This window comes from Pseudomonas sp. Au-Pse12 (genome assembly GCF_021341665.1).
GTDB lineage: Bacteria > Pseudomonadota > Gammaproteobacteria > Pseudomonadales > Pseudomonadaceae > Aquipseudomonas.
In genome coordinates, this window is sequence record NZ_JAJTTH010000009.1 from 221,852 (window position 1) to 276,333 (window position 54,482).

The following is a 54,482-nucleotide window of genomic DNA, read 5'->3' on the forward strand; positions in this document are numbered from 1 at the left end:
GGAACATTGCATGAGCCACGCCGAACCCATTCTGCAAGTCAGTGACATCTCCCTGTCGTTCAAGGGGGTCAACGCCATCAATCGGCTGTCGTTCGAGGTGCGCCGTGGCGAGATCTGCGCCCTGATCGGCCCCAACGGCGCCGGCAAGAGCTCGCTGCTCAACGTGCTCAACGGGGTCTATCGCTTCGACTCCGGCGCGGTGGTCTTCGACCGGCAGCCCTTCACCCGGATCGACCCGCTGCGGGCCGCCCGGCGGGGCATCGGCCGGACCTTCCAGAACAATGCCCTGTTCAAGAAGATGAGCGTGCTCGACAACCTGCTCACCGGGCTTTCGCGGCATGCCCGTAGCGGCTTTATCGAGCAGGCCCTGGGCTTGCCCCGGGCGCGCCGCGAAGCCCGGGCCTTCCGCCAGATGGCCGAGGGCATCTTGCAGTTCCTTGAGTTGCAGGCGTTGCGCGACGTGCCGGTGGGCAACTTGGCCTACGGCCTGCAAAAGCGCGTGGAGCTGGGCCGGGCGCTGATCGCCGGCCCGAGCTTGTTGCTGCTGGACGAACCCATGGCCGGAATGAACGCCGAAGAAAAGCAGGAAATGGCCCGGTTCATCGCCGACATCAACCGTGACCTGGGCACCACCGTGGTGCTGATCGAGCACGACATGGCGGTGGTCATGGACCTGTGCGACCACGTGGTGGTGCTCGACTACGGGCGCAAGGTGGGCGATGGCACACCGGCCGAGGTCCAGGCCAATCCCGAGGTGATCGCCGCTTACCTGGGGGCCGTGCACGCATGACGTTCTTCTTGGAAACCCTGCTTGGTGGCCTGCTCGCCGGCACCCTGTATTCACTGGTGGCCATCGGTTTCGTGCTGATCTACAAGGCCAGCGGCGTGTTCAACTTCGCCCAGGGCTCGATGCTGCTGTTCGCCGCGCTGACCTTCGTCAGCCTGCACGAGCAGGGCGTGCCCTTCGCCCTGGCATTGTTGCTGACGGTGCTGGTGATGATCCTTGGCGCCTGGTTGATCGAGCGCCTGGTGCTGCGGCCGCTGGTCAACCGCTCGCAGATCACCCTGTTCATGGCCACCCTGGGCCTGTCGTTCATCATCGAGGGCCTGGCCCAGGGGCTGATGGGTTCCCAGGTGCGGGCCCTGGACCTGGGCATCGACGACGTACCGCTGTTCCTCGGGCCGCTGATGGTCAGCCAGTTCGACCTGATCGCCGCGGCCACCGCTGTGGTGCTGGTGGTGGTCCTGGCGCTGCTGTTCAACAAGACCCGCATCGGCATTTCGCTGCGGGCGGTGGCCGACGACACCACGGCGGCGCTGTCCATCGGCATCAACCTCAACCGCATCTGGCAGATCGTCTGGGCCGTGGCCGGGGTGGTGGGGCTGGTGGCCGGGCTGCTCTGGGGCGCCCGCCAGGGGGTGCAGTTTTCCTTGTCGCTGGTGGTGCTCAAGGCGTTGCCGGTGCTGATCATCGGCGGCTTTACCTCGATCGGCGGGGCGATTGCCGGCGGCCTGATCGTCGGCGCCGCGGAGAACCTGGCGGAGGTCTACCTCGGCCCGCTGCTTGGCGGCGGCATCAGCCCCTGGTTCGCCTATGTCCTGGCCCTGGCCTTCCTCTACATCCGTCCCGCCGGCCTGTTCGGCGAGCGGGCCATCGAGCGAGTGTGAATTGATGTCCATTCTTCTGACACAGCCCAGCGCGCCGTTGCTGCTGGTCCAGCGCCGCCTGCCCTGGGGCCTGGCCGGCCTGTTGCTGCTGGCCTTCGGCGTAGTGCCGCTGCTTGGCAACGACTATTGGCTCAGCGCAATCCTGATTCCGTTCCTGGTGCTGTCCCTGGCCGGGCTCGGGCTCAACCTGCTGACCGGCTACACCGGCCAGACCTCGGTGGGCGCCGCCGGCTTCATGGCGGTCGGGGCCTTTGCCACCTACGGTTTTCTGCTGCGCCTGCCGGAGCTCGGGCTGCCCCTGGCGCTGCTGGGCGGCGGCCTGATCAGCGCCCTGGTGGGCTGGCTGTTCGGCTTGCCGAGTTCGCGGATCAAGGGCTTCTACCTGATGGTCAGCACCCTGGCGGCGCAGTTTTTCCTGGAGTGGCTGTTCGTCAAGTTTCCCTGGTTCTACAACTACGGCTCCTCGGGGACCATTTCGGCGCCGCAGTTGAACCTGCTGGGCCACGACCTGAATCACCCGCAGGGCCGTTACCTGCTGACCCTGGTGACGGTGCTGCTGTTGACCTGGGTGGCGCAGAACCTGGTGCAGAGCCAGGTCGGCCGCAACTGGATGGCGATCCGCGACATGGACACCGCTGCCGCCGTGATCGGCATTCCGGTGGCCCGCTACAAGCGCCTGGCGTTTGCCGTCAGTTCGTTCTACCTGGGCATCGCCGGGGCGCTGTGGGCCTTCGCCTACCTGGGCACCGCCAGCGCCAGCAGCTTCGATATCAATCGTTCGTTCCAGATCCTCTTCATCATCATTATCGGTGGCATGGGCAGCGTGGCCGGCAACTTTGTCGGCGCGGCCTTCATCAGCCTGCTGCCGATCTTCCTCAGCCATGCCGGGCAGTGGCTGCTGGGCGGGGCGGTGGATGCCGGGCAATTGCAGAACCTGCAGAAAATCATCTTTGGCGTGCTGATCATCCTGTTCCTGATCAAGGAACCCGAGGGCCTGATCCGCCTGCTGAGCAACCTGCGCGAGCGCCTGCGGCACTGGCCGCTGCGCTTCTGAATTCCACTCAAGACCTAGAGAGACAACATGCGTGCATCCTTGAAAGCTTCCCTGGCCGGTGCGGCGTTGCTGCTGTCGGCGGCGCTGACCCCGCAGGCCCAGGCCGCGCCGGACCAGCAGTTCTTCCCCCTGGCCACCTACCGGGTCGGTGCCTACGCCTCCAGCGGGGTGCAGGTGTGGGCCGGGATGATCGACTACCTGAACTACATCAATCAGGTGGAAGGCGGGATCAACGGGGTCAAGCTGGTGTGGCAGGAATGCGAGACCGAATGGACCGCGGAGAAGGGCATCGAGTGCTACGAGCGCTTCAAGAAGGGCCTGGACGGTGCGCCGGTGGCGGTCTATCAGCCCAACGGGGCGCCGGCGGCCTATGCCTTGAGCGAGCGCGCCGAGGTGGACAAGATCCCGCTGATCACCCTCGGCTACGGCCGCACCGAAGCCACCGATGGCACGGTGTTCCCCTACAACTTCCCGGTGATGCTGACCTTCTACAGCGAGGCCTCGACCCTGGTGAACTACATCGCCCAGCGCGAGGGCGGGTTTGACAAGCTCAAGGGCAAGAAGATCGCCACGGTCTATCACGACTCCGCCTATGGCCGGGAAACCCTCGGGCCGCTGAAGCTACTGGCGGAAAAATACGGTTTCGAGAACATCCAGATCCCGGTGGCCGACCCGGGCAACGAGCAATCGGCGCAATGGCGGCAGATCCGCCAGCAGAACCCGGACTGGGTGTTCCTGCGCACCTGGGGCGTGTCGACCCCGGTGGCGGTGAAGACCGCCGCGCGCTTCGGCTTCCCGGTGGACCACATCATCGGCGACATCTGGGCCAGCTCCAGTGAAGACGTGCTGCCCGCCGGCGCCGCCGCCAAGGGTTACCTGGCGTTGACGCCGTACCCGGCGGGCAGCGACTTCGAGATCCACAAGCGCCTCAAGCAGTACATCCTCGATACGGGCAAGAGCGACCTCAAGGACCTGAAGAACTTCGGCAGCGTGTACTACAACTCCGGGCTGGTGAACGCCGCGGTGGCGGTGGAGGCGATCCGCACCGCCCAGGGCCAGTTCGGCAAGCGCCCGCTCAATGGCGAGGAAGGCCGCTGGGGCCTGGAGCACTTGAACATCGACGACGCGCGCCTCAAGGACATGGGCTACCTGGGCTTGATGCAGAACCTCAAGCTGTCTTGCCGCGATCACGAAGGCGGTGGCGCGGCCCGGGTGCAGCAATGGGACGGCGCCAACTGGACCCTGATCAGCGACTGGATCGCCGCCGACCGCGCGCTGCTGCGGCCGCTGATCGACGAGAAGGCCGCGGCCTTCGCCAAGGAAAAACACCTGGTGCCGCGCACCTGCAACGGGGATGAGTGAGCCATGAGCCACAGCGCCACGGCCCCGACGGCCGAGACCTTGTTGCAGGTGCAGGACATCGAGGTGATCTACGACGGCTCGATCCTGGCCCTGGCCGGGGTCTCGCTGAGCGTGCCCCAGGGGGCGATCGTTGCCTTGCTGGGGGCCAACGGCGCCGGCAAGAGCACCACCCTCAAGGCCATTTCCGGGCTGGTACGGGCCGAACGGGCGCAGCTGGGCCGAGGCAGCATTGCCTTCGCCGGGCAGGACCTGGCCGGTGTCGAGCCCAGCCAGCGGGTGCGCCAGGGCATGGTCCATGTGCTGGAGGGGCGTCACGTGTTCCCGCAGTTGACGGTGGAAGACAACCTACGCAGCGGCGGCTTTGTCCGCGGCCTTGGCCGGCGCCAGCTGGAACAGGACCTGGAGCGGATCTACCACTGGTTTCCGCGCCTGCTGACCAAGCGCAAGGTGCGGGCCGGGCTGACGTCCGGCGGCGAGCAGCAGATGCTGGCCATCGGCCGGGCGTTGATGACCCGTCCTACTTTGGTACTGCTCGACGAACCTTCCATGGGCTTGGCGCCTATTATCGTCCAGGAGATTTTTCAGATCGTCGCCCAGCTTAATCGCGAGGCAGGAGTGAGCTTTCTGATCGCCGAGCAAAGCATTAGTCTGGCGCTCAAATACGCTTCGCACGCCTACCTGTTGGACACCGGCCGCGTGGCCCTGTCCGGCAGCGCCGAGCAACTGCTGGCCCGAGGCGATCTGCAGGATTTCTACCTGGGCAAACACTGACCGTGAGCATTCCATGAGCCAACTCCACAACGGACAGGCACACCCTGCCACCCGTGATGCGCAAATCCTGATTGTCGGTGGCGGCCTCAGCGGCGCCTTGCTGGCTGCCCACTTGCTGCGCCTGCCGGGCCAGCGGCGGATCCTGGTGATCGAGCCGCGCAGCGAACTCGGGCGTGGCGAGGCCTACAGCGCCGTGGAACTGGGGCATACCCTGAACGGCAACGCCGCGCGCATGAGCGTCGACCCGGACAACGCCGACGACCTGACCCAATGGCTGACCCGGCACATTGCCGAGGGCGGCTGGCCCGAGTCGGACCGCCAGCACGTGCCGGTCAGCGAACTGTTTCCGCCCCGCGGGCTGTTTGGTGTCTATGTCCAGCAGCGGCTGGCCGAGGCGCAAGCGCAGGGCCGGGCGCAGGGCTCTGCGGTGAGCCATGTGCAGGGCGAGGCGGTGGACCTGGAAACCGACCCCGACGGTGTACTCCTGACCCTGGCCGATGGCCGGCAACTGCGCGGCGCGGTGGCGGTACTGGCCACCGGCATGTTCCCGGCGGCGCGCACGCCACAGACCCGGTCCAGTGGCCTTAACGCCGCCGCCCTGGACCCCTGGGACGTGGCCGCCATGGCCCGCCTCGACCCGCAGGCCACGGTGCTGATCATCGGCTCCGGGCTGACCATGGTCGACGCCGTGGTGTCCCTGGAGCAGGCCGGGCATCGCGGGCCGATCGAGGTGTTTTCCCGCCATGGGCTGCTGCCGCACGTGCGTCGCCAGCCACCGGCCTGGGAGGATTTTCTGGCCGCCGACCCGAGCCTGCGCAGCCCCCGGCAGTTGCTCCGGGCACTGCGGCGCCAGTGCCAGGCGGCGCAGGCCCGGGGTATTGACTGGCAAGCACCGCTGGACACGGTGCGGGCGCATATCGGGCGCTTGTGGAGCCAGGCCAGCGAGGCGCAGAAACGCCAGTTCGTGCGTCATGTGCGGCCCTGGTGGGAAAGCCATCACCATCGCTCGCCGCCCTTGAGCGCGGAGCTGGTGGCGCGCCTGCAAGAGGAGGGCCGGTTGCGGGTGCATGCTGCGTCCTACCAGGGGCTGGAGCTGGACGCCGAAGGCCGCCTGGTGATCCGCCTGCGCTACCGCGGCCGCCAGGACAGCGTGCGGCTGGCGGGGGATGCATTGATCAACTCCAGCGGCATTGAATACGACTGGCGCCGGGTGGCGCGGCCTTTGCCGCGGCAACTGCTGGCTCGCGGCCTGGTCACCCCCGGGCCGCTGGCCCTGGGCATCAGCGCCACGGCGGACGGCGCCGTGCACGATGCCCAGGGCCAGGCATCCGAGCGCCTGTTCGCCCTGGGCCCGCCCTTGCGCGGCCTGTGGTGGGAAAGCACCGCCGTCACCGACGTCGCCCTGCAAGCCAAGGCCCTGGCCGCGCGCCTGGCCGCATTGCCGTTGTAGCCGCTGCCGCAGGCTGCGAACGGCCCGCAGGGCCGCGGCGTACTAAAGGCCGCTGCGGGTTCGGCGGGCGATCGTCAAGCAAGGTCCTGCGGACCTTTGCGCAGCTTCGCCGTGGCTCAGCAGCGGCTACAGGCAATGCCGATCGGGGTTGTGTAGCCGCTGCCGCAGGCTGCGAACGGCTCCGTAGGAGACGCGGGGATCTTGAGGCCGCTGCGGGTTCGGCGGGCGATCATCAAGCAAGGTCCTGCGGACCTTTGCGCAGCTTCGCCGTGGCTCAGCAGCGGCTACAGGCAATGCCGATCGGGGTTGTGTAGCCGCTGCCGCAGGCTGCGAACGGCTCCGCAGGAGACGCGGGGATCTTGAGGCCGCTGCGGGTTTGGCGGGTGATCGTCAAGCAAGGTCCTGCGGACCTTCGCGCAGCTTCGCGGGCTCAGCAGCGGCTACAGGAAGGTGACCCAGCGCTGTTCCTGGGCGGCGGTGCGGATCGCTGCGGCCAGGCGTTCTACTTCCCAGGCTTCAGCGAAATCCGTGCCGTCCCGGCCCTGGCCGTACAGGGCCATGATCAGTTCGTGAACCTCCAGGGTCTTGAGTTCGTTGTAGCCCAGTTGATGCCCGGGGGCCGGGCTGAAGGCGGCGTAGCCGGGCAGGTCGGGCCCGGCCAGCAGGCGCTGGAAGCCTTTCTGCCCGACCCGGTACAGGCGCAGTTCGTTGAGCCGTTCCTGGTCGAACGCCAGGGTGCCGAGGGTGCCGCTGATCTCGAAGCTCAGGTGGTTCTTGTAGCCGTGCTTGATCCAGCTGCTGCTCACGCAACCCCGGGCGCCATTGGCAAAGCGCAGCAGGGCGTGGGCCTGGTCGTCGACCTCTATGCCGCGCCGTTGCGGGCTGCCGCTGTGGGCGGGGCGTTGCAGGTGCACGGTCTGGGTGTCGGCGCACACTGCCTGCACCGGCCCCATGAGAAAGCGCGCCATGGCCAGCAGGTGGCTGCCCAGGTCCGCCAGGGCGCCGCCGGCGTGCTGCGGGTCGCAACGCCAGGACCAGGGCGAGTCCGGGTCGGCCATGAAGTCTTCGCTGAACTCGCCCTGGAAACTCACCAACTGCCCCAGCTCACCCTGGCCGATCAGCTGCCGGGCCAGGACGATCATCGGGTTGTGCTGGTAGTTGTAGCCGACCCGGGTCACCACCCCGGCGGCCTGGGCCGCGTGGTGCATCTGCCGGGCCTGCTCGACGCTGACCGCCAGGGGTTTTTCGCAGTACACCGCCTTGCCCGCCGCCAACGCCGCCATGGCCATGGGGAAGTGCAGGTGATTGGGGGTGGTGATGGCCACCAGATTGACCCGGGGATCGGCGATCAGGTCTTGCCAGTCGGCGTGGGCCTGGGCAAAGCCCCAGGCGCCGGCACAGTGCTCGGCGCGCTGCGCATCGGCATCGGCCAGGGCGGCCAGGTGCAGGCGCACCGGCAGTTCGAAGGCCGCGCCGACGCTGCGAAACGCCAGGGCGTGAGCCCGGCCCATGAAGCCGGTGCCGATCAAGCCAATGCCAAGTTCGTCCATAACCGCTCCTGCAGAATTATTGTTCTAGGGAGTGCTAGTTATGGAATAAATATTCGTTAATTGCAATTGTTGGAATTAAAATTTCGAGGCAGCCCTGCAGAACAACAAAAAGGCAGCCCGAGGGCTGCCTTTTTGGGGGGGGCAAGCGGGCCTCAGGAGAGGAAGCCGCCGTCCACGTTCAGCGAAATGCCCGTGGTGTAGCTGGAGGCGTCGCTGGCCAGGTAGAGCACCGCGCCGGCCATTTCGCTGGGGTCGGCCACGCGCTTGAGGGGGATCTGCGCCAGGGCGGTCTTGAGGATGGCGTCGTTCTTCACCAGCGCCGAGGCGAACTTGGTGTCGGTCAGGCCCGGTAGCAGGGCGTTGCAGCGGATGCCGAACGGCGCGCATTCCTTGGCGAAGACCTTGGTCATGTTGATCACCGCGGCCTTGGTCACCGAGTAGATGCCCTGGAAGATCCCCGGCGAGATGCCGTTGATCGAGGCCACGTTGATGATGCTGCCGCCACCGTTCTCGCGCATCAGCTTGCCGGCTTCCACCGACATGAAGAAGTAGCCGCGGATGTTGACGTCGACGGTCTTCTGGAAAGCCCCGAGGTCCGTGTCCAGGACGTTGCAGAACTGCGGGTTGGTGGCGGCGTTGTTGACCAGGATGTCCAGGCGCCCGAACTGTTCGCGGATGCCGGCGAAGACCTGGCTGATCTGTTCCATTTCGCCGATGTGGCAGGCAATTGCCGTGGCCTTGCCGCCGTCGGCGATGATCGCGTCGGCCACGTGCTGGCAGCCTTCGAGCTTGCGGCTCGACACGATCACATGGGCCCCTTGCTGGGCCAGCAACTTGGCAATGGCCTCACCGATGCCGCGGCTGGCGCCGGAAACGAAAGCGATCTTGCCGTCGAGGTCGAACAACTGAGTCTTGGACATGGTTTTTCCCTGGTTGGGTTGTCGAGCGCCGGGGCGCGGTCAGAGGCTGGATTGATCGATGACCTGCAGGCTCATCTGCTCCAGCAGCTTGTTCATGTGAATGAACTGCGCGAAGCGTTTGTCCTGGGTCTGGCCGTGGTAGAAGCGGTAGTAGATCTGCTGCACGATGCCGGCCAGGCGGAACAGGCCGTAGGTGTAGTAGAAGTCGAAATTGCCGATCTCGATGCCCGAGCGCTCGGCGTAGTAGTCGACGAACTGCTGGCGGGTGAGCATCCCCGGGGCGTTGCTCGGCTGGCGGCGCATCAGTTGCACCGGCGCCGGGTCGGCGGCTTCGATCCAGTAGGCCAGGCTGTTGCCCAGGTCCATCAGCGGGTCGCCCAGGGTGGTCAGCTCCCAGTCCAGCACGCCGATGATCTGCATCGGGTTGTTGGGGTCGAGGATCACGTTGTCGAAGCGGTAGTCGTTGTGCACGATGCTCGAGGTCGGGTGGTCGGCGGGCATCTTCTCGTTGAGCCAGGCCTTCACGGTGTCCCAATGCGGCGCGTCCGGGGTCAGGGCTTTCTCGTAGCGTTCGCTCCAGCCCTTGATCTGGCGCTGCACGTAGCCTTCCGGCTTGCCCAGGTCGCCGAGGCCGCAGGCGTTGTAGTCAACCCGGTGCAGTTCGACGAAGCGGTCGATGAAGCTCTTGCACAGCGCTTCGGTCTGGCCGGCGTCAAGGCCCAGCTCCGGCGGCAGGTCGGAGCGCAGGATGATGCCCTTGACCCGTTCCATGACATAGAACTCGGCGCCGATCACCGACTCGTCGGTGCAATGCACGTACGCCTTGGGGCAGTAGGGGAAACCGTCCTTGAGCTGGTTGAGAATGCGGAACTCACGGCCCATGTCGTGGGCCGACTTGGCCTTGTGGCCGAACGGCGGGCGCCGCAGGACGAATTCCTGGTCAGGGTATTCCAGCAGGTAGGTGAGGTTCGAAGCCCCGCCCGGGAACTGGCTGATGCGCGGCGTGCCGCTGAGGCCTGGGATGTGCGCCTTGAGGTACGGATCGATCAGGTTGGCGTCGAGTTCCTCGCCGGAGCGAGTGCGGGTGGACTGGTCTGTAAGCGCCATGCTTATCCCTTCTGCTTATTCTGGAGGCCAGAGATTATTGGTTAATCTAATGCGCCTACCGGCCTCTCACAATCGCAACGGGCCTTTATAGGTGCGCGTGTTGCTGGACAATCATTGCTTTTGATACAAGCGTTTGAATCTTCATCGGCCGGCCCTCAATCCCGCAGGCGCAAGGGCCGTCGAGGCGGGCGGGTCGCTGGCAAGCCAGCTCCCACACGGGCCCGCAGGGAGCATAGGTGCTGCTCGGGGCGGTGTCAGCTTGGGGGTGGCAGGGCCAGCGGAGTCAGCAGCGGCCGGCCTTCGAAGTGGGCCAGCAGGTTGTGGCCGACCCTCTCCACGGTGTCGCGGCTGGCCTGGGGCGACAGGCCGGCGACATGGGGCGTGAGCACGACGTTGTCGAGCACCTTGAGGGCGTCCGGGACTTGTGGCTCGTCGTCGAACACGTCCAGGGCCGCGCCGGCAATTCGCCGTTGCTGCAGGGCCTGGAGCAGCGCGCTGCTGTCCACCACGCTGGCCCGGGCAATGTTCACCACAAAGCCCTCGGGGCCCAGCGCCTCCAGCACCTGATGGTCCACCAGGTGCCGGGTCTCGGCGCCGCCGGGCGTGGCGATCACCAGCACATCCACGTCACGGGCCAGTTCCACCAGGGTCGGGCAGAAGCGATAAGGCTGGTCCGCGCGCGGCTGGCGGCTGTGGTAACTCACCGGCATGTCGAACCCCAGGGCGCAGCGCCGGGCAATGGCCTGGCCCACGGCACCCAGGCCGAGGATGCCCAGGCGCATGCCGGCCAGGGACGGGCGCATGACTTTTGGCCATTGGCCCTGGCGCACCGCGGCATCGGCCTGGGGAATGCCGCGCACCAGGGACAGCAGCAGGGCCAGCGCATGGTCGGCCACCGAGGGCGCGTTGACCCCGGCACCGTTGGTGACCGCGATGCCGCGATTGCTCGCCGCTTGCAGGTCGACTTGTTCATAACCGGCGCCGATCACGCAGATGATCTGCAACCGCGGCAGGGCGGCGATTTCCGTCGCGTTCAGGCCCAGCGGGCCGCGGGTCAGCACCGCGTCGATCTGTCCGGCGTGGTCCCGGATCGCCTGGGCCCGGGCTTGCGCAGTGGGCGCCAGGATCAGCCTGAAACCCAGGTCTTCGAGGTGCGGCAGGTAGGCGTTGACGTTTTCAACCAGGACCAGGACGGTGGCGCGCATCAAGGGGCTCCTCGGGAATAGATGAACGGCGCAGGGATGGCTATCCAGCGACGGTCCGCCAGCAGGCGCCAGGGGGCGCAGCAGACCGGGGCGAGGGCTCAAGGGTGGGGGTTGACGGGGATTTTGGCAATCCTGGCCGGCACTGTTCCCGGGGCCGAACGCGCGCATCGGCGTCCCCGGGGCAGTGGCGGAAACGGCTTGAATCAGAAGCTCACGTCAGGGGTCTTGATCAGGCGCACGAAGGGCCCGTTCAGGGTGGCGTTATGGTGGGCGATGATCTTTTTCGCCCCCAGCACGGGAGTGTCCATGCAGGTGTGGGCGTCTTCCACCAACAGCACGGCAAAGCCCAGGTCGCCGGCGGCGCGGCAAGTGGCGTCGACGCAGTACTGGGTCTTCATGCCGACGACCAGCAGTTCCTTGACCTGGGCTTCCTGCAGGCGTTCGGCTAGCCCGGTGCCGACAAAACAGCTGGGGCGGGTCTTGTCCAGCACGCAGTCCAGTTCCTCATCCACTTCCAGGGTCGGCAGCAACTGCCAGAACGGGCTGCCGGCGGCGATCGGCGAATCGGCGGGGCCGGTATGGCGCACGGCGAAGATCGGCGCCCCGGCCTGGCGGGCGCGGCGGATCAGCTGATTGATGTTTTCCAGGGTCTGTTCGCGCTTGTAGGGCTTGTCCGGTCCATTGAACAGGCCGACCTGCATGTCGATGACCAGCAGGGCACGCTTGGCGTTGGATAAAGGCATCTTGTCTCTCCTTGTAGTGCCAGCTGGACGGAGAAACAAAAGGCCCCGTCCATTGCTGGCGGGGCCTTGGTTTTACTGTGCTTGCCTTACCCTGCACAGCCACCACACGACCCGCCGGAAGCAGTCGTGGTAGTGGAGGTAGGGTTGAGCGCGTAGATATTCATGGGGTCCGATCATGCCGTCTGTCCGTGAGCCCTGTCAACGCAACCCTGCGGGCGCCGGCTCGTCGGCGAACAGACTCATCGGACGTGCATCGCCGTTGCGCACGCCTGCGCTGGCAAACCAGCCCCACGGAAACGGGTTTGGGCGTGAGAGGGCCGGGCCAGACGCTTCGCCACCCAGTAGAAAATATCCCTGCAGCGCATAAACCGTTCCTCAGCTGAGTCTATGCAGCGCCCGCGGAATCCCGGACAATCGCGCCCCCTCTATTTCGGTCGGGGTTCTGTCTGTCGGGTACTCCGACGCGCCCTGACCGAATGGCAAATGACCGGAATGTGGAGATCCCACCGGATGAATGATCAGGCCAACAGCGTTGATCAACGCTTTGAAACGGCGGCCCCAGCGACCCTGAGCAGCTGGAACCGCCAAGACACCACCTGGATGCTGGGCCTGTTTGGTACCGCCATCGGTGCCGGTACCCTGTTTCTGCCCATCAATGCCGGCCTCGGCGGCTTCTGGCCGCTGCTGATCCTGGCGCTGCTGGCGTTCCCCATGACCTTCTTCGCACACCGCGGCCTGACCCGCTTCGTGCTGTCCGGTCGCGATGGCGCGGACATCACGGAAGTGGTGGAGGAGCATTTCGGGATCAAGGCCGGTGCCCTGATCACCTTGCTGTACTTCTTTGCCATCTTCCCGATCCTGCTGATCTACAGCGTGGCCCTGACCAACACCGTCGGCAGCTTCATGGAGCACCAGCTGCACATCGCGCCGCCGCCGCGGGCGATCCTGTCCCTGGTGCTGATCCTCGGCCTGCTGGCCGTGGTGCGCTGCGGCGAGCAGGTGATCGTCAAGGCCATGAGCCTGATGGTCTACCCGTTCATCGTTGCCCTGGCGTTCCTCGCGGTGTTCCTGATTCCGCACTGGAACGGCGGCATCCTCGCCACCGCCACTGACGTGCCGGCACCTTCGGCCTTCCTGCACACCCTGTGGCTGGCGATCCCGGTCATGGTGTTCTCGTTCAACCACTCGCCGATCATCTCGGCCTTTGCCGTGGACCAGAAGCGTCGCTACGGCCTGCACGCCGAAGAGCGCAGCTCGCAGATCCTGTCCCGCGCCCACCTGCTGATGGTGGCCATGGTGCTGTTCTTCGTCTTCAGCTGCGTGCTGACCCTGTCGCCGGCGCAGCTGGCGGAAGCCAAGGCGCAGAACCTGTCGATCCTGTCCTACCTGGCCAACCACTTCAGCAACCCGACCATCGCCTTTGCCGCGCCGCTGATTGCCTTCGTGGCCATCGCCAAGTCGTTCCTGGGCCACTACATCGGCGCCAGCGAAGGCCTCAAGGGGCTGATCGTCAAGAGCGGCCGGCGTCCCGGGGCCAAGGCCCTGGACCGCGTGACCGCGGCGTTCATGCTGGTGATCTGCTGGGCGGTGGCGACCCTCAACCCGAGCATCCTGGGGATGATCGAGACCCTCGGCGGCCCGGTCATCGCGGCGATCCTGTTCCTGATGCCGATGTACGCCATCCGCAAGGTGCCGGCCATGGCTCGCTATCGCGGCCAGGCGTCCAACGTCTTCGTGACCCTGGTGGGCCTGGTGGCCATTACCGCCCTGGTGTACTCGCTGGCTTCTTGAGTGCGACGCCCCGGCGCTGGCCAGCCAGCGCCTACAGAGAACGCCGCCGCTGCTTGAGTGCACCGGCGGCGTTGTCGTTCATGGCATTGACCGGGATCCTTTGTCGGCTTGAATAAAGGTCTAAGCTAATGATTTTGTTTCTGTCTGGAGTCATTTCATGGCCCGTGCCCACCCGCAGCTGATGCGTGCCAGGCTAGATCAGTTGCACCCGACCCAACTCACCGTGGGCCTGGCCGAAGTCAATGCCAAGCGCCAGGAGTGGCAGCAGTTCAAGCGCAAGGCGCGGGCCCAGGCCCTGGAAAACCACTGGTTTCCCTGCGTGCTCGGCCCGCGGCAGCGCTACTACATCGTCGACCATCATCATTTCGGCCTGGCGCTGTTGCAGGAAGAGGTAAAAGAGGTGCCGCTGCTGGTGCTCAAGGACCTGTCCTTTGTCGACCCGGCAAGTTTCTGGGAGGTGATGGCTTTCAATCAGTGGGCTCATCCCTATGACGCCCAGGGCGTGCGCCGCTCGTTCGAGCGTATTCCCGCACGCATCAGTGACCTGCAGGATGATCCCTACCGCAGCCTGGCCGGGCTGCTGCGCCGCGCTGGCGGTTTCGCCAAGGACGCCACGCCGTTCAGCGAGTTTCTCTGGGCGGATTTTTTCCGCCGGCGCATCGATAGCCAGGCGCTGGGCAAGCTGGGGGCCAAGGTTCAGGCCCGGGCCATGAAGCTGGCGCGCGGCCAGGACGCACGTTACTTGCCAGGGTGGGTGGGCCAGATTGTCGACTGATCAAGGGCCACTCGCTGGCGCCCCCGTCGCTGTGCCTCGCCGCAGCCGTGACCTGTTGGCCGGTCTGTCCATCGCCGGGCTGCTTTTACCTGAAGCGGTGGCCTATTCGAGCATCGCCGCCTTGCCGCCCCAGGCCGGGGTCATCGCCCTGTTCGCCGGGTTGCTGTGCTACGGCCTGTTCGGCACCAGCCGCTTTGCCATCGTGGCGGCCACCTCGTCATCGGCGGCGGTGCTGGCGGCGGCGACGCTGTCGCTGTCCGATGGTGATGCGCAACTGCGCCTTAACCTGGGGTTCGCACTGGTGCTGCTGACCGGGGCCTTCTTTATCCTGGCGGGGCTGTTTCGCCTGGGCGGGGTGACCGCGTTCATCGCCAAGCCGGTGTTGCGCGGCTTTGCCTTCGGCCTGGCGGTGACCATCATTCTCAAGCAGTTCGCCACCGTGGTCGGGGTGCACTTGAGCACCGGCAATCTGGTGCGCTTCCTGCCGCAGTTGCTTGAGCAATGGCCGCAGTGGAACTGGGCCGGGGCGGCGGTGGCGGCGCTGGCGCTGCTGGTGCTGGTGATCTGTTCGCGGATTCCCTACGTGCCCGGTGGGCTGGTGGCGGTGCTGCTCGGTATTGGCGCCGGGCAGTGGCTTGACCTGCCGGCCCACGGGGTGGCGCTGATCGGCGTCATCGAACTCAAGCTGGACGTGCCGAGCCTGCCGGACCTGCCGTTTGCCGACTGGCTGCGCCTGGGCGAGCTGGCGTTTGCCCTGGTGATGATCCTGTATGCCGAGTCCTATGGCTCCATCAGCTCCATGGCCCTCAAGCATGGCGACCGGGTCTCCTCCAACCGTGACTTGCTGGCCCTGGGCGCCGCCAACCTGGTGTCCGGGCTGTTTCACGGCATGCCGGCCGGTGCCGGTTATTCGGCGACCTCGGCCAATGAGGCGGCGGGCGCGCGGTCACGGCTGGCGGGGCTGACCGCGGCGGCGGTGATGCTGCTGATCGTGCTGACGGTCTTGCCGTACATCGCCCTGACCCCGGAGCCGGTGCTGGCGGCGATCGTCATGTATGCCCTGGGCCATGGCCTCAGCCTGCAGCCGCTGGGGCGTTATTTCATCTGGCGCCGGGATCGCTTCCTGGTGATCTGCGCGGTCACCGCGGTGCTGGTGCTGGGGGTGCTGGACGGCCTGTTGCTGTCGGTGGGGGTGAGCATTCTGTTGATGCTGCGCCAGCTGTCGGCGGCGGATATCCAGATTCTCGGCCAATTGGGCAGCGGCCACGACTTTGTCGACCTGAGCCGCCATCCCCAGGCCCGACAGGTGCCGGGGGTGCTGATTCTGCGGCCGGGGGAGGCGCTGTTCTTCGCCAACGCCGAGCGCATTCTGGGTGGCGCCTTGCGCCTGATCCGGCAGGTGCAGGTGCCGATCCACAGCGTCATTCTCAGCCTGGAAGAGTCGCCGGACCTGGACGGCACCAGCATCGAGGCCCTGGACGAGTTCTTCCGTCAGGTCAGCCTGGAGCACAAGCATCTGGCCCTGGCCCGGCTCAAGCACAGGGCCAAGGATGCCCTGGCGGCCTTGCCGTCGAGCCGCGAGTACCGGGTGCTGCTCAGCGGCACCAGCGTCGATGACACGCTGCAGGAAAGCCTGCGGGGCTTGAAGGCCGGGGCGTTTTCCCAGGCATAAAAAAACGCCGCGTATCGTGGAATACGCGGCGTTCTTTCTTACAACGCTACAGCCTTAGGCTTGCACCACCGGGATGTTGGCGTTGGCGGCCGCTTCACGGAACTCGGCGATCTGGTCGAAGCTCAGGTAGCGGTACACGTCCGCCGCCATGCTGTCGATCTTGCCGGCGTATTCCATGTACTCCTCGACGGTCGGCAGGCGACCCAGGATCGAAGCCACCGACGCCAGCTCGGCCGAAGCCAGGTAGACGTTGGCGCCATCGCCCAGACGGTTCGGGAAGTTACGGGTCGACGTCGATACTACGGTCGAGTTCGGCTCTACACGTGCCTGGTTACCCATGCACAGCGAGCAGCCCGGCATTTCCATGCGCGCGCCAGCCTTGCCGTAGATGCCGTAGTAGCCTTCTTCGGTCAGTTGGTGAGCGTCCATCTTGGTCGGCGGCGACAGCCACAGACGGGTTGGCAGCTGGCCCTTGACCTGATCCAGCAGCTTACCGGCCGCGCGGAAGTGACCGATGTTGGTCATGCAGGAACCGATGAACACTTCGTCGATCTTCTGGCCAGCGACGCTGGACAGCAGGCGAGCGTCGTCCGGGTCGTTCGGCGCGCAGAGCACAGGCTCCTTGACGTCGGCCAGGTCGATCTCGATGACTTCGGCGTACTCGGCGTCCTTGTCGGCTTCCAGCAGTTCTGGGTTGGCCAGCCAGGCTTCCATCGCTTGCGCGCGACGCTCCAGGGTACGGGCATCGCCGTAGCCTTCGCCGATCATCCAGCGCAGCAGGGTGATGTTGGACTTCAGGTACTCGGCGATCGACTCTTTGGACAGCTTGATGGTGCAACCGGCAGCCGAACGTTCGGCCGAGGCGTCGGACAGTTCGAAGGCTTGCTCGACGGTCAGGGTTTCCAGACCTTCGATCTCCAGGATGCGGCCGGAGAAGGCGTTCTTCTTGCCTTTCTTCTCGACGGTCAGCAGGCCTTTCTGGATCGCGTAGTAAGGGATGGCGTGGACCAGGTCACGCAGGGTGACGCCAGGTTGCAGCTTGCCCTTGAAGCGAACCAGGATCGATTCCGGCATGTCCAGTGGCATGACGCCAGTGGCGGCGGCGAAAGCCACCAGGCCGGAACCGGCCGGGAACGAGATGCCGATCGGGAAACGGGTGTGCGAGTCACCACCGGTGCCGACGGTGTCCGGCAGCAGCATGCGGTTCAGCCAGCTGTGGATGATGCCGTCGCCCGGACGCAGGGACACGCCGCCACGGGTCATGATGAAGTCGGGCAGGGTGTGGTGAGTGGTGACGTCGATCGGCTTCGGATAAGCCGCGGTGTGGCAGAACGACTGCATCACCAGGTCGGTGGAGAAGCCCAGGCAAGCCAGGTCCTTCAGTTCGTCACGGGTCATCGGGCCAGTGGTGTCCTGGGAGCCGACGGTGGTCATCTTAGGTTCGCAGTAGGTGCCTGGACGCACGCCAGTCACGCCGCAAGCCTTGCCGACCATTTTCTGCGCCAGGGTGAAACCCTTGGTGCTTTCAGCGGGGGCTTCAGGCTTCTTGAACAGGTCGGATGGCGGCAGGCCCAGTTCGGCGCGCGCCTTCTCGGTCAGGCCACGGCCGATGATCAGTGGGATACGGCCGCCAGCACGGACTTCGTCGAGCAGCACTGGGGTCTTCATTTCGAAGGTGGCCAGGACTTCGTCGCTGTTGTGCTTGGTGACTTTGCCAGCGTGCGGGTACAGGTCGATCACGTCGCCCATGTTCATCTTCGACACGTCGAATTCGATCGGCAGGGCGCCGGCGTCTTCCATGGTGTTGTAGAAGATAGGAGCGATCTTGCTGCCGAAGCAGAAACCGCCAGCGCGCTTGTTCGGCACGTAAGGCACGTCGTCGCCGAAGAACCACAGAACCGAGTTGGTCGCCGATTTACGCGACGAACCGGTGCCCACCACGTCGCCGACGTAGGCGATCGGGAAGCCGTCGTTGCGCATCTGCTCGATCTGTTTCATCGGGCCGATGGCGCCTTGCTGATCCGGAACGATGCCGTCACGGGCCATTTTCAGCATGGCCAGGGCGTGCAGCGGGATGTCCGGGCGGGACCAGGCGTCAGGCGCAGGGGAGAGGTCGTCGGTGTTGGTTTCGCCGGTGACCTTGAACACCCGCAGGCTGATCTTGTCGGCCAGAACCGGGCGGTTCTTGAACCACTCGCCATCGGCCCAGGATTGCAGTACGCCTTGGGCGTGAACGTTGCCGTTCTTGGCTTTTTCCGCGACGTCGTGGAAGGCGTCGAACATCAGCAGGGTGTGCTTGAGTTGAGCGGCGGCCACAGGGGCCAGCTCGGCGTTGTCCAGCAGGTCCACCAGGGTCACGATGTTGTAGCCGCCCTGCATGGTGCCCAGCAGTTCAACAGCGCGCTTCTTGTCGATCAGGGGCGAGGTGGCCTCACCTTTGGCCAGTGCGGAGAGGAAACCGGCCTTGACGTAGGCGGCTTCGTCGACTCCAGGTGGAACGCGGTTGGTGATCAGGTCAACGAGGAAAGCTTCTTCGCCAGCCGGGGGATTCTTCAGCAGCTCGACCAGGCCTGCAGTTTGTTCGGCGTTAAGCGGCTGGGGAACGATACCCAGTGCTGCACGCTCTTCGATATGTTTGCGGTAGGCTTCAAGCACAGTTATTACCCTCATCAGTGGTCCCAAATGGGTGTCCGGGACGCTCATCCCGAAATTGCCGTACTCATGCGCTGCGTGGCGTTGTGGGCCACTTAGCCAGAATTGCCGGCAATTCCTTACAGAAGCTGCTTTCAAAGTTTTACGCCTGCAGAACGGGGAGCTGATGAGGGTTGGCGCTGGATTTTTCCCCGCTGGAAAAACCCCTCGCCAACACCGCTCTGAAGGAACGACTGTGCTCGTGACGCTTTGAAAACAGCTTCAAACGGACATTGGCGCCTAAAAAGGCTGGCTGATTCTACGGTAAAAAAAGTCTGAACGTAAGTTGGCGTATTAAAGTTTGAGGGGTGATCAATGTTAGACAAAGGGCTAACATGCCGCCCTGTTTTGCTTTTGCGTGTGTTGTTTCTCTATGCCCAATCAGACCATCAAGACCCCCTGCGTCGGCCTCTGTTCCACTGTCTACGGTGACCTGGTGTGCCGCGGCTGCAAGCGTTTCCACCACGAAGTGATCAACTGGAACGGTTACAACGAGGAGGAAAAGCGCGCGGTCTGGCTGCGCCTTGAGCAACTGCTGGTGCAGGTGATGGCGGCCAAGCTGGAAGTCTTCGACCCGGCGCGCCTGCGCGAGCAGCTGGAGCAACGCAAGATCCGTTTCGTGCCGCACCAGTCCGAATACTGCTGGGCCTACCAACTGATTGCCCGCGGTGCGCGGGTGATCAACCAGCTGGACGCCTACGGCATGGTGCTACTGCCGGAGTTTCGCGATTGGGCGCTGCCGGAGTTGCGCGACGCCATCGATCGGGAATTCTTCCTGCTGTCGGAAGCCCACTACCAGCGCTACATCGCCCCCGGTTTTCTCAAGGACGCGCTGGGCTGAGTCACTCGCCAATCATTCTGTAGGCGCCGGCTTGCCAGCGCAGGCGGCGGGCCTGTTCGCCAGCAAGCGGGCTCCTGCAGGGGGGCTTTTGGGGTAGGGCTCAGGCCTTGGCCGCCAGCTCCTCCAGGTGGTCCATGATGTCCGCCGGCTTGAGCACCAGCACGTCGCTGTCCAGGGCGTCGAGCACCACTTCGGCGGTGTTGCCGATCAACGCCCCGGAAATCCCCGTGCGGGCCACGGTGCCGATGATGGTCAGCACCGCGCTCAGCTTGTGGGCCAGGTGGGGAATCAGCACATCCGCCGGGCCTTCTTCTATGTGCAGGTGGTTATCGTCGATGTCGAACTCGGCCTGGAACGCCTGGCACTGCTCGCGATAGCGCTTCTCGATGGTTTCCTTGAGTTGAAACACCGGGTCGGCCGCCGAAAGCATCGGTGACGGATGGGCGCTCATCACGTGCAACTGGGCCTTGGCCAGGCTGGCGATGTCGAAGCCGTGGTCGACGATGCTGGCGTGCAGGGCGCGGTGCTCGCCATCCATGTTGCCGACATCGATGGCCGCCATGACCACGCCGCCGGTCCACGGCGTGGCGGTCTTGACCAGCAGCACCGGGGTCGGGCAGTAGCGCAGCAGCTTCCAGTCCGCCGGGGTCAGCAGGGCTTTCTTCAGCGGGTTGTCCGGCAGGTGTTGCTTGATCACCAGGCCGCAGCCCTCGGCCTGCTGCACATCGATGATGGTTTCATGCAGGGTCTCGTTCCAGGCCTGCTCGGTGGTGACGCTGTAGCCTTCGCTGGTGAGGCTGCTCTTGAGTACGCTGAGCAGCGCCGAATGCTCGTGCTTTTTGTCGCAGACCAGCAGGTGCAAGTGGGCCTGGGTGACCCCGGCAATCAGCTTGGCGCGCTTGAGGGCGAGACTTTCGCCCGGCGTGGGATCGATGACCACCAGGATACTGCGGATGCTTTGCATGATCGGGATCTCCAGGAAGGGATGGACGGCTACCGTGCACAACTATAGTTGCTGGCGCACGGGCCGGATGTTGATGCATATCAATCGCGGCCGCTGGTGGTCTGCGGCGTGGCCGGTATAATCGCCGGCCTTTCGCTATGAAGCCCCGGGTCTCGTGAGCCTCATGTTATCGATCACTGATAGTGCCGCCTGCCGCTTTGCGGGCATCGCGGCTTGTTCGGAAATGCACCGATGAACTTTCCTGAAATTCCCGACTTTCTGGGCTGCCGGACTCCCGACGCCTGGGTCCAGGCGGCGCTGGCCGACCAGGAAACCCTGCTGATCGACCATAAGAACTGCGAGTTCAAGGCCGCCAGCACCGCCTTGAGCCTGATCGCCAAGTACCACTCGCATGTCGACCTGATCAACATGATGTCGCGCCTGGCCCGGGAAGAGCTGGTGCACCATGAACAGGTCCTGCGCCTGATGAAGAAGCGCAAGATCGAGCTGCGCCAGCTGCACGCCGGGCGCTACGCCTCGGGCCTGCGCAAAGTGGTGCGTAGCCACGAACCGGTGAAGCTGGTGGACACCCTGGTGGTCGGCGCCTTTATCGAGGCCCGCAGTTGCGAGCGTTTTGAAGCCCTGGTGCCGCACCTGGACGAGGAACTGGGCAGGTTCTACTTCGGCCTGCTGAAAAGCGAGGCCCGGCATTACCAGGGTTACCTGAAGCTGGCCTACCAGTACGGCGAGGCCAAGGACATTGCCCAGGTGATCGAGCGGGTACGGGCGGCCGAGCAGGAACTGATCGAGTCGCCGGACCAGGAGTTCCGTTTCCACAGTGGCGTGCCGGCCTGGTAAGGCACGGCGGTCGCGGCCCTTGTGTAAAAGCAGGGGCAAATTGTTAAAAACTCTTAAAAGAATGAAACATTGCGCAAAACCGCGGCATGTCCCCGGTTTTGTGGCTCGCGTTAGCCTTTCTTTAACCCGTTGCCCTCTATAATGCGCGCACTCAAATTGTGCGTTCACAGACTGGCATCTATGGAAAACCTGGGTCTTGGCAAGGTACTGCTGGTGGAAGACGACGAAAAGCTCGCGGGGCTGATCGCCAACTTCCTGTCCCAGCATGGCTTTGAAGTGCTGACGGTCCACCGCGGCGATATAGCCCTGGCGGCGTTTCTCGAATTCAAACCGAAACTGGTGGTGCTCGACCTGATGTTGCCGGGGCAGAGCGGCCTGCACGTGTGCCGGGAAATCCGCGCCGTGGCCGACACCCCGATCGTCATTCTCACCGCCAAGGAAGACGACCTGGACCACATCCTCGGCCTGGAATCCGGCGCCGACGACTATGTGATCAAGCCGATCAAGCCGGCGGTGCTGCTGGCCCGCTTGCGCGCCCTGCAACGGCGTCAGGTGCCGGAGTCGGCGGCACTGCGCGGGGCCCTGGAGTTCGGCGTGCTGAGCATCGACCGCAGCAGCCGCGAAGTGCGTCTGTCCGGCGATCCGGTCGAGCTGACCACCATGGAGTTCGAGCTGCTCTGGCTGCTGGCCAGCGCGGCGGGCAAGACCCTGTCCCGGGACGACATCCTCAACCGCATGCGCGGCATCGAGTTCGATGGCCTCAACCGCAGCGTCGATGTCTACATCAGCAAGTTGCGCGGCAAGCTCAAGGACAACCCGCGTGAGCCGGTGTGCATCAAGACCGTGTGGGGCAAGGGCTACCTGTTCAATCCGTTTGCCTGGGAGGTGTGAATGCTGCGTCTGTTTCTCGGGCTCTACCTGTTCCTGGCCCTGGGCTTCGCCGGGGCCATGACCGCCGTGCAGCACATCTTCCTCAACTACCTGGCGGCGGACCTGATCGAGTCCTACAACCGCGATGCGGTGCGTGGGCCGGCCTACAGCCTCAGCGAACAGCTGCGGCCTTTCGACGAGGCCGGGCGCAAGCGCCAGCTGGAGCTGCTCAAGCCCCATTACGGGCTGGCGCTCAAGCTGGTGCAAGCGGGCGAGCTGGGCCTCAATGAGCGCGAGCAGGCCCTGCTGGACTCCAACCAACTGGTGGTCCGCGATGATTTCAATGAATTCATTTCCAGCATCGACGGCGGCACCCAGCTGCTGAGCATCAAGCTGCCGGAAGACCCGCCGCTGACCCTGCTCTACAACATCGCCGCCTATGCCTTGCTCGGCACGCTGCTGGCCATCGTCCTGTATTTCTGGGTGCGCCCGCACTGGCGCGACCTGGAGCGCCTGCGCCTGGCCGCCGAACGCTTTGGCGGCAATGACCTGGGCACTCGCCTGCACCTGTCGCGGCGCTCGAACATTCGCGACCTGGCGCAGCACTTCAACCGCATGGCCGCGCGCATCGAGGGCCTGATCGCCAATCAGCGCGAACTGACCAATGCGGTGTCCCACGAATTGCGTACGCCCATCGCCCGCCTGTCCTTCGAGCTGGACCAGCTCCAGCAACAGCCGGACCCGGAGGAAAACCGCGAGCTGATCGCCGACATGTACGCCGACCTGGGTGAACTGGAGGACATGGTTTCCGAACTCCTCAGCTACGCCAGCCTGGAACACGGTGCGGCGGCGATCAACCGGGAGAACATCCAGGCCCAGAGCTGGCTCGACAGCGTGGTCGGCAGCGTGGCCCTGGAGGCCGAGGCGGCGGGGGTGCAACTGCTGATTCGCTCCTGCCAGGTGGAGTACGTGCGCATCGAGCCGCGCTTCATGGCCCGGGCGGTGATCAACCTGCTGCGCAATGCCATCCGCTACGCCGACCGCCGGGTCGAGGTGTCGCTGGTGCGCCTGGATCACGGCTACGAGGTGCGGGTCAACGACGACGGCCCGGGCGTTCCAGTGGACGGTCGAGAGAAAATCTTCGAGCCGTTTTCCCGTCTCGACGCCAGCCGTGACCGGCGTACTGGTGGTTTCGGCCTGGGCCTGGCGCTGGTGCGGCGCGTGTCGCAATGGCACGGCGGCAAGGTTGAAGTGCTGGATTCGGAGTGGGGCGGGGCATCGTTCCGCATGACCTGGGCTCACCTCGACTGAGAGCCGGCGGCGCCTCGGCCTGGCACTTGCGTAGCAACACGGCCCGTGACCACGGGCCGCGTCATTCGTGGCTTAGAAACTGTACTCAAGCTGAGTGGCGATGCCGGTCTGCATGCGCCGATCGACGATCGGGCTGTCACCGGCTTCCTTGCTCAGGTACTTCATCGACAGCAGGGTCGAGACCTTGGTCTGCTCATTGATGGGCAGGGTCCAGGCCAGGTCGGCGCCGCTGCTGACCCGTCCACCCTTGGCGCGGTAGGCGCTGAAGCGGCTGTTGGCCGCCTGGGTGTCGCTCACCCCGTACCAGGTCCGCATGTAGTCATCGTTGCCGAACAAGCTGTTGAGGCTGGCATCCAGGCTGCCGAAGCGGCCCTGGTAGAGATTGCTGCCAATGCTCAGTTCCAGCGCGCTGTAGGCCGAGCCGGTGTCGCGGTTGTCGTTCTTCTTCACTGCGTGGGTCAGCGTGGCGCCCAGTTCGAAAGGACCCAGGTCGTAGCCCAGGTGCGCGCCGAACTGCGCCCGGGACTTGATCTCGCCCATGCCCTTGAGGCGCTTGGAGCCCTGGCCCAGGTGGTTCTTGTCGTGCCGCGCCTCACTCGGGCCAACCCAGGTGCTGAACGACAGGCCACCCCATTCGTTGCCCCAGCCCAGGCCCTGGTCGGTATTGAGGAACAGGCCCCAGGGGCTGACGATTTCGCCGCCGAGAATCGGCGTCAGGGCGTGTTCGTCACTGCCGCTGTAGCGCGGCAGGCTGGCCACCCCGGCTTGCACGCCGTATTTCCAGTCTTCGGCGTGCAGCGTGGCGCTGGCCAGGCTCAGGCCCAGGGCGCTGGCGCACAAGGCGGTGGTGGAACGTTTCAGGGTGTTCATGTCGAGTCAGAACCTCAGGTGGTGGGTGTTGTAGGTGCGTTTGAATGAGTAGCCCAGGACGTTCACCCCGTTGATCTGGCGGCGCACGGTGTCGCCCAGGCCGGGGCCGTTGCCGGCGATCACCGCGTGGGCGTTGTCCACGGGGGCGAGGATGTAGTCGCTGAGGGCGCGGCCTGCCTGGAAGCAGCGGATCATCAGGAAACCGTCCTCCAGGGCGATGCTCACGCCCTGGATGACCGCGTCGTCCGAGTCGTCGTTAAGGGTCTGGTAGGTGCCGACCGTGGCCAGCCAGTTGTCCGGCAGCGGCACCGGGTCGATGCGTTCGCCCACGGCCAGCAACTGGCCGTGGCTCTTGGCGGTGAACACCCGGCGGCCCTGGACCGTCATCACGTCCAGTTGCAACTGGCCCAGGGTGCCGAGGTCCTCGGGCCAGAGGCCGAGGAATCTGCTCCGGGCCCGCAGCCAGCCTTGTTCGTCGCGCAGCAGCTCATAGCGCTTGCCGGCCAGCTCGGCGTACAGGCGCCGGTGCTGATCGCGAACCCGCAGCACGCCCCAGCGGGTGGCGTAGAAACCCGCCAGGTGCTGGCGATCGGCGGTTTCCGGAATTCGTCGGCGCTTGCTCTGCGGGGTGGCGGCCGGCGGCCGCGCGGGGTCGCCGTGGGCCTGCAGCAGCATGCGCAAGACCTGCGGCACCAGGGGCTGGGCCAGGGCTTCGCCGCTGTCCGCATTGCTCATCACGATCACCGCCAGCTGCTGCTCGGCGAGCACGCTGACCTGGGCGTGGAAGCCTTCGCCGAAGCCGCTGTGCTGCCAGGTCCGGATACCCGGTTGCACCCATTCCTCGCCGCAGGGCGAAAGGAACCAGCCAAGGCCCACCTGGCAGTCGAAATCCAGCGGATTGCCGGCGTTCTGCGAGCGCACCATTTCATTGATCGAGGCGCCCGACAGCAGTTGGCGGTTGTTGTAGCGGCCCTGGGCGAAGAGCATCTGCAGGTAATGGCTGAGGTCCCGCGGGCTGGTCCACAGCCCCTCGGCGGAGACGTCGCGGATCAGTGCATCGCCGCTGTGCGAACCTTCCTCATAGCCTTTGGCCCGGTATGGCTGGGCGCGGCTGTCGCCAACGAAGCTCGACTGGCTCATGCCCAGCGGGCGCAGCAGGCTGGTCTGCAACTGCTGTTCGAAACTCACCCCGCTGCTGCGCTCCACCGCCGCGCCGAGCAGCGCGTAACCGAGCTTGGAGTAAGCGGTCTGGGTGCCGGGGGCGTTGCTCAGCCACAGCCCGCTGATCTTGCCCGGCAGTTCGCCGAGGGCGTTTGGCGTACGTGACTCGCGCAGGTACTCGGCGGGAATACCGCCCTGGTGGCTGAGCAGGCGGCGCAGCGTGACCGAGCGGTCGGCGGCATTCTGGTCCTCGTGAAAGCGCGAGCGGACATAGAACTCCTTGAGGGTGTCCTGCAACGGCGCGTCCAGTTGCAGGCGCCCTTGCTCCACCAGCTGCATCACCGCGGTAGCGGTCAGCAGTTGCGACAGGGCGCCGGCGCGAAACGCCGTGTTCTCGGTCACTTGCAGGCCGCGAGCCTGGTCGGCGAAGCCGAACCCTCGGGCCCAGATCAGTTGCTGGCCGTCGACCAGGGCGATCGACAGCCCGGGCACCTGGTGCTCGGCCATCTGTTGCGGAATGTGCTGCTTCAGGTAGCCGATGATGCTGGCGTAATCGCCAGGCGCGATCGAAGGGGGCGCGGGGGGCTGGCCGTTGCAGCCGAGGTTGCTCAACAGAATGCCGACTAACGGCAGGCCGAGAAGTTTGCGCGACATGCAGCACCCGAGAGTCCAATGGAGCTGCGGATGCTAGGGAAGGGCGGCGAAACAGTCTTTGGCAGCTTTGTCGGGAAACTGTCAAAGAGTGTTAACCCCAGGTGCGCTCAGGCCTCCAGCCCCAGGCGCGGGTGCCACCGGGCAAGCGATTGAATAGCCCCCTGGGGGTGATGCTTGTCCGCGCCATGGCTACGGGAATCCTCTGCGAGTGACTGTCGAGGGTGGCTTGATTCTGTAGTTACTGCAGGGTTTTTACTGGCGTTCATACCCAGACGGAGTGAACGACATGAGCTTTTTCAGACGACTGTTGGCAGGGCATCACGGTGGTGGGCATGGCGCCTCCCGGGGCGGGCATCGGGGGGCGGGGCATGGCGCCGAGGGCGGTGGCCTTGCCTGCGGCCAGTGCCGGGCGTTGAACCCGTCGGCGGCGCGTTTCTGCCAGCAATGCGCGGCGTCGCTGGTGCCCTTGGGCTGTGTGCAATGTGGCGCGTCGTTGGCGGCGGGGGCCCGGTTTTGCGGGCAATGCGGCCGCGCCTCGGGCTGAGGCGCGGCGCGGCGCGGGGGAGGTTACAGGGCCAGGCTGTGGATCACCTGGGTGGCGTCGTCGGGGTCGATGGCGCTGCGCATGCCCAGCTGTTTGGCCAGTCGGCGCATGCTGTAGTTGCCGGCGGAGTCCACCGAGTACAGCTGCTGGAAACCATGGGTGCGGGCTTCGTCGATCAGGTGCTGCATCAGCAGCGCGCCGAGGCCCTTGCCTTGCCATTCATCGGCGATGGTCACGGCGAACTCGCAGCGCCAAGGCTGGTCGTCGACCTGGGCATAACGGCTGATGCCCACTTCGCGCAGTTCGCCGTTGTCGTGGACCAGGGCCACGTAGGCCACCCGCTGCGGGGTGCCGACATCCATCAGTTGATCCAGCAGGCGATCGCCGACTTCCTTGACTTCACCGAGAAAACGCTGGTGCCGGGTGGCCGGGGAGAGGTTTTCGATAAAGGCTTTTTCTCGCTCCCGGTCCTGAGGACGCAGCGGGCGGATCAGCACATGGCTGCCGTCGTTCAAGGCGTCGATCCAGTATTGGCCTTGCTGCGCCGGGAAGGGCGGGTGGGCGAGGATATCGAGAGCAGTGCTGGACATGATCAAGTCTCCGGAGAGCCAAAGGGCGGGCTGTACGAACAGCCCTGATTGGCCTCAGGTTGACTGCACCGGCGACCGCTGCACTTGATCGGCATCAATGTCTCTGCTTGCGCCTTGGGCGTTGTCGATCACCGGTCATGCCGGCTGCCCGGCGGCGGGCGTTGGGCAGGCTTCGGGCATCAGAGTGTTGATCAGGGCGCGGATGGTGCCCGGCAGCGCTTCGAGTTCGCGGACGATGATGCTGCGCTCGCGCAGCGCCCAGCTCTCGTCGAGCTTCACCGTTACCAGTTGCATGGTGCGGCTGTGCCGCAGCGCCGCCGACTCGGGAATGATGCCGATGCCGACCCCGGCTTCGACCATGCGGCAGATGGCCTCGAAGCTCGACACCTGGATGCGCAGCGACAGTTGCTTGCCCAGGCGCTCCACGTGCTCGCGCAGGAAGCTCAGCAAGGTGCTGCCTTCATGCAGGCCGATGTGCTGGTAGGCCAGGGTCTGTTCCAGGGTCACCGAGGCCTGGCCGGCCAGCGGGTGGTCCACCGGCACCGTCAGCACCAGGTGGTCGGTGCTGAAGTGCAGCACTTGCAGGCCGGCGGCTTCCACCGGGCCGGCGATGATGCCCATGTCGCTGGTGCCGTCCAGCACGCCACGGACGATGTCCCGGGACAGGCGTTCCTGCAGATCCACCGTGACCCCCGGGCGCACCGAGAGAAATCCGGCCAGCACCTCCGGCAGAAACTCGGTGACCGCCGTGGTGTTGGCGAAGATGCGGATATGCCCGGAGGAGTCGCCGCCGTACTGGGTGAACTCGCTTTTCAGGTAATCCACCTGGCGCATGATCAGCCGCGCGTGCTGCAGCAAGCGTTCGCCAGCCGGGGTGACTTCCACGCCACGGCTGTCGCGGTACAGCAGGCGGGTGTCGAGCTGGCCCTCCAGGGCCTTGATCCGCGCGCTGGCGGCGGCCGGCGAGAGAAAGGCGCGGCGCGCGCCCTGGGTCAGGCTCGGGGATTCGGCGATATGGATGAACAGGCGCAGGTCTGCCAGATCGAAATGCATGTCCGGGCTCCTGGGGTTGAGGGAGAGGAGAGTGGCAAGCGGCGTTCAGCATAAACGAACGCCGGTTTATAGAAATGCAAATTCTCCATACGCGCCACACCCTTGCATGATGGCCGCCATCACCTTCGTGCCACAGGACCCTGCCTCTATGAGCGTCACCGACCCCAGCGCCTGGATCGGCCGCAGCCAGCGGATCGACGACCACCTCAGCGCCAACTTGCTGACCCGCATCGCCGCCACCTTCGGCCAGGCCGCCCCGGCCCCGGGCGAAGCCCTGCCGCCGCTCTGGCACTGGTGTTTTTTCCAGCAGCCCCAGCCGGCCGCGGCCCTGGGCGGCGATGGCCATCCGGCCCGTGGCGGCTTCCTGCCACCGGCCGACAACCGCAACCGCATGTGGGCCGGTGGCCGCCTGGAGTTTCACGCGCCGCTGCTGGCCGGCGCCGCTGCCCATTGCGTCAGCACCATCGCCCAGGTCGAGGAAAAGGCCGGGCGCAGCGGCCAGCTGCTGTTCGTGACCCTGTGCCACGAGTATTTCCAGGATGGCCGGCTGGCGCTGCGCGAAGAACAGGACATCGTCTACCGCGAGCCAACCCCGCCCAAGCTGAGCAGTGGCCAACCCCTGCCCGAGGCTGAGTGGCGCGAGCCGGTGGCGCCGACCCCGACCCTGCTGTTTCGCTACAGCGCGGTGACCTTCAACGGCCATCGGATCCATTACGACTATCCCTACGTCACCGCCACCGAGGGTTACCCGGGGCTGGTGGTGCACGGCCCGCTGATTGCCACCCTGAGCCTGGGGGCCTTCTGCCGGGCCAACCCCGAGGCGCGCCTGCGCCATTTCGCCTACCGCGGCCTGCGGCCGTTGATTGCCCCGCAGCCGTTCGAGGTCGGCGGGCGCATCAGCGCGCCCGGCCAGGCCGAGCTCTGGGCCGGCGACGGTGGCGGGCTGGCCCAGCGTGGCGCCGTGCAGTTCGACTGAAATTCCAACAATAAGCCAAGGCGGAGTGCCGATTGATGACCCCCCAAGACACCGAACAACTCAATGCCATCCGTGAGGGCGTGCGTGCCCTGTGCGCCGAGTTCGACGCCGCCTACTGGCGCGGCATCGATGAGCGCAAGGGCTTCCCGGAAGCCTTCGTCAAGGCCCTGACCGAGGCCGGCTGGCTGGCGGCGATGATCCCCACCGAGTACGGCGGCTCCGGCCTGGGGCTGGCCGAAGCCTCGGTGATTCTTGAGGAGGTGAACCGCTGCGGCGGCAACTCCGGCACCGTGCACGGGCAGATGTACAACATGTTCACCCTGTTGCGTCACGGCAGCGAAGCGCAGAAGCGCCATTACCTGCCCAAGCTCGCCAGCGGCGAATTGCGCCTGCAATCGATGGGCGTCACCGAGCCCACCACGGGCACCGACACCACCGCGATCAAGACCACCGCCGTCCGCCGTGGCGACCGCTACGTGATCAACGGGCAGAAGGTGTGGATCTCGCGGATCCAGCATTCGGACCTGATGATCCTGCTGGCCCGCACCACGCCGCTGGCCGAGGTGCGCAAGAAGTCCGAAGGCATGTCGATCTTCCTCGTGGACCTGCGCCAGGCCATCGGCCACGGCCTGACCGTGCAGCCCATCGCCAACATGGTCAACCACGAGACCAACGAGCTGTTCTTCGACAACCTGGAGCTGCCGGCCGACAGCCTGATCGGCGAGGAAGGCAAGGGCTTCAAGTACATCCTCGACGGCCTCAACGCCGAGCGCACACTGATCGCCGCCGAGTGCATCGGCGACGGCCGCTGGTTCATCGAGAAGGCCAGCGCCTATGCCCGCGACCGCGTGGTGTTCGGCCGGCCCATCGGGCAGAACCAGGGCGTGCAGTTCCCGATTGCCGAGGCGCATATCGAGATCGAGGCCGCCGACCTGATGCGCTGGCGTGCCTGCGCGGAATACGACAGCGGGTGCAATGCCGGGGCCAGCGCCAACATGGCCAAGTACCTGGCGGCCAAGGCCTCCTGGGAAGCGGCCAACGCCTGCCTGCAGACCCATGGCGGCTTTGGCTTTGCCTGCGAGTACGACGTCGAGCGCAAATTCCGCGAGACCCGGCTGTACCAGGTGGCGCCGATCTCCACCAACCTGATCCTGTCCTACGTCGCCGAGCATTTGCTGGAACTGCCCCGCAGTTTCTAAGGAGCCCCGAATGAGCCATACCCACGATCTGGCCGGGTTCCTCGCCGGCCTGCGCTACGCCGACCTGCCGCAAAGCGTCCTGCTGCGCAGCGAAGAGCTGTTCCTCGACTGGCTGGGCTCGGCCCTGGCGGCCCAGGGCGCGCACCCGATCCCGTTGTTCGAGGCCTATGCCCGGCACATGGGGCCGGCCAGCGGCCCGGCGCGCATCCTGGTCAATGGGGCCGGCAGCTCGGCGTACTTCGCCGCGCTGGTCAACGCCGCCTCGTCGCACCTGGTGGAGCAGGACGATTTGCACAACAGCTCCGTGCTGCACCCGGCCACCGTGGTGTTCCCGGCGGCGCTGGCGGCGGCCCAGGACCTGGGCAAGTCCGGCCGCGAGCTGCTGCTGGCGGCGGTGGCCGGTTATGAGGCGGGGATCCGCATCGGTGAATTCATGGGCCGTTCCCACTACCGGATCTTCCACACCACGGCCACCGTCGGCACCCTGGCCGCCGCGGTGGCGGTGGGCAAGCTGATGGAGTTCGACAGCGAGCAGTTCATCCAGCTGCTGGGCAGCGCCGGGACCCAGGCCGCCGGGCTCTGGGAGTTCCTGCGTGACGCCGCCGATTCCAAGCAACTGCACAGCGCCAAGGCCGCCGCCGACGGCCTGCTGGCGGCCTACCTGACCCGGGACGGCCTGAGCGGCGCGCGCAATATCCTCGAAGGCGAGCAGGGCATGGCCGCTGGCATGTCCCGGGATGCTGAACCCGCGCGCCTCAGCCAGGGCCTGGGCCGCCGCTGGGCGCTGCTGGAAACCTCGTTCAAGTTCCACGCCTCGTGCCGCCACACCCATCCTGCCGCCGATGCCTTGCTTGAGGTGATGCAGCGCGAAGGCCTGGAACACCGGCAGATCGCCCGGGTCGTGACCTGGGTGCACCAGGGCGCCATCGACGTGCTGGGCCGGGTCCAGGTGCCGCAGAGCGTGCACCAGGCGAAGTTCTCCATGGGCACCGTGCTCGGCCTGATCGCCGTGCACGGCAAGGCCGGCTTGCCGGAGTTCCAGCACCATGCGCTGCACGACCCCCGGGTCGCGGCGTTTCGCGACAAGGTCGGCATGCAGCTGGACCCTGAAGTCGATGCGGCCTATCCAGCGCGCTGGCTGGGCCGGGTCGAGGTGCAGTGCCTGGATGGCCGCACCCTGCACGGGGCCATCGACGAGCCCAAGGGCGACCCTGGCAACGGCCTGTCCCGGGCCGAGCTGGAAGACAAGTTCCAGCGCCTGTTGCAGTTCTCCGGCGCCCGCACCCCGCAGCAGGGCGATGCCTTGATCCGCCGGGTCTGGGCCCTGCGTGAAGTCGACGACCTGAACTCACTGCTCTGAATCCGCGCGAGGACTGAACATGACCGACAACACAGCAGCGCCACGACCGCTCGACGGCATCACCGTGGTCAGCCTGGAACACGCGATTGCCGCGCCGTTCTGCACCCGCCAGCTGGCGGACCTGGGGGCCCGGGTGATCAAGGTCGAGCGCCCCGGCAGCGGCGATTTCGCCCGCGGCTACGACCAGCGCGTCAACGGCCTGGCCTCGCACTTCGTGTGGACCAACCGCTCCAAGGAAAGCCTGACCCTGGACCTCAAGCAGCCGGAAGCCGAAGGCCTGCTGGAGGGCCTGCTGGCCGAGGCCGACGTGCTGGTGCAGAACCTCGCACCGGGCGCGGCGGCGCGCATGGGGTTGTCCTTCGAAGCCCTGCATGAGCGTTTTCCACGGTTGATCGTCTGTGACATTTCCGGCTATGGCGAAGGCGGCCCCTATGAGCGCAAGAAGGCCTATGACCTGCTGATCCAGAGCGAAGGCGGCTTCCTCTCGGTGACCGGCGGCGCCGAACCCGAGCAGATGGCCAAGGCCGGCTGCTCGATCGCCGACATCGCCGCCGGCATGTACGCCTACAGCGGCATTCTCTCGGCGCTGCTGCTGCGTGGGCGCACCGGGCTCGGCAGCCGCCTCGACATCAGCATGCTGGAAAGCCTGGTGGAGTGGATGGGTTACCCGATGTACTACGCCTTCGCCGGCGCCGAGCCGCCGCCGCGAGCGGGCGCGGCGCATTCCACCATCTACCCCTACGGGCCGTTTCCGGTGGGCGATGGCGGCACGGTGATGCTCGGCCTGCAGAACGAGCGGGAGTGGGCGGCGTTCTGCGACAAGGTGCTGGAGCAACCCGAACTGGCCACGGATGCGCGTTTCAGCGCCAACTTCAAGCGCTCGGCCAACCGCGAGGTGCTGCGCCAGATCATCGTCGAGCACTTTGCCCGGCTCAGCGTCAGCCAGGTGAGCGAGCGGCTGGAGCAGGCACAGATCGCCAATGCCCGGGTCAACGACATGCAAGGCGTGTGGCAGCACCCGCAACTGGCGGCGCGGGATGCCTGGCGCCAGGTCGACAGCCCGGCGGGCCGCTTGCCGGCGCTGCTGCCGCCGGCGCGCAACAACGCCTTCGCCCCGCGCATGGACGCCGTTCCAGCGCTGGGCCAGCACAGCGCGGCGATCCTGGGCGAACTGGGCCTGAGCCCCGAGCACATCCAGCAAATGCACACCCGCGGCGTCATTTGAACCCTGTCGCCGCGCCGGGTCGCGCAGCGGCCCCGCGATCGACCTGGCGCCGCCACCCCAACAAGGAACACAGCATGTCCGATTCCATTGTCCGCTCCGCGCTGTTCGTCCCCGGCAGCCGCCCCGAACGTTTCGCCAAGGCCCTGGCCAGTGGCGCCGATGCGGTGATCGTCGATTTCGAGGACGCCGTCGAAGAACCCCTCAAGGTCCAGGCCCGCGAACAGCTGGGGCGCTTTCTGGTGGCGCAGCCCGCTGCCCGGGTCTGGGTCCGAATCAACGCGCCGGAGCACCCGCAGCACGCGGCCGACCTGGCGTTCTGTCAGGCCCAGGCCGCAGTCACCGGCATGCTCCTGCCCAAAGTCGAAAGCGCGGCCCAGGTGGCGCGGGTGGCGGCCTGCGGCCGGCCGGTGTGGCCAATCATCGAGAGCGCCCGGGGCCTGCTGGCCCTGGCCGCGATCGCTGCGGCGCCCGGGGTCCAGCGCCTGTCGTTCGGCGGTCTGGACCTGGCCCTGGACCTCAACCTCAGCAGCGGTTCGGCGGCGGCGCAGTTCGCCCTGGACCAGGCGCGGCTGGCGTTGATCGTGCATTCCCGGGCGGCGGGGCTGCAGGCGCCGCTGGACGGCGTGTTCCCCGGAATTGCCGACAGCCCGGGCCTGGCGGCCTCGATCCGGCACGCCTACGCCATGGGCTTTGCCGGCGCCCTGTGCATCCACCCGGCCCAGGTACCGGTGATTCATCAGGCGCTGGCCCCCAGTCCCGAGGAACTGGCCTGGGCCCGGCGGGTGGTGGAGGGCGGCCGCGACGGCGCCGGGGCGTATCAGGTTGACGGGCAGATGGTCGATGCCCCGGTGCTGCTGCGCGCCGAGCGCCTGCTGGCCCTGGCCTGAAGCCGCTGCGCCCGGGCGGCGGGGCGAGTAGCATGGGCCGGTCTTTTCCTTCGTGAGGTGGCCCATGCACAACCCGACAGCCAGCGTAAAAACCCTGAGCCCGCGGCGATGAGCAGCCTGGAGCGCGCCATCGCGCTGGCCGCCGAGGCCCATGCCGGGCAAGTCGACAAGGGCGGCGCGCCCTACATCCTGCACCCGCTGCGGGTCATGCTGCGCCTGACCCAGCCGGAGGCGCGCATCGTCGCGGTGCTGCACGATGTGCTGGAAGACAGCCCGATCACCCCGGAGCAATTGCGGCGCGAAGGTTTCAGCGAGGAAGTGCTGGCGGCGCTGCTGGCGCTGACCAAGGTGGAAGGCGAGGATTACCCGGCGTTCATCCGCCGCGCCGGGGTGAACCCCTTGGCGCGGCAGGTGAAGCTGGCGGACCTGGCGGAAAACAGCGACCTGTCGCGCATCCCCGAGCCTGGGCCCGAAGATGCGCGACGCCTGCAGAAGTACCAACAGGCCACGCACTACCTGAGGTCACTGGCGGCCGACGAATAAGCGGGCTCAGGCCTGTTCGCCGTCGCTGAGCTCGCCGGCAAAGCCCCAATCGCTGTGCTCGATTTCCTGGATCACGATGTGCGTGTGCTCGGGTTTCTTGCCCAGTACCCGCACCAGCGATTCGGTGAATTCCTTGACCAGCTGGGCCTTCTGCTGGCGCGTGGCGCCCCGGGTGATCTGCAGATTGATGTAGGGCATGGATCGACGCTCCTCGGTGATGGCGCATGGCCGGATGAGCGCGCAGCCTACGACAGCCGCGGCCCTACCGGCCAGCCATGCAACCGGGCGGCGATCAGTTGCTGTAGCTGGACAGCGCCACTTCGGCGGTGCGCGCCGGCGGCTTGCGCCCACGGGTGCGCCAATGTTCGATCAGCGCCCGACCATGGGCCAGGCCGGCCTGCAGCGCGGCTTCGGTGCTGGCGTAGTCGTTGCCGTAGGGCGGGCAGGCGAAGTGCACGGAAAAGCACGGGTGCTGGCCGTGGCCGGTGAGCCGGCCGACGTAGCTGTAGCTGGCGCCGGACTGATGGGCGTACAGGCTCGGCGAGCTGGGCTCACGGATGATCATCACGTAGATGTCATGGTCGAATTGGGTGTCTTGGTACCAACTGCTAGAAGAATCCATGTTCCACCTCCTTGTCCGTAAAGCGACGCTGTCTTGGGGCGTCAGCGGGTTGTTCAGTGCGGTCACGCCCGCGGGGCGTCGTGTAGCCCGTGGGGCTGGGCGAACAGCCCCTCGGGCAGCAATTTTTCCAGGGCCCGGGCGGCCCGCAGCACCAGTTCATCACGGCCGAAGCGGGCCACGATCTGCAGGCCGATGGGCAAGCCCGCGGCGCTCAGGCCGCAGGGCATGCTCAGCGCCGGCTGGCGGCTGAAGTTGAACGGGAAGGTGGTGGGCTGCCACATCGCGCTGATCTGCTCCGGCCAGTCCGGTGGCAGCTGGCGTTCCACGGCGAACGGCTCGATCACGGCGGTCGGGGTCAGCAGCAGGTCGTAGTCACCGAGAAAAGCATGCAGCTGCTGCGCGACCTGATGCCGTTCCTGTATCGCGCAGGCGTAGTCCAGGGCGCTGAGCTGGCGCGCCCGTACCTGGCACTGCTGGATAAAGTCGCCCAGCAAATGCTGGCGCTCGGCAGGTACCTCCTGGGCCGCGGCGCTGGCCGCTTCCACCGGCCAGGCCCGCAGGTAGTTGGGCGCGGGCTGGCCGATATCCGGCGAAGCCTGGACCACGCTGGCCCCGGCCTGTTGCAGCAACCGGGCGGCGGCCAGGCAACTGGCGGCAATCTGTGGGTCGACATGGGCGGCATGCCCCAGGTCGGGGCTGAAGGCGATGCGCAGGCCGGCCACGCCGTCCTCGATATGCCTGAGGAACGCCTGCGCCGGGCGGGGCCAGGCGAAGGGCTCGTCAGGCTCGTGGTGGCTCATCAGTTCCAGCAGCAGGGCGATATCGCGTACATGCCGGGCAATCGGCCCTTCGGCGGACAGGCCACCGGGGTCGATGCTCGGGCTGGCGGACACCAGGCCATGGCTGGGCTTGAAACCAATCACCCCGCAAAAGCTCGCCGGGGTGCGGATCGACCCGGCAGCGTCGTTGCCGGTGGCCGCCGGCGCGTAACCCGCAGCCACCGCGGCGGTGCTGCCGCCACTGCTGCCACCGGCATGCAGGGCCAGGTTCCAGGGGTTGCGGGTGATGCCGGTCAGCGGGCTGTCGGTGAGTGGCGTGGTGGCCAGCTCCGGCAGGGTGGTCTTGGCGATAAAGATCGCCCCGGCCTCGCGCAGCCGCGCCACCAGGGCGCTGTCGTGCTGTTGTGGCGGGCGTCCGGCCAGGGCCCTGGAGCCGTTGCAGGTGTGCCAGCCCTGAATGTCGTGGTTGTCCTTGACCAGAATCGCAATGCCGTCGAGCCGGCCCATGGGCTGCCCGGCCGCCCAGCGCGCGGTGGACGCCTGGGCGGCCAGCAGCGCGGCCTGATCCTGGCGTTCGCAGAGCGCGTTGAGCTGCGGCTCATGGCGCTCGATCTGCGCCAGGAGCGCCTGCAGCACGTCCACCGGGGTGAACTGCTGGCTGGCAAAACCACGCAGCAGTGCCTCGATCGACTGCTGGTGCAGCGCCGCTTGGCTGGAAGTGGGCAACGACATATTCGACTCTTTGTTCAGGCACGCCGGGCGCGGGCTGCGCCACGGCGTGGGAGGGCTGCATGGACGCCGTTGGCGACGTCCTGGCGGGCCCTCGGGGTGAGTGACTCAGCGGCCACTGGTGACCTTGACCCAGGTCCGGGTACGGGTGCGTTCGGCCTTGGCCGGCAACGGTGCCAGGGGGTACAGGCGGGTCATGGTCTCGGCGCTGGGGAACAGGTCCGGGTTGTCCAGCAGCGACTGCTGGATGAACGGCTTGGAATCGGTCACGCCGTTGGGGTAGCCGACATAGTTGCTGATGGAAGCGATCACTTTGGGCTCCATCAGGTAATTGAGAAAGGCGTGGGCGGTGTCCACGTGCTTGGCGCCGGCGGGGATGGCCACGGTGTCGATCCACACCAGGGTGCCTTCCTTGGGAATGCGCATTTCGATGTGCACGCCGTTCTTGGCTTCGTTGGCGCGGTTGGCCGCCTGCAGGAAACCGCCGGAATAACCCACCGCCACGCAGATGTTGCCGTTGGCGATATCACCCATCCACTTGGCGCTGTGGAAGTAGCGCACGTAAGGACGCAGCTTGAGCAGCAGGGCCTCGGCCTTGCGGTAGTCCTCGGGGTTCTGGCTGTTGGGGTCCAGGCCCAGGTAGTGCAGGGCCAGGGGCAGCATTTCGGCCGGCGAGTCGAGGAAGGTCACGCCGCACTGGCTGAGCTTCTTCAGGTTCTCTTCCTTGAACACCAGGTCCCAGCTGTTGACCGGCGCGTCGGTGCCCAGCAGTTCCTGGACCTTGTCGCGGTTGTAGCCGATCAGGTTGGTGCCCCACATGTAGGGGATCACGTAGCGGTTGCCCGGGTCGCTCTGCTCCAGCAGCTTCATCACCGCCGGGTCGAGGTTTTTCCAGTTCGGCAGTTGGCCGCGGTCCAGGGGCTGGAAGGCCCCGGCGGTGATCTGCTTGCTGACGAAACCGCTGGAAGGCACCACCACGTCGTAGCCGCTGTTGCCGGTCAGCAGCTTGGCTTCGAGCACTTCGTTGCTTTCGAAGATGTCGTACTTGACCTTGATCCCGCTGCCGGACTGGAAGTCCTTGATGGTGTTGGGGGCAATGTATTCCGACCAGTTGAAGATGTTCACCGTGCGCTCGGGGGCGGCGTGGGCGCTGAAGCTGGCGGTCAGGGCCAGGGCGCTCAGGGAGCAGCTCAGGGCCAGGCGGGTGAGGGCGGTATGCAGCGATTTCATCTGACAACTCCATGTCTGAAATGAGCGGGGCCTTCCGGGGGAGTCATTCTTGGCCGGATGGCGCCCAGAGAGAATGTTGGGAACGGTCAATAGGGGATATTTAGCGTCAATCTTCAGCACAGTCCGAGAGCGGGCCGAGCTGGCCGGCCAACTGCCGGAAACGCCCTGGCGCGACGCCGCTCCAGCGCTGGAAGGCGTGGCGGAAACTCGCGGTTTCCTTGAAGCCCAGGGCTTCGGCGATGCGGTAGATGGGCAGGCTGTGCTGGCCCAGCAACTGTTGCGCGCGGGCATAGCGCAGCTCGTCCAGCAGTTGCTGGTAGCTGGTGTCCTGGGCCCGCAGGCGCCGGCGCAGGGTGCTTGGGGAGCAGTGCACCTGACGCGCCAGGCTGTCGAAATCCGGCACCGCGTGCAGCTGTTCGTTGAGGATGCGCCGCACCTGATCGATCCAGGTCGGCCGCGCGCTGAGTTCCTCGTTGAGACGGATGCAGCGTTGCAGCATGTCGTTCTGGGTCACCAGGTCTGCCAGGGGCAGGCGCCGGTCCAGCCATTCCGGATCGAAGCCGATGGCATTGCGCCCGGCATTGAAGCGTACCGGGCAGTTGAAGGCCTGCTCGTAGCTGTCCAGGTAGGGTTGCGGCGGGTGCTTGAGGTGCACCTCGCGCAGCGGCAGCGTGCAGCCCAGCAGGTCCTGGCAGGTGACCCGGTAGGACGACATGCAGAAGTCGGTGTTGAACACTTCGAGCTCGCTTTCGCTGTACTGGTCGGCGGTGAGCCAGGCCAGGCCGTCGCGCAGCTCCAGGTCGAGGTGGAAGAAGGTGCCCAGCAGCAAGGGGTAGCGCAGCGCCAGGGACCAGCCTTCGCGCAGCGTGGCGCTGGTCAGCAGGGTCAGGCCGAACATGCCGTAGGCGCTGATGTGCAGGTTGCGCCCCAGCACCAGCCCCAGGTCCTGGCGAAACTGCACGGCGTTGCTGAACACGCGCATTTCCTGGCTGATGTTGATCAGGCTGTTGGGCAGTTCCAGGTCCGCCAGCTGGATGCCGCTGCCCTCCAGCAGCACGTCGGCGGGCACATCGCTGTCACGAAAGGCGTCCAGCACCGCTTGAGTGGTATGCAGGGTAGTCAGGCGAAGAGCGGCCATCGGCGATCTCAAGGTGATATCGGGAGGCGTGACTTTAGGGGTTACGCGCCCGCGGTTCAATTGCCCCCTGTAGGCGCGGGCTCGCCAGCGAAGGCGTCGGCGAGGGCGGTGCAAGGCTTGAGGGCCTGTTCACCGGCAAGCCGGCGCCTGCACAGGGAGGGGCGTTCGGCGGGGGTGAACGCGGGTATCAAAAATTCGAAATTCTCTATACGCCGCGCCTTGGGCACTCTGCCTGTCATCACAACAATAAAAGGGTGACGTCCATGTTCAAGCTCTCTCGAGCGCTGTTCTGCGCGGCTGCATTGTTCGCTGCCGGGCTGGCCCAGGCCGCCGAATCCACCGGCAACCCGATCATCATCAAGTTCGCCCACGTGGTGGCCGAGAACACCCCCAAGGGCCAGGGTGCGCTGCTGTTCAAGAAACTCGCCGAGGAACGCCTGCCGGGGCGGGTCAAGGTCGAGGTCTATCCCAACTCGTCGCTGTTCGGCGATGGCAAGGAAATGGAGGCGCTGCTGCTGGGGGACGTGCAGATGCTGGCGCCGTCCCTGGCCAAGTTCGAGCAGTACACCCGGCAGATCCAGATCTACGACCTGCCGTTCCTGTTCGATGACCTGGCGGCGGTGGACCGCTTCCAGGCCGCCGAGGGCAAGCAGCTGCTGACCGCCATGCAGGGCAAGGGCATTCTCGGCCTGGCCTACTGGCACAACGGCCTGAAGCAGCTGTCGGCCAACAAGCCCCTGCACGAGCCCAAGGACGCCCGCGGCCTGAAGTTCCGCGTGCAGGCTTCCAGCGTGCTCGAAGAGCAGTTCAAGGCGCTGCGCGCCAACCCGCGCAAGATGAGTTTCGCCGAGGTCTACCAGGGCCTGCAGACCGGCACCGTCAACGGCACCGAGAACACCTGGTCGAACTATGAAAGCCAGAAGGTCAACGAGGTGCAGAAGTACTTCACCGAGTCCAACCACGGCTTGATCGACTACATGGTGATCACCAACGCGAGCTTCTGGAACGGCCTGCCGGCGGATGTGCGCGGCGAGCTGGAAGCGATCATGGCCGAGGTGTCGCTGGAGGTGAACAGGCAGGCCGAAGCCCTGAACCAGAGCGCCAGGCAGAAGATCGTCGACGCCAGGACCAGTGAAATCATCGCGCTCAGCGGGCAGCAGCGCCAGGCCTGGCGCGACAGCATGCGCCCGGTGTGGAGCCAGTTCGAGGCGCAGATCGGCGCCGACCTGATCAAGGCCGCCGACGCCGCCAACCAGCGCCACTGAATGCCCTCTGGCCGTCCCGCTGCGGACGGTCCCGCCCGTTTTGCGAGGTATCTCTATGCAGTCCCTGAGACGTATCTGGGAGCACCTGGAGGAGGGCCTGATTGCCCTGCTGCTGGCGACCATGACCCTGGTGACCTTTGTCTACGTGATGCTCAACAACATCTACACGCTGTTCTTTGCCCTGGCCGATCGCTGGGCGGCCAGCAGCGCCTTCTTCAATGCCCTGGGCGACATCAGCATGGGCCTGGCCCAGGACATGACCTGGAGCGTGGCGCTGACCAAGGCACTGTTCGGCTGGCTGATCTTCTTCGGCATGTCCTATGGCGTGCGCACGGCCGGGCACCTGGGGGTGGACGCCCTGGTGCGCCTGACCCCGCGCCCGGTGCAGCGCTACCTGGCGCTGCTGGCCTGCCTGTGCTGCCTGCTGTATGCCGGGCTGTTCATGGTGGCCAGCTTCAAGTGGCTGAGCGCGATCATGGCCGCCCATATCGGCGCCGAAGACCTGGACCGTTTCGGCATCCGGGTCAGCCACATCGTGGTGATCGTGCCCATCGGCTTCGCCCTGGTGCTGCTGCGCTACCTGGAAATCTTCTACCGCCTCTTCACCCGCCGGCAGGTCGGCCTGGGCCTGGCCGACGAGGCGGGCGAGGCCAGCAAACTGGCGGGCAGCCATGAGGAGCGTCACTGATGGCCGTGCTCTGTCTGTTTGCCTTGCTGTTGGTCTTCATGTTCCTCGGCGTGCCGATAGCCATTGCCCTGGGGCTGTCGGGGGCGATGTCGATCCTGATGTTCAGCCAGGATTCCCTCAGCTCCCTGGCGATCAAGCTGTTCGAAACCTCCGACGCCTACACCTTCCTGGCGATTCCGTTCTTCCTGCTGTCCGGGGCCTTCATGACCACCGGCGGCGTGGCCCAGCGCCTGATCGATTTCGCCAACGCCTGCGTCGGGCACATACGCGGCGGCCTGGCGATTGCCGCGGTGCTGGCCTGCATGCTGTTCGCGGCGCTGTCCGGTTCCTCGCCGGCCACCGTGGCGGCGGTGGGCTCGATTGCCGTGGCGGGCATGGTGCGCTCCGGTTATCCGAAGGAGTTCGGCGCCGGGATCATCTGCAACGCCGGGACCCTGGGCATCCTGATTCCGCCGTCGATCGTCATGGTGGTGTACTCGGCCGCCACCGAGACGTCGGTGGGCAAGCTGTTCATGGCCGGGGTGATTCCCGGGCTGCTGCTGGGCCTGCTGCTGATGGTGGCGATCTACATCGTGGCGCGGGTGAAGAAGCTGCCGGCGCAGCCCCGGGCCACCTTTGGTCAGTGGCTGAGCGCTGCGCGCCGGGCGTTCTGGGGCCTGCTGTTGCTGGTGATCATCCTCGGCGGCATCTACAGCGGCATGTTCACCCCCACCGAAGCGGCGGCGGTGGCGGCGGTGTACTCGGCCTTTGTCGCGCTGTTCGTGTACCGCGACATGAAGCTGCGCGACTGCCCCAAGGTGCTGCTGGAGTCGGGGCGGCTGTCGATCATGCTGATGTTCATCATCGCCAACGCCATGCTCTTCGCCCACGTGCTGACCACTGAGCAGATCCCCCAGGAAATCACTGCCTGGGTGATCTCCGAAGGCCTGACACCGATCGGTTTCCTGCTGATGGTCAACGTGGTGCTGCTGGTGGCGGGCAGCTTCATGGAGCCTTCGGCGATCGTGCTGATCCTGGCGCCGATCTTCTTCCCGATTGCCATGAAGCTGGGGATCGACCCGATTCACCTGGGGATTGTCATGGTGGTCAACATGGAGATCGGCCTGGTGCATCCACCGGTGGGCCTGAACCTGTTCGTGACCTCGGCGGTGACCGGCCTGACCCTGGGCCAGACCATTCGCGCGGCGATGCCGTGGCTGATGATCCTGCTGCTGTTCCTGATCCTGGTGACCTACGTCCCGCTGATCTCCCTGGCCTTGCCCAACTGGTTGGGCATGTGAACGTTGCCGTAGCCGCTCTGTGTAAACGCCACCTGCCACCGCCGTCCGCGAACGCGGCTACAAGTTGGGTTGGCGCGGCGGCACGCGCCACAGGTACCAGGCGGCGGTGGTGCGCCAGGGGCGCCAGGCCTGGCCGAGCTCGCGCAGCTGGCGGGGGCTGGGCGCTTGCTCCAGGCCCTTGAGGCGGCGGTAGCCTTCGCGCACGCCAAAATCGTCCACCGGCAAGATGTCCTCGCGCTCCAGGCTGTAGATCAGCAGCATCTCCACGGTCCAGCGGCCGATTCCGGGCAGCGCGGTCAGGCGTTCGATCAGGTGTTCGTCGTCCATCTTGCGCGCATCCCGGGCATCCGGTACGCGGCCGTCCAGGGTGGCCTGGGCAATGCCTTGCAGGGTCGCCACCTTGCGCGCGGAAAAGCCGCAACCGCGCAGGCTCTCCAGGCTGGCGCCGGCCAGTTGCCGGGGCGTGGGGAACGCCTGCTCGGGAAACAGGCCGCGCAGCCGGCCGAGTATCGCGTCGCCGGCGCGAGCATGCAGTTGCTGGTAGGCCACCGCGCGGACCAGGGCCTGGTAAGGCTCGCGCTCCGGGCGGGGCTGGTGCAGGCAGGGGCCGACGGCGGCGATCAGCGCCGCCCAGTCGGCATCCAGTGCGGCAAGACATTTGCTGGCGGGGCAGTTGGGCATCGGCGATCCGGGGCAAGGGGGACGAGCGGCAGATTAGCCCGCCGTCCGGTTGCCTGCACCCGGTCTCTTGCGATGAAACTCGCGGCCCGGGCGCGGCGGCCTCAGTCTGCGGGCGCCGACAGGTAGAGCCGCTCCAGCACGTAGTGCAGCGAAGCCGCCAGGGTTTCGCCATGGCTGAGTTTTTCGAAGCTGTGGTAGTCCAGGGCCAGCCCCGGCACCTGAGCCAGTTGCGCCTGCAACTGCCGGGCGCGCTGGTCGGCCTCGGGCCCCGGTGGCTGGCGCGGGTTGCCCGGCTCGGCGCCACCGCGCATCAGCAGCAGCTGGGCACGGTGGCCTTGCAGGCGCTCGGCCAGGCCCTGGGCCTGCGACAGGATCAGCCCGTCACCCCACCACAGCGAAGGGCTCGCGGCGGCGTAGTGACGAAACGCCTGGGGCTGGCTGAACAGCGCCTGTAGCACCAGCAGGCCGCCGTAGGAATGGCCCCACAGGGTCTGTTGCGTGGCATCGATCGGCGCCTGGGCCGCCACGGCCGGGCGCAGGCGTTCGCGCAGCAGTTGCAGGAAGGCCTGCGCGCCGCCGCTGGGTTGCCCGGTCAGCGGGTCTTGCTGCTGCGCCAGGCCCGGCTGCTGCGGGGTGTAGTCGTAGGTGCGGGCGTTGCGCTCGATGCGCAGCGGGGTCTGGTAACCCACCGCCACCAGCAGCGGCGCCGGGCCCCGGTCCAGGCGCTTGAGCTGCTCGGGGTCGAGGGCGCCGAGGGCGGCGTTGCCATCGAGCATCCACAGCACCGGGTAGCCCTGTGGCGGTGGCGCCTGCAACGGCTGGCCGATCCACAGCTGGTAGTGGCGCTGGCCGTCGGCGGAATCCAGTTGCAGGGTGCTGAAGCGGTAGGGCAGGTCCTGGCGTTGCAGCAGGCTGCGGTCCATGGGTTGGTCCGGGGCGGGGGCGGCCAGCGCCGCTCCCGCAAGGCTCCAGGCCAGGGTTAGGGCCAGGGCCAGGGGCAGGAAAAAAGTTCTCATCAGGCGTTCTCGGCGGGTTCTTGGTGATGGCTCAGAACGAAGCGGTCAGGCTGGTGTACAGGGTGCGCCCGGGTTCGTTGTAGGTGGCGGCGCCGGCCCCGGCGATGTTGGTCACGCCCTGGGCATTGCCTTCACGGAACAGGCGCTTGTCGAACAGGTTGTCGACCCCGGCGGTCAGGCTCAGGTGGCGGGTCAGGGCGTAGGTGCCGCTGACCCCGGCAATGGCGTACGGCGCCAGTTGCTGGGTGGCGCTGCCGGTGACGCGGTCGCCGTGGTAGTCGTACTTCTTCGGCGTCTGCTGGCCGTACCAGGCCACGCTGGCCTGCAGCGACAGGTCCTGGGTGGCCTGCCAGTCGAGCATCGAGTTGAGGGTGTAGCGCGGGGTCACCGAGAGGTAGTCGCCGGTCTGCTTGTTCTTCGATTGCAGCATGTAGGTGAAGTTGTTGTTCCAGGTCAGTTGGCTGGCCAGGGGAATGGTCAGGGTGCCTTCCAGGCCTTCCACCAGGGCCTTGGGCACGTTTTCCCACTGGTAGATCGCCGCGTTGCGGTAGGCACCGCTGCCGCCGCTGGCCCGGCTCACCGGGGCCAGGCCGGATTCGACCTTGTTCTTGTAGTCGTTGCGAAAGTAGGTCAGGCCGGCGACCCAGCCGTCGGCCTTGTATTCCAGGCCCAGTTCCTTGTTGACGCTGGTTTCCGCCTTGAGCTGGTCGTTGCCTTGCAGGTAGCAGCTGGTGCTCTGGCCGTAGCAGCCCTGGCCGCGGCTGTAGAGCAGGTAGTCGGCGTTGAGCTGGTACAGGTTCGGCGCCTTGTAGGCCCGGGCGATGCCGGCCTTGAGGGTCAGGGTGTCGCTCAGGGCGTGGGACAGGTTGAGCGATGGGCTCCAGTTGTCGCCAACGATGCTGTGATGGTCGAAACGCAGGCCCGGGGTGAGCATGGTGCCCGGGCGCAGTTCGATGTTGTCTTCGGCGAACAGCGAGAAGATCTGCGCGCTGGACTGGGTGCTGCGGTTGCTGCTGCTCAGGCCGCTGACCGCGCCGCCTTCGCTGGTGCTCTGGGTGTTGGCGCTGGGGTCGTCGAGTTTCTGCTGCGACCATTCGCTGCCCAGGGTCAGGTTCTGTTCGAAGCCGGCGTGCAGCGGCAGGTTGACTTCACCGTGGGCGGTCAGGTCGCGCAGCACTGCGGTGTAGAACTCGCTGTTGCTGAAGATGCCTTCGGTGCCGCCGGCCAGGCCTTCGTTGATCCGCGTGTTGCGGGTTTTCTCGTATTGCAGGTAGGCCATGGAACTGCCGAAGTCCCATTCGCCGCGATGGGTCAGCGAATAGCTCTGGCGGTAGCTGCGGTTGGTCTCGTGGCCCAGCAGGTTTTTCACCGTGCTGTTGCTGTTGGTGTTCTGGGTATCGCCGGTGTAGAGGTTGCCCTGGCGGCTGAAGCCGGCTTCGAAGTCCAGGCTCTGGTCCGGGGTCAGCTGCCAGCTCAAGAGGCCGTTGAGGTCCTTGTTGCGCACGCCTTCGCGGCCAGCGGGCAGGGTGCCGACCTGGTTGCCGATGCGCAGGGATTCATGGCCGGCGTTGATGTCGGCGTCGTCGGCGTCGGTCTTGGCCACGTTGCCGTAGACCCGGTAGCTCAAGGTCTCGGTCAGCGGGCCGTTGAGGCCGAAGCTGGCGCGCTGGGTCGCGCCTTCGTCCTTGTGGGTCGGGAACGAGCTGTAGAGCGTGACGTTGCCGTGGGGCTGAGTGCCGGCCCGCTTGGTGACGATATTGATCACCCCGCCAGCGGCGCCGTTGCCGTAGCGGGCCGCCGCCGGGCCGCGGATCACCTCGATGCGTTCCACCTGGTCGGCCGGCACCCAGTTGGTGTCGCCGCGGCTGTCGCGCTCGCCACGCCAGCCGTAGCGCACCGCGTTGCGGCTGCCCACCGGCTTGCCGTCCACCAGGATCAGGGTGTTTTCCGGGCCCATGCCACGGATGTCGATCTGCCGGTTGTTGCCGCGCTGGCCGCTGGTGGAGTTACCGGTGAGGTTGACCCCGGGCATGGTGCGGATGATCTGCGACAGGTCGTTGGCCGGCGGGCGTTTCTGGATGTCCTCGGCGGTGATCACCGAAACCCCGGGGGCCTGCTTGGTTTCTTCCTTGGCGGTGGCGATGACGTTCTGGGGTTCCAGCTCCAGGGCCGGTGGGGCAGAGCCTGCATTGGCGGCCTGCACGGCATGGCTGAGCAGGCAGCAGCCAGACAGCAGGAAAGGGGCGAAAGGACGCAGCGAACGCATGGACATCGGTGATCTCCGGGGCAGAGGCAGAAACAGAAGATCACGAATGATAATGACTGCTAATTGCGAGTAAAGCGCATTAACTTTCTAAACACTTCCAGGTCGCGGGCCTAGGCGGCGGGCAGCAGCAGGTGCAGGCACAACCCGGGGTTGCCATTGCTGGCCCAGATCCGCCCCTGGTGCAGCTCCACGGCGCGCCGGGCGATGGCCAGGCCCAGGCCGAACCCTTCGCCCTGGGCCGAGTCCAGGCGTTGGTAGGGCTGGAACATCCGTTGCAGGTCCTGCTCGGCGACCCCTGGCCCCTGGTCTTCCAGGCACAGGTGCCAGCAGGCGCCTTCGCGCCAGCCGCGCAGGCTCACCTGGCCGCCGGCGGGGGAATAGCGAATGGCATTGCGCAGCAGGTTTTCCAGGGCCTGGGCAATGCTGTCCAGGTGCACCTGGACCCGGCAGTCGGCGTCCAGCAGGCACGGCAGGCGCTCGGCCTGCCAGCCGCTTTCGAAGCAGGCGTCCTCGCGCAGGGCTTCCCAGATCGACAGCACCTGCACCGCTTCGGTGGGCAGTTGCGGGCGTTCGGTGTCGAGCCAGGCCAGGTCCAGGGTGTCTTCCAGCAGGCGCTGCATGTCGGTGACTTCCCGGTCCAGGCGCTGGCGCAATTGTTCCGGCGGCAAGCGGCTGTCATGGGCGATGCGCAGCCGCGCCAGGGGCGTGCGCAACTCATGGGACAAGGTGCGCAGCAGCAGGCGCTGCTGGGCCAGGCTCTGGCGCAGGCGCTCGGCCATGTGCTCGAAGGCCAGGGCCAGCTCCCCCAGCTCGTCGTGGCGCTTCACCAGCGGCGTGCCCAGGCCCTGGCTGTCCAGGTCGTCGGCGCGCAAGGCATCGGCGCGGTCGCGCAGGCGGTTCAGCGGCAGCACCAGGTGGCGATAGAGCAACAGGCCGAGCAGGGCGGCCAGCAGGGTCGGCACCACGCCGTGGCTGAGCACATGGGTCCAGGGCGTCAGGCCGCCGGGCAGCAGGCGCTCGGGCAGTTGCAGCACCAGCCGGCCTTGTTCCGGGTGCTCGGGGAATTCGATGCTGACGTAGGGCAGCTCGTCCTGCAGGCGCCGGCTCATGGGCCAGTCGAGCTTGCGCATGAAGGTCAGGTGGCTGGCGTCGTCGGCGCTCAGCGGGGTGCTGCCCAGGCGTTGCAGGCGCTCGCCAAGCACCGCGACCCAGGTGTGCTCCTCGGCCGCCAGGTGTTTTTCGAAGGCGTCCACCGCCGCCGCGCCGCCCTGTTGCCAGGCGGCCTCGGCCTGCTGCGCGTAGCGGGCCAGGTACTGGCGGTCGGCGGGGTCGAGGAAGTAGGTGCTGCGCTCGGCCGACAGGCCCCAGGTCCAGATGATCCAGGTCAGCAGCAGGCAGAAGCCGATCTGCAGGCCGGCCAGTTTCCACAGCAGGGGATGGCGGCGCATCAATGGCGCTCCGCTTCCACCAGGAGGTAGCCGGCGCCGCGCACCGCCTGGATCTGCAGGTGCTGCACCCCGAGCTCCGCGAGCTTGCGCCGCAGGTTGCACACGTGCACATCCAGGCCGCGATCCAGGCGGGTGTAGAGGCGGTGCAGCACCTGCTGATAGAGAAAGGGCTTGCTCAGGGTTTCCCCGGGGTGCTCGCGCAGGGTCACCAGCAGCCGGTATTCGGAACCGGTGAGGCCGGCGGCGCGGCCCTGGAGCAGCACGTCCTGGGCCTGCTCGTCGAAGCTCAGCAGCCGGTCCTGGCGCGTGGCCGGCGGTTGTTGCACCCGGGCCATGCGCCGCAGCAGGGCGTCGGCGCGGGCATCCAGCTCGGCCAGGCTGAAGGGCTTGGGCAGGTAGTCGTCGGCGCCCCGGGTGAAGCCGGTGATGCGGTCCTGCTCGGCGCCCAGGGCCGACATCAGCATCACCGGCGTGCCCTGTTCCTGGCGCAGGGCTTCCAGCAGGGCCAGGCCGTCCATGCCCGGCAGCATGATGTCCAGCAGCACCAGGTCGAAGGGGCCGGCACGCACCGCTGCCAAGCCCTGGCGGCCGTCGCTGCAAGGGGTGACGGCAAAGCCGCGCTGGCGGAAATGCCGGTGCAGATCGTCGCGCAGTCGGGCGTCGTCTTCCACGAGGAGCAGGGTGGGGGTCATGGGGGGCACTTGAAGGGAAGTATTTAATGAGAATGTTTTACATTTGCGAATATTGCCGCAATGTACCGGGCGGTGCAATTGCCGCAATTGCGGCAAGGTGCTGGCTGGACAGGGAAGCGCAATCAACTAAAAGTTGAATATTCAACATTGTGTTGATATTTTTCCGGACCGCCTTCTTGGGTAAACGCCGATGAACTTGCCTTCCGATGCCCTGCTTGCCGAGCGCCAACTGGTCCTGCAGGTGCTCGCCAGCACCTTGCAGATGCTCGCCAGCGTGGTGGGCCAGCATGTGGAAATCGTCCTGCATGACCTTGATCGCCCGGAATCGTCGATCGTCGCCATCGCCAACGGCCATGTCACCGGGCGCCGGGTGGGCGACCCGGTGCTGGGCGGGCCGCGTCATGACCTGGGCTTTGCCGCCGTGCTGCGCGCCCTGCAGGACCGCTCCGCGAGTACCCCGCTGGTACTGGAGAACTACCCGACCCTGGCCCCGGACGGCCGCGAGCTGCGCAGTTCCACGGTGATCTTTCGCGACCGCAGCGGGCAGCCTTTCGCCAGCCTGTGCAGCAACAGCGACCTGAGCGGCATCGCCGCCGCCCACGCCTGCCTGGGCCAGTTGCTGGGCCTGGGCAGCGCGCCTGCGCCGCGCCGCGACGCAGCCCCCGACATGGAACAGTTGCTGGCGCAGATCATCCAGGGTGCCTGCCCGGGAAACGGGGCGCGCATGAGCAAGCAACACAAGCTCGACGCCGTGCGCCAGATGCAGGAGCGCGGGGTGTTCATCGTCAAGGGCGGGATCGAGAAGGCCGCCGCGGCCCTCGGGGTGACCCGCTACACCGTCTACAACTACCTGGAACAGATCCGCGCCGAAGGCGCCGAGGAATGACCGCGATGCAGCTCGATATCTTTCAAGTGGATGCCTTTACCTCCCACGTCTTCGGTGGCAACCCGGCGGCGGTGTGCCCCCTGGACGCCTGGTTGCCGGACGCGGTGCTGCAGCGCATCGCCCTGGAGAACAACCTGTCGGAAACCGCCTATTTCGTGCCCCGGGGCGAGGTCTTCGAACTGCGCTGGTTCACCCCCACGGTGGAAGTCGACCTGTGCGGGCACGCCACCCTGGCGGCGGCCTGGGTGCTGTTCGAGCAGTTGGGCGAGCGCCGCGACGTGCTGCGCTTTGCCACCCGCAGCGGCGAGTTGCGGGTGAGCCGCGAGGGCGGCCTGCTGTCCATGGACTTCCCCGCCAAGCAGCCCGAGGCCGTGGCGATTCCTGCGGCCCTGCTGCAAGCCCTGGGCCTGCCCGCGGCCGAGGCCCTGTACCGCACCGACGACTATCTGCTGGTGGTGGACGACGAACGCCTGGTGGAGGCGCTGCAACCCGATTTCGCGGCCCTGGCCGCGTTCGATGTGCGCGGCATCGCCGTGACCGCGCCGTCCCGGGAATTCGATTTCGTCTCGCGCTGGTTCGGCCCACGGGTCGGGGTCAATGAAGACCCGGTCACCGGTTCCGCGCACACCTCGCTGGCGCCTTACTGGGCCGCGCGCCTGGGCAAGCGCCAGTTGCGGGCGCAGCAGGGCGGGGCGCGCAAGGGCCAGCTGGAGTGTCAGGTGCTGGATAACGGGCGGGTGATCATCAGCGGCTACGGCGCCTTGTACCTCAAGGGCAGCATTTTCCTCTGACGCGGCGCCGCCGCTCTGCGGCGCAGGCCGGGCGCTTGCAAGCGGATTTGTCTCGGCACGGCCTGCGCAGGTAGAGTCGCGTTTTTTCGCCTGCTCAGGATGTTCCAGACCATGCACCGGACGCGCCCCTTGCCCCGCCTTTCTACCTCGCCGCTGCTGGCCCTGCTCCTGGGGCTGAGTGCCGGCACTGCCCAGGCCGCCAGCCTCAGCGAGAGCCTGCTGGACTGCCAGCCGGGTTTCTTCAAGGCCCTGTACCAGCAGCGCGCCGAACTCGGGCAGGTGGTCAAGCTCGCCGAGAATCAGCGCCAGGGCATCGCCTGGGTGCCGGTCACCGACCGCCTGAACAGCTCCACGGCAGCGCAGGCGTTTTCCCGCCCGTTGAGCGATGGCGGCCTGCGCCTGACCGGCTACTACGACCGCCAGTTCGACCTGGGCGAGCAGGGCAGCTTCCACTTCTGGGGCTTCGACATCGATGCCAGCCGCGCCGCGGTGATGGCCGCGCTGCCCCAGGTCGGCTGGCAGGAGGCCGGTGAATACTTCATCTCCCGGCCACAGATCAAACTCAACGCCACGGCGCCCTGGCAGGACAACCCGGCCGCCGCCTCGGGCATCGCCCCGGCGCCGGGCTCCGCGGAAAAGATCCTCATGCTCAGCGACGAAGACGGCAAGACCCGCTTGCTCTGCTCGCTGCAGGGCACGGTCGATCAGGCACTGCTCGACCAGGAGCGGCCGGACCTGGCCCAGGGAGCGGGCCGATGAACAAACTGCTGAGCGTGAGCGCGGTGGTCGTGCTCGCCGGTTGCGCCCATTCGGGCACCCAGGCCCCGGCGCCGCAGCGTCCGGACGGCATGTTCAAGGTGCTGGAAAGCCCGGAACTGGCCACCTACTTTGCCGCCAACTCGCTGGCCCTCTACCAGAACAACCCGAACCTGCGGCAGTTCTATCTGGTCAACAACTACGCCAAGCCCGCCGAGCTGGGCGGTGGCAAGCCGCCGATCCACAGCTCGCGGGCGACCCGGGTGATCAACTGCGAGAAGGATGAGTCGGCGCAGTTCGGCCGGGTGTACTTCTCCGAGCCGTTCGCCCAGGGCGTGGAGGTCACGCGCAAGGAAGATCAGGCGCAATGGGCCGCGTTTCCCCGCCAGTCGTTGCTGGGCGAGTTGCGCAACATGGCCTGCGGGGTCGATCCCACCCGACTCAAGCTGGCCCCGGCCAAGCCATGATCAGCTCGGCCTGCCCGGTATCGGGGTCGATGCCGTTGCCGATCACCTGGAACCCCTGCCGGCGGTAAAAGCCGATGCTCGGCAGGTTGGCGGCATACACCGCCAGCTCCAGGCGTGAGCGGCGCTCGCGGGCATCGGCCAGCAGCTGCGTGCCCAAGCCCAGGCCCTGGTGCTGCACAGCGACGAAAATCGCCGCCAGTCGATCCTCATGCAGGCAGTAGAAGCCCAGGAGCTGGCCGTCGCGTTCGGCCACGCGGGTCTGGGCATGGGGAATGTAGAGGCTGCGCATGTCCTCGACCTTGGAGCGCCAGAAGTCGGGGTCGATAAAGTGGTGGGCCTGGATCGAAACGTCCAGCCAGAGCGCCAGCAACGCTTGCAGATCGCTGCTTTGATAGTCCCTGATCAGCATGTTTGGGGGCCTGTCGGATTGAAGTGAGCGCCGCACGCTACTCAGGTGGCGGCGGTCTGTCCAATTGTTGAGAGCCAAGGAAGTATTCGATGCTGGAAAGCAACCGCACCATCACGCTGTCAGGCGAGCAGGCCCTGCAGGCCCTGGCGGAACTGGAGTTCGTGTTGATCTCGCTGCACAAGATGGGCGCCTATTACAGGGACAAGCCCGTGGCCGACTACCAGCGCGCGACCACCGATTTCATCGATGGCCAGCAGGTCACCCAGCGCCTGGCCCGGGTGCGCAGGATCCTCAGCGAACCCTTCGACTGCACCCTGGGGGAGGACGGCATGGATGACATCGAACGCCATGTGCAAGGGCTCGAACTGTGGCGCCCCGAATAGGCGCGCTGTCATTCCCCGTGGTTTTTCAAGGAACCTGTCATGTCCCGCATCAGCCTCGCCACGACGACGCCCACCACCAGCCTGGCGCTGGTGAAGTTTCTCCATCAACGCCTGGGCCTGTCCCTGAGTGTTGCCCAGGGCTATTTGCGCCGTGGCGCCGAGGGCTTCTTCTACAGCGCCAAGCTGTTTCACAACGACCATGTGCAGCGCGAGCAGGAACTGCGCGACATTCTCGCCTTCTTCAATGAGCTCCAGGTGGCACTGCTGATTGTGGAGACCGACCCCGAGCTTGAGTGGCGCGAGCCGACGCCTGAGGAGCGTGAGTCGCTCTCGATGCCCCAGGAGCACCTGCTCAATCTGCTGGAGGCCTGCGATGGCTATTGCTGATGCCAGAACCCCCGGGCTGCGCAATTAACTTCAAGGTTTTCCTAAAGTTATGGAGCCCTGGGTCGAGACGTTGGTGCTGTCCGTCCCTCAATAAGGATATTTCGTGTTCAGAACCCTCCTCGGGGCCACCGCCCTCATCGCCACCCTGGCGCTGACCGGCTGTGTCTCCTACAACGTCACCGGCCCGCTGGGCGCGCCGTTGCATCCCGCGCCCATCAGCAGCCCGCGCACCGCGCAAATCGCCGATGTGCAAGTCACCGCCAGCGGTATCGACGACGCCACGCGCACCGCCATCAGCCGTTCGCTCACGGCCCAGCTGACCCCCTACGTCAAGAGCGCCGGCTACTTCCAGCAGCTCAGCGAATTCCCCACCCGCCTGGGCGAGGAAGACGTGGTGCTGAAATTCAACATGACCTCCCTCAAGGGCCATCGCGGGCCGCACCCGGGCTACCTGCCCGGGGCCTTGCTGACCCTGACCGTGTGGATCTGGGTCAACGGTCCGATCTACGTCGACACCTTCGATCTGGCCGGCGACCTGTCGATCGTCGACCGCAACGGCAAGGAACTGGCCAGTGCCAAGGAGCAGCTCAAGTTCGAGCGCAACGTCGGCCTGTACGGCCGCGAGTACTGGGCCCCGACCCAGGGCGCCAAGCAGCTGAACGAACTGGTTGCCAAGTTGCTGGACAACGCCACCGCCCGGTTGGCGCAACACTAAGGAGAGTCCCATGTCGGGTTTCATCAAGCACACCCTGGTGCTCGCGGCGGTGCTGCTGAGCGGCTGCGTGTCCTACTCGCAACACGAATTGAGCGCTGTCGGCACCTGGCCGCCGGCGGCACAGACCGCCGAGCAAAAGCCCAGCGCCTTTGTCCGCACCACCGCCATGTACCAGGTCAACGGCGGCCCGGCCAATGCCGCCGCCGGCGCTCCGGCGGCCGCCTGGGAAACCGTGGTGGCCGATGCCTACCGCCAGTCCGGGCGCTTTGCCCGGGTCAGCACCGACAAGGTCGAATCGGACCTGTATGCCGAAGCCACCCTGTACAACAACGAACAGTTCAGCATGGCCTCGGCCATCATCACCGGCGCCACCTTCTTTGTTATTCCGTCCACGGCGAAGAACACCTTCACCCTGGAGACGGTGTTCAAGGACAAGGACGGCAAGGAGCTGGGGCGGATTCGCAAGAGCGAGTCGGTGCGCACCTGGATGCAGTTGCTGCTGATCGTCGCCATTCCCTTCCAGGCGGACACTCGCGACGTGGTCCAGCAACTGGCCCGCAGCACCCTGGATGAGGCGGTGCAGCGCAAATTGCTGTAAGCCCCGCGCCGCTTGCCGGGCGCAGACAAAAACGCCGCGGGCTCCGGTCGGAGCCCGCGGCGTTTTTCATGGGGCGCGGTTTATTTCAGCGCTGCGCCGCCCAATAGGCATGCAGCGTGCGCGCGGCCGGTTCGATGGCCGCCACTTGCTGGCGATGCTGCTCCAGGTTCAGGTCGGCCGGCAGTTCGAAGTTGTCCTGTTCGGCGCAGTCGATGATCAACTGCAGGGTCCGGACCTGCGGCGCCGGCATCTCCGGCCAGTTGCCCACGGCCACGCCGCGCAGGTAGCCGAAGCACCATTCTTCGGCCAACAGCAGGTCCTGGCCCTGGTGCTCGGTCTGTTCGAAGCGCGCCTTGAACGCTTCCGGGGCCTGGGTCAATTGCGCAGCCAGGGTGTTGATGTGGCGCACGCACAGGTCGATGAACTGTCGGCATTCCTCCGGGGTTTCCCAGGCCGGGTTTTCGCCGCCCCAGATGCCCGGGAACCATTCGGCGATATCGACTTGAGCCGGGCCTGATACCAGCGCGGTGAAGTAACCGTCCAGCTCGCAGGGATTGAGCACCGAGTGGTCGTCGCCGTACTTGAGCAGGGTGTCTTCGATCAGCTCGAAGT

General features: G+C 66.3%; 55 protein-coding genes (2 of these 55 running past the window's edge). 32 read left to right on the top strand and 23 right to left on the bottom strand.

Going from position 1 to position 54,482, the window contains the following annotated elements; all coding sequences use genetic code 11:
- The 7 genes in view from LXM55_RS24380 to LXM55_RS24410 are tightly spaced (at most 27 nt apart) and all read left to right on the top strand, a layout consistent with a single transcriptional unit that may run on beyond the window.
- Positions 1-14 carry the 3' portion of an AMP-binding protein gene (locus LXM55_RS24380; RefSeq protein ID WP_233322715.1) on the top strand. Its footprint begins 976 nt before the window's first position, so 14 of the gene's 990 nt are visible here — the last part of the coding sequence; the start codon falls outside the window, past its left edge; the stop codon is at positions 12-14.
- Entirely contained in the window at positions 11-790 is a 780-nt protein-coding gene (locus tag LXM55_RS24385) for an ABC transporter ATP-binding protein (protein ID WP_233322716.1), read from the top strand. Before LXM55_RS24380 ends, LXM55_RS24385 begins: the two co-directional genes overlap by 4 nt.
- Positions 787-1,668 carry a branched-chain amino acid ABC transporter permease gene (locus LXM55_RS24390; RefSeq protein WP_233322717.1) on the top strand — a complete coding sequence of 294 codons (882 nt, stop codon included), beginning with the start codon at positions 787-789 and terminating at the stop codon, positions 1,666-1,668. The genes LXM55_RS24385 and LXM55_RS24390 overlap by 4 nt, the downstream gene beginning before the upstream one ends.
- Positions 1,669-1,672: 4 nt before the next feature.
- Positions 1,673-2,722 carry a branched-chain amino acid ABC transporter permease gene (locus LXM55_RS24395; protein ID WP_233322718.1) on the top strand — a complete coding sequence of 350 codons (1,050 nt, stop codon included), beginning with the start codon at positions 1,673-1,675 and terminating at the stop codon, positions 2,720-2,722.
- A gap of 27 nt (positions 2,723-2,749) precedes the next feature.
- Positions 2,750-4,084 carry an ABC transporter substrate-binding protein gene (locus tag LXM55_RS24400; RefSeq protein WP_233322719.1) on the top strand — a complete coding sequence of 445 codons (1,335 nt, stop codon included), beginning with the start codon at positions 2,750-2,752 and terminating at the stop codon, positions 4,082-4,084.
- 3 nt (positions 4,085-4,087) lie between these two features.
- On the top strand, positions 4,088-4,855 hold the full coding sequence (locus tag LXM55_RS24405; protein ID WP_233322720.1) for an ABC transporter ATP-binding protein: 768 nt from the start codon (positions 4,088-4,090) through the stop codon (positions 4,853-4,855).
- Between the two features lie 13 nt (positions 4,856-4,868).
- Entirely contained in the window at positions 4,869-6,305 is a 1,437-nt protein-coding gene (locus tag LXM55_RS24410; RefSeq protein WP_233322721.1) for an FAD/NAD(P)-binding protein, read from the top strand.
- Between the two features lie 440 nt (positions 6,306-6,745).
- Here the strand turns inward: LXM55_RS24410 and LXM55_RS24415 are convergent, their stop codons facing one another.
- The 5 genes from LXM55_RS24415 to LXM55_RS24435 all read right to left on the bottom strand — a co-directional run bounded on the left by LXM55_RS24415 (position 6,746) and on the right by LXM55_RS24435 (position 11,830).
- Positions 6,746-7,855 carry a Gfo/Idh/MocA family protein gene (locus LXM55_RS24415; RefSeq protein ID WP_233322722.1) on the bottom strand — a complete coding sequence of 370 codons (1,110 nt, stop codon included), beginning with the start codon at positions 7,853-7,855 and terminating at the stop codon, positions 6,746-6,748.
- 152 nt (positions 7,856-8,007) lie between these two features.
- A complete protein-coding gene (locus LXM55_RS24420; RefSeq protein WP_233322723.1) occupies positions 8,008-8,775 on the bottom strand; it encodes an SDR family oxidoreductase in 768 nt (255 codons plus the stop codon).
- Positions 8,776-8,814: 39 nt separating this feature from the next.
- Positions 8,815-9,882, bottom strand: coding sequence for a phosphotransferase family protein (locus LXM55_RS24425; RefSeq protein WP_233322724.1), 1,068 nt, complete (start codon positions 9,880-9,882; stop codon positions 8,815-8,817).
- Between the two features lie 254 nt (positions 9,883-10,136).
- Positions 10,137-11,087, bottom strand: coding sequence for a 2-hydroxyacid dehydrogenase (locus LXM55_RS24430; protein WP_233322725.1), 951 nt, complete (start codon positions 11,085-11,087; stop codon positions 10,137-10,139).
- 203 nt (positions 11,088-11,290) lie between these two features.
- A complete protein-coding gene (locus tag LXM55_RS24435) occupies positions 11,291-11,830 on the bottom strand; it encodes a cysteine hydrolase family protein (protein ID WP_233322726.1) in 540 nt (179 codons plus the stop codon).
- A gap of 510 nt (positions 11,831-12,340) precedes the next feature.
- On the opposite strand from LXM55_RS24435, the gene LXM55_RS24440 reads away from it, so the two are divergent.
- From LXM55_RS24440 to LXM55_RS24450, 3 genes are all read left to right on the top strand, one after another.
- Positions 12,341-13,621: a serine/threonine transporter gene (locus LXM55_RS24440; RefSeq protein WP_233322727.1), complete on the top strand. Its 1,281-nt coding sequence runs from the start codon at positions 12,341-12,343 to the stop codon at positions 13,619-13,621.
- 157 nt (positions 13,622-13,778) lie between these two features.
- Positions 13,779-14,396, top strand: a complete 618-nt coding sequence (locus LXM55_RS24445) for a ParB-like protein (RefSeq protein WP_233322728.1) — start codon at positions 13,779-13,781, stop codon at positions 14,394-14,396.
- A 31-nt stretch (positions 14,397-14,427) separates the two neighbouring features.
- A complete protein-coding gene (locus tag LXM55_RS24450; RefSeq protein WP_233322729.1) occupies positions 14,428-16,068 on the top strand; it encodes a SulP family inorganic anion transporter in 1,641 nt (546 codons plus the stop codon).
- A 54-nt stretch (positions 16,069-16,122) separates the two neighbouring features.
- Here LXM55_RS24450 and acnB read toward each other — a convergent pair whose 3' ends face one another.
- Positions 16,123-18,723, bottom strand: coding sequence for a bifunctional aconitate hydratase 2/2-methylisocitrate dehydratase (acnB, locus tag LXM55_RS24455; RefSeq protein ID WP_233322799.1), 2,601 nt, complete (start codon positions 18,721-18,723; stop codon positions 16,123-16,125).
- Positions 18,724-19,132: 409 nt separating this feature from the next.
- Between acnB and LXM55_RS24460 the strand changes: the two genes are divergently transcribed.
- The gene (locus LXM55_RS24460) at positions 19,133-19,600 is read left to right on the top strand and encodes a DUF1289 domain-containing protein (RefSeq protein ID WP_233322730.1); all 468 of its coding nucleotides are present in this window, start codon (positions 19,133-19,135) and stop codon (positions 19,598-19,600) included.
- A gap of 100 nt (positions 19,601-19,700) precedes the next feature.
- Here the strand turns inward: LXM55_RS24460 and LXM55_RS24465 are convergent, their stop codons facing one another.
- A complete protein-coding gene (locus LXM55_RS24465) occupies positions 19,701-20,564 on the bottom strand; it encodes a universal stress protein (protein ID WP_233322731.1) in 864 nt (287 codons plus the stop codon).
- A gap of 231 nt (positions 20,565-20,795) precedes the next feature.
- Between LXM55_RS24465 and LXM55_RS24470 the strand changes: the two genes are divergently transcribed.
- From LXM55_RS24470 to LXM55_RS24480, 3 genes are all read left to right on the top strand, one after another.
- Positions 20,796-21,401: a tRNA-(ms[2]io[6]A)-hydroxylase gene (locus LXM55_RS24470; RefSeq protein ID WP_233322732.1), complete on the top strand. Its 606-nt coding sequence runs from the start codon at positions 20,796-20,798 to the stop codon at positions 21,399-21,401.
- A gap of 180 nt (positions 21,402-21,581) precedes the next feature.
- Complete coding sequence (locus LXM55_RS24475; RefSeq protein WP_233322733.1) at positions 21,582-22,292, top strand: winged helix-turn-helix domain-containing protein; 711 nt, start codon at positions 21,582-21,584, stop codon at positions 22,290-22,292.
- Positions 22,293-23,582 (top strand): ATP-binding protein, encoded by a 1,290-nt coding sequence (locus LXM55_RS24480; protein ID WP_233322734.1) that lies wholly within the window; start codon positions 22,293-22,295, stop codon positions 23,580-23,582.
- Positions 23,583-23,654: 72 nt separating this feature from the next.
- Here LXM55_RS24480 and LXM55_RS24485 read toward each other — a convergent pair whose 3' ends face one another.
- Together LXM55_RS24485 and LXM55_RS24490 are read right to left on the bottom strand one after the other, a co-directional pair.
- Positions 23,655-24,452, bottom strand: a complete 798-nt coding sequence (locus tag LXM55_RS24485; RefSeq protein WP_233322735.1) for a MipA/OmpV family protein — start codon at positions 24,450-24,452, stop codon at positions 23,655-23,657.
- Between the two features lie 6 nt (positions 24,453-24,458).
- Positions 24,459-26,267 carry a serine hydrolase domain-containing protein gene (locus LXM55_RS24490; protein WP_233322736.1) on the bottom strand — a complete coding sequence of 603 codons (1,809 nt, stop codon included), beginning with the start codon at positions 26,265-26,267 and terminating at the stop codon, positions 24,459-24,461.
- A 286-nt stretch (positions 26,268-26,553) separates the two neighbouring features.
- Between LXM55_RS24490 and LXM55_RS24495 the strand changes: the two genes are divergently transcribed.
- A complete protein-coding gene (locus LXM55_RS24495; RefSeq protein ID WP_233322737.1) occupies positions 26,554-26,811 on the top strand; it encodes a double zinc ribbon domain-containing protein in 258 nt (85 codons plus the stop codon).
- Positions 26,812-26,834: 23 nt separating this feature from the next.
- Here the strand turns inward: LXM55_RS24495 and LXM55_RS24500 are convergent, their stop codons facing one another.
- Both LXM55_RS24500 and LXM55_RS24505 read right to left on the bottom strand, forming a co-directional pair.
- The gene (locus LXM55_RS24500) at positions 26,835-27,401 is read right to left on the bottom strand and encodes a GNAT family N-acetyltransferase (RefSeq protein WP_233322738.1); all 567 of its coding nucleotides are present in this window, start codon (positions 27,399-27,401) and stop codon (positions 26,835-26,837) included.
- A gap of 135 nt (positions 27,402-27,536) precedes the next feature.
- Entirely contained in the window at positions 27,537-28,454 is a 918-nt protein-coding gene (locus LXM55_RS24505) for a LysR family transcriptional regulator (protein ID WP_233322739.1), read from the bottom strand.
- Positions 28,455-28,602: 148 nt separating this feature from the next.
- Between LXM55_RS24505 and LXM55_RS24510 the strand changes: the two genes are divergently transcribed.
- The 6 genes from LXM55_RS24510 (at position 28,603) to LXM55_RS24535 (ending at position 34,644) form a co-directional block, all read left to right on the top strand.
- On the top strand, positions 28,603-29,430 hold the full coding sequence (locus LXM55_RS24510; protein WP_233322740.1) for an FAS1-like dehydratase domain-containing protein: 828 nt from the start codon (positions 28,603-28,605) through the stop codon (positions 29,428-29,430).
- A 35-nt stretch (positions 29,431-29,465) separates the two neighbouring features.
- Positions 29,466-30,629 carry an acyl-CoA dehydrogenase family protein gene (locus tag LXM55_RS24515; protein ID WP_233322741.1) on the top strand — a complete coding sequence of 388 codons (1,164 nt, stop codon included), beginning with the start codon at positions 29,466-29,468 and terminating at the stop codon, positions 30,627-30,629.
- Positions 30,630-30,639: 10 nt separating this feature from the next.
- Positions 30,640-31,989, top strand: coding sequence for an MmgE/PrpD family protein (locus LXM55_RS24520; protein ID WP_233322742.1), 1,350 nt, complete (start codon positions 30,640-30,642; stop codon positions 31,987-31,989).
- Positions 31,990-32,008: 19 nt separating this feature from the next.
- Positions 32,009-33,214: a CaiB/BaiF CoA transferase family protein gene (locus tag LXM55_RS24525; protein ID WP_233322743.1), complete on the top strand. Its 1,206-nt coding sequence runs from the start codon at positions 32,009-32,011 to the stop codon at positions 33,212-33,214.
- 74 nt (positions 33,215-33,288) lie between these two features.
- Positions 33,289-34,101: an HpcH/HpaI aldolase/citrate lyase family protein gene (locus LXM55_RS24530; RefSeq protein WP_233322744.1), complete on the top strand. Its 813-nt coding sequence runs from the start codon at positions 33,289-33,291 to the stop codon at positions 34,099-34,101.
- 108 nt (positions 34,102-34,209) lie between these two features.
- Entirely contained in the window at positions 34,210-34,644 is a 435-nt protein-coding gene (locus LXM55_RS24535; RefSeq protein WP_233322745.1) for an HD domain-containing protein, read from the top strand.
- Positions 34,645-34,650: 6 nt separating this feature from the next.
- Here the strand turns inward: LXM55_RS24535 and LXM55_RS24540 are convergent, their stop codons facing one another.
- The 5 genes from LXM55_RS24540 to LXM55_RS24560 form a co-directional block, all read right to left on the bottom strand.
- On the bottom strand, positions 34,651-34,842 hold the full coding sequence (locus LXM55_RS24540) for a tautomerase family protein (protein WP_233322746.1): 192 nt from the start codon (positions 34,840-34,842) through the stop codon (positions 34,651-34,653).
- 94 nt (positions 34,843-34,936) lie between these two features.
- Positions 34,937-35,266, bottom strand: a complete 330-nt coding sequence (locus LXM55_RS24545; RefSeq protein ID WP_233322747.1) for a hypothetical protein — start codon at positions 35,264-35,266, stop codon at positions 34,937-34,939.
- A 62-nt stretch (positions 35,267-35,328) separates the two neighbouring features.
- The gene (locus LXM55_RS24550) at positions 35,329-36,777 is read right to left on the bottom strand and encodes an amidase (protein ID WP_233322748.1); all 1,449 of its coding nucleotides are present in this window, start codon (positions 36,775-36,777) and stop codon (positions 35,329-35,331) included.
- 105 nt (positions 36,778-36,882) lie between these two features.
- A complete protein-coding gene (locus LXM55_RS24555; protein ID WP_233322749.1) occupies positions 36,883-38,004 on the bottom strand; it encodes a polyamine ABC transporter substrate-binding protein in 1,122 nt (373 codons plus the stop codon).
- Between the two features lie 106 nt (positions 38,005-38,110).
- Positions 38,111-39,142 (bottom strand): AraC family transcriptional regulator, encoded by a 1,032-nt coding sequence (locus tag LXM55_RS24560; RefSeq protein ID WP_233322750.1) that lies wholly within the window; start codon positions 39,140-39,142, stop codon positions 38,111-38,113.
- 263 nt (positions 39,143-39,405) lie between these two features.
- Between LXM55_RS24560 and LXM55_RS24565 the strand changes: the two genes are divergently transcribed.
- Genes LXM55_RS24565 through dctM form a run of 3 tightly spaced genes read left to right on the top strand, consistent with a single transcriptional unit; the run spans position 39,406 to position 42,375 of the window.
- Entirely contained in the window at positions 39,406-40,407 is a 1,002-nt protein-coding gene (locus tag LXM55_RS24565) for a TRAP transporter substrate-binding protein (protein ID WP_233322751.1), read from the top strand.
- A 55-nt stretch (positions 40,408-40,462) separates the two neighbouring features.
- Entirely contained in the window at positions 40,463-41,095 is a 633-nt protein-coding gene (locus LXM55_RS24570) for a TRAP transporter small permease (RefSeq protein WP_233322752.1), read from the top strand.
- Positions 41,095-42,375 (top strand): C4-dicarboxylate TRAP transporter large permease protein DctM, encoded by a 1,281-nt coding sequence (gene dctM / locus LXM55_RS24575; RefSeq protein ID WP_233322753.1) that lies wholly within the window; start codon positions 41,095-41,097, stop codon positions 42,373-42,375. The genes LXM55_RS24570 and dctM overlap by 1 nt, the downstream gene beginning before the upstream one ends.
- A 57-nt stretch (positions 42,376-42,432) precedes the next feature.
- On the opposite strand, the gene LXM55_RS24580 is transcribed toward dctM, so the two are convergent.
- From LXM55_RS24580 to LXM55_RS24600, 5 genes are all read right to left on the bottom strand, one after another.
- The gene (locus LXM55_RS24580; RefSeq protein ID WP_233322754.1) at positions 42,433-43,056 is read right to left on the bottom strand and encodes a DNA-3-methyladenine glycosylase family protein; all 624 of its coding nucleotides are present in this window, start codon (positions 43,054-43,056) and stop codon (positions 42,433-42,435) included.
- Between the two features lie 101 nt (positions 43,057-43,157).
- Positions 43,158-44,072 (bottom strand): alpha/beta hydrolase, encoded by a 915-nt coding sequence (locus tag LXM55_RS24585; RefSeq protein WP_233322755.1) that lies wholly within the window; start codon positions 44,070-44,072, stop codon positions 43,158-43,160.
- A gap of 31 nt (positions 44,073-44,103) precedes the next feature.
- Positions 44,104-46,344, bottom strand: a complete 2,241-nt coding sequence (locus LXM55_RS24590) for a TonB-dependent siderophore receptor (protein ID WP_233322756.1) — start codon at positions 46,342-46,344, stop codon at positions 44,104-44,106.
- Positions 46,345-46,448: 104 nt separating this feature from the next.
- Positions 46,449-47,786, bottom strand: coding sequence for a HAMP domain-containing sensor histidine kinase (locus LXM55_RS24595; RefSeq protein WP_233322757.1), 1,338 nt, complete (start codon positions 47,784-47,786; stop codon positions 46,449-46,451).
- Positions 47,786-48,478, bottom strand: coding sequence for a response regulator transcription factor (locus LXM55_RS24600; RefSeq protein WP_233322758.1), 693 nt, complete (start codon positions 48,476-48,478; stop codon positions 47,786-47,788). Before LXM55_RS24600 ends, LXM55_RS24595 begins: the two co-directional genes overlap by 1 nt.
- Before the next feature lie 190 nt (positions 48,479-48,668).
- Between LXM55_RS24600 and LXM55_RS24605 the strand changes: the two genes are divergently transcribed.
- The 4 genes from LXM55_RS24605 (at position 48,669) to LXM55_RS24620 (ending at position 51,378) form a co-directional block, all read left to right on the top strand.
- Positions 48,669-49,364 carry a helix-turn-helix transcriptional regulator gene (locus LXM55_RS24605; RefSeq protein WP_233322759.1) on the top strand — a complete coding sequence of 232 codons (696 nt, stop codon included), beginning with the start codon at positions 48,669-48,671 and terminating at the stop codon, positions 49,362-49,364.
- Between the two features lie 5 nt (positions 49,365-49,369).
- Positions 49,370-50,155, top strand: coding sequence for a PhzF family phenazine biosynthesis protein (locus LXM55_RS24610; RefSeq protein ID WP_233322800.1), 786 nt, complete (start codon positions 49,370-49,372; stop codon positions 50,153-50,155).
- A gap of 111 nt (positions 50,156-50,266) precedes the next feature.
- Positions 50,267-50,914, top strand: coding sequence for a hypothetical protein (locus LXM55_RS24615; RefSeq protein WP_325169913.1), 648 nt, complete (start codon positions 50,267-50,269; stop codon positions 50,912-50,914).
- On the top strand, positions 50,911-51,378 hold the full coding sequence (locus tag LXM55_RS24620) for a surface-adhesin E family protein (RefSeq protein WP_233322761.1): 468 nt from the start codon (positions 50,911-50,913) through the stop codon (positions 51,376-51,378). Before LXM55_RS24615 ends, LXM55_RS24620 begins: the two co-directional genes overlap by 4 nt.
- On the opposite strand, the gene LXM55_RS24625 is transcribed toward LXM55_RS24620, so the two are convergent.
- Positions 51,353-51,787 carry an N-acetyltransferase gene (locus LXM55_RS24625; RefSeq protein ID WP_325169914.1) on the bottom strand — a complete coding sequence of 145 codons (435 nt, stop codon included), beginning with the start codon at positions 51,785-51,787 and terminating at the stop codon, positions 51,353-51,355. The genes LXM55_RS24620 and LXM55_RS24625 overlap by 26 nt on opposite strands.
- A gap of 89 nt (positions 51,788-51,876) precedes the next feature.
- On the opposite strand from LXM55_RS24625, the gene LXM55_RS24630 reads away from it, so the two are divergent.
- The 4 genes from LXM55_RS24630 (at position 51,877) to LXM55_RS24645 (ending at position 53,870) form a co-directional block, all read left to right on the top strand.
- Entirely contained in the window at positions 51,877-52,170 is a 294-nt protein-coding gene (locus tag LXM55_RS24630) for a hypothetical protein (RefSeq protein WP_233322762.1), read from the top strand.
- 39 nt (positions 52,171-52,209) lie between these two features.
- On the top strand, positions 52,210-52,557 hold the full coding sequence (locus LXM55_RS24635; protein WP_233322763.1) for a hypothetical protein: 348 nt from the start codon (positions 52,210-52,212) through the stop codon (positions 52,555-52,557).
- Positions 52,558-52,660: 103 nt separating this feature from the next.
- Positions 52,661-53,272: a hypothetical protein gene (locus tag LXM55_RS24640; protein WP_233322764.1), complete on the top strand. Its 612-nt coding sequence runs from the start codon at positions 52,661-52,663 to the stop codon at positions 53,270-53,272.
- Positions 53,273-53,282: 10 nt separating this feature from the next.
- Positions 53,283-53,870, top strand: coding sequence for a hypothetical protein (locus LXM55_RS24645; protein WP_233322765.1), 588 nt, complete (start codon positions 53,283-53,285; stop codon positions 53,868-53,870).
- A gap of 85 nt (positions 53,871-53,955) precedes the next feature.
- On the opposite strand, the gene LXM55_RS24650 is transcribed toward LXM55_RS24645, so the two are convergent.
- On the bottom strand, positions 53,956-54,482 hold the 3' portion of the coding sequence (locus LXM55_RS24650) for a UPF0149 family protein (RefSeq protein WP_233322766.1). 28 nt of this gene lie beyond the right edge of the window; 527 of the gene's 555 nt are visible here — the last part of the coding sequence; its start codon lies off the right edge, out of view — the gene reads right to left on this strand; its stop codon occupies positions 53,956-53,958.

Coding starts and splice junctions, on each gene's coding strand:
- LXM55_RS24385 (WP_233322716.1), top strand. CDS start 11: ATGAGCCACGCCGAACCCATTCTGCAAGTCAGTGACATCTCCCTGTCG.
- LXM55_RS24390 (WP_233322717.1), top strand. CDS start 787: ATGACGTTCTTCTTGGAAACCCTGCTTGGTGGCCTGCTCGCCGGCACC.
- LXM55_RS24395 (WP_233322718.1), top strand. CDS start 1,673: ATGTCCATTCTTCTGACACAGCCCAGCGCGCCGTTGCTGCTGGTCCAG.
- LXM55_RS24400 (WP_233322719.1), top strand. CDS start 2,750: ATGCGTGCATCCTTGAAAGCTTCCCTGGCCGGTGCGGCGTTGCTGCTG.
- LXM55_RS24405 (WP_233322720.1), top strand. CDS start 4,088: ATGAGCCACAGCGCCACGGCCCCGACGGCCGAGACCTTGTTGCAGGTG.
- LXM55_RS24410 (WP_233322721.1), top strand. CDS start 4,869: ATGAGCCAACTCCACAACGGACAGGCACACCCTGCCACCCGTGATGCG.
- LXM55_RS24415 (WP_233322722.1), bottom strand. CDS start 7,855: ATGGACGAACTTGGCATTGGCTTGATCGGCACCGGCTTCATGGGCCGG.
- LXM55_RS24420 (WP_233322723.1), bottom strand. CDS start 8,775: ATGTCCAAGACTCAGTTGTTCGACCTCGACGGCAAGATCGCTTTCGTT.
- LXM55_RS24425 (WP_233322724.1), bottom strand. CDS start 9,882: ATGGCGCTTACAGACCAGTCCACCCGCACTCGCTCCGGCGAGGAACTC.
- LXM55_RS24430 (WP_233322725.1), bottom strand. CDS start 11,087: ATGCGCGCCACCGTCCTGGTCCTGGTTGAAAACGTCAACGCCTACCTG.
- LXM55_RS24435 (WP_233322726.1), bottom strand. CDS start 11,830: ATGCCTTTATCCAACGCCAAGCGTGCCCTGCTGGTCATCGACATGCAG.
- LXM55_RS24440 (WP_233322727.1), top strand. CDS start 12,341: ATGAATGATCAGGCCAACAGCGTTGATCAACGCTTTGAAACGGCGGCC.
- LXM55_RS24445 (WP_233322728.1), top strand. CDS start 13,779: ATGGCCCGTGCCCACCCGCAGCTGATGCGTGCCAGGCTAGATCAGTTG.
- LXM55_RS24460 (WP_233322730.1), top strand. CDS start 19,133: ATGCCCAATCAGACCATCAAGACCCCCTGCGTCGGCCTCTGTTCCACT.
- LXM55_RS24465 (WP_233322731.1), bottom strand. CDS start 20,564: ATGCAAAGCATCCGCAGTATCCTGGTGGTCATCGATCCCACGCCGGGC.
- LXM55_RS24470 (WP_233322732.1), top strand. CDS start 20,796: ATGAACTTTCCTGAAATTCCCGACTTTCTGGGCTGCCGGACTCCCGAC.
- LXM55_RS24475 (WP_233322733.1), top strand. CDS start 21,582: ATGGAAAACCTGGGTCTTGGCAAGGTACTGCTGGTGGAAGACGACGAA.
- LXM55_RS24480 (WP_233322734.1), top strand. CDS start 22,293: ATGCTGCGTCTGTTTCTCGGGCTCTACCTGTTCCTGGCCCTGGGCTTC.
- LXM55_RS24485 (WP_233322735.1), bottom strand. CDS start 24,452: ATGAACACCCTGAAACGTTCCACCACCGCCTTGTGCGCCAGCGCCCTG.
- LXM55_RS24490 (WP_233322736.1), bottom strand. CDS start 26,267: ATGTCGCGCAAACTTCTCGGCCTGCCGTTAGTCGGCATTCTGTTGAGC.
- LXM55_RS24495 (WP_233322737.1), top strand. CDS start 26,554: ATGAGCTTTTTCAGACGACTGTTGGCAGGGCATCACGGTGGTGGGCAT.
- LXM55_RS24500 (WP_233322738.1), bottom strand. CDS start 27,401: ATGTCCAGCACTGCTCTCGATATCCTCGCCCACCCGCCCTTCCCGGCG.
- LXM55_RS24505 (WP_233322739.1), bottom strand. CDS start 28,454: ATGCATTTCGATCTGGCAGACCTGCGCCTGTTCATCCATATCGCCGAA.
- LXM55_RS24510 (WP_233322740.1), top strand. CDS start 28,603: ATGAGCGTCACCGACCCCAGCGCCTGGATCGGCCGCAGCCAGCGGATC.
- LXM55_RS24515 (WP_233322741.1), top strand. CDS start 29,466: ATGACCCCCCAAGACACCGAACAACTCAATGCCATCCGTGAGGGCGTG.
- LXM55_RS24520 (WP_233322742.1), top strand. CDS start 30,640: ATGAGCCATACCCACGATCTGGCCGGGTTCCTCGCCGGCCTGCGCTAC.
- LXM55_RS24525 (WP_233322743.1), top strand. CDS start 32,009: ATGACCGACAACACAGCAGCGCCACGACCGCTCGACGGCATCACCGTG.
- LXM55_RS24530 (WP_233322744.1), top strand. CDS start 33,289: ATGTCCGATTCCATTGTCCGCTCCGCGCTGTTCGTCCCCGGCAGCCGC.
- LXM55_RS24535 (WP_233322745.1), top strand. CDS start 34,210: ATGAGCAGCCTGGAGCGCGCCATCGCGCTGGCCGCCGAGGCCCATGCC.
- LXM55_RS24540 (WP_233322746.1), bottom strand. CDS start 34,842: ATGCCCTACATCAATCTGCAGATCACCCGGGGCGCCACGCGCCAGCAG.
- LXM55_RS24545 (WP_233322747.1), bottom strand. CDS start 35,266: ATGGATTCTTCTAGCAGTTGGTACCAAGACACCCAATTCGACCATGAC.
- LXM55_RS24550 (WP_233322748.1), bottom strand. CDS start 36,777: ATGTCGTTGCCCACTTCCAGCCAAGCGGCGCTGCACCAGCAGTCGATC.
- LXM55_RS24555 (WP_233322749.1), bottom strand. CDS start 38,004: ATGAAATCGCTGCATACCGCCCTCACCCGCCTGGCCCTGAGCTGCTCC.
- LXM55_RS24560 (WP_233322750.1), bottom strand. CDS start 39,142: ATGGCCGCTCTTCGCCTGACTACCCTGCATACCACTCAAGCGGTGCTG.
- LXM55_RS24565 (WP_233322751.1), top strand. CDS start 39,406: ATGTTCAAGCTCTCTCGAGCGCTGTTCTGCGCGGCTGCATTGTTCGCT.
- LXM55_RS24570 (WP_233322752.1), top strand. CDS start 40,463: ATGCAGTCCCTGAGACGTATCTGGGAGCACCTGGAGGAGGGCCTGATT.
- dctM (WP_233322753.1), top strand. CDS start 41,095: ATGGCCGTGCTCTGTCTGTTTGCCTTGCTGTTGGTCTTCATGTTCCTC.
- LXM55_RS24580 (WP_233322754.1), bottom strand. CDS start 43,056: ATGCCCAACTGCCCCGCCAGCAAATGTCTTGCCGCACTGGATGCCGAC.
- LXM55_RS24585 (WP_233322755.1), bottom strand. CDS start 44,072: ATGAGAACTTTTTTCCTGCCCCTGGCCCTGGCCCTAACCCTGGCCTGG.
- LXM55_RS24590 (WP_233322756.1), bottom strand. CDS start 46,344: ATGTCCATGCGTTCGCTGCGTCCTTTCGCCCCTTTCCTGCTGTCTGGC.
- LXM55_RS24595 (WP_233322757.1), bottom strand. CDS start 47,786: ATGCGCCGCCATCCCCTGCTGTGGAAACTGGCCGGCCTGCAGATCGGC.
- LXM55_RS24600 (WP_233322758.1), bottom strand. CDS start 48,478: ATGACCCCCACCCTGCTCCTCGTGGAAGACGACGCCCGACTGCGCGAC.
- LXM55_RS24605 (WP_233322759.1), top strand. CDS start 48,669: ATGAACTTGCCTTCCGATGCCCTGCTTGCCGAGCGCCAACTGGTCCTG.
- LXM55_RS24610 (WP_233322800.1), top strand. CDS start 49,370: ATGCAGCTCGATATCTTTCAAGTGGATGCCTTTACCTCCCACGTCTTC.
- LXM55_RS24615 (WP_325169913.1), top strand. CDS start 50,267: ATGCACCGGACGCGCCCCTTGCCCCGCCTTTCTACCTCGCCGCTGCTG.
- LXM55_RS24620 (WP_233322761.1), top strand. CDS start 50,911: ATGAACAAACTGCTGAGCGTGAGCGCGGTGGTCGTGCTCGCCGGTTGC.
- LXM55_RS24625 (WP_325169914.1), bottom strand. CDS start 51,787: ATGCTGATCAGGGACTATCAAAGCAGCGATCTGCAAGCGTTGCTGGCG.
- LXM55_RS24630 (WP_233322762.1), top strand. CDS start 51,877: ATGCTGGAAAGCAACCGCACCATCACGCTGTCAGGCGAGCAGGCCCTG.
- LXM55_RS24635 (WP_233322763.1), top strand. CDS start 52,210: ATGTCCCGCATCAGCCTCGCCACGACGACGCCCACCACCAGCCTGGCG.
- LXM55_RS24645 (WP_233322765.1), top strand. CDS start 53,283: ATGTCGGGTTTCATCAAGCACACCCTGGTGCTCGCGGCGGTGCTGCTG.